54 protein-coding genes and 2 pseudogenes (2 of these 56 only partly in view) are annotated in these 56926 nt (G+C 60.4%); 28 read left to right on the forward strand and 28 right to left on the reverse strand.

The features are described from left to right. The 6 genes and pseudogenes from DFS28_RS10345 to DFS28_RS10365 all read left to right on the forward strand — a co-directional run. Positions 1-1163, forward strand: the 3' portion of a protein-coding gene (locus DFS28_RS10345) for a hypothetical protein (RefSeq protein ID WP_111449659.1). The gene continues 160 nt to the left of window position 1, outside the view; only the last 1163 of its 1323 coding nucleotides appear in the window; its start codon lies off the left edge, out of view; it ends in the stop codon at positions 1161-1163. A gap of 272 nt (positions 1164-1435) precedes the next feature. After that, positions 1436-2488: pseudogene (locus DFS28_RS31145) on the forward strand (HAMP domain-containing protein); the annotation flags it as partial. A 258-nt stretch (positions 2489-2746) separates the two neighbouring features. Next, positions 2747-3343 (forward strand): annotated as a pseudogene (locus tag DFS28_RS31150) (methyl-accepting chemotaxis protein); the annotation flags it as partial. Between the two features lie 303 nt (positions 3344-3646). Next, positions 3647-4972, forward strand: coding sequence for an amino acid permease (locus DFS28_RS10355; protein WP_111449661.1), 1326 nt, complete (start codon positions 3647-3649; stop codon positions 4970-4972). Next, complete coding sequence (locus DFS28_RS10360; RefSeq protein ID WP_111449662.1) at positions 4965-6245, forward strand: aspartate aminotransferase family protein; 1281 nt, start codon at positions 4965-4967, stop codon at positions 6243-6245. Before DFS28_RS10355 ends, DFS28_RS10360 begins: the two co-directional genes overlap by 8 nt. A 9-nt stretch (positions 6246-6254) precedes the next feature. Continuing rightward, a complete protein-coding gene (locus DFS28_RS10365; RefSeq protein ID WP_111449663.1) occupies positions 6255-7271 on the forward strand; it encodes a phosphotransferase enzyme family protein in 1017 nt (338 codons plus the stop codon). An 80-nt stretch (positions 7272-7351) separates the two neighbouring features. Here DFS28_RS10365 and hpaC read toward each other — a convergent pair whose 3' ends face one another. Beyond that, the gene (gene hpaC, locus DFS28_RS10370; RefSeq protein WP_111449664.1) at positions 7352-7864 is read right to left on the reverse strand and encodes a 4-hydroxyphenylacetate 3-monooxygenase, reductase component; all 513 of its coding nucleotides are present in this window, start codon (positions 7862-7864) and stop codon (positions 7352-7354) included. Between the two features lie 258 nt (positions 7865-8122). Between hpaC and DFS28_RS10375 the strand changes: the two genes are divergently transcribed. Further along, a complete protein-coding gene (locus tag DFS28_RS10375) occupies positions 8123-8752 on the forward strand; it encodes a response regulator transcription factor (RefSeq protein ID WP_111449665.1) in 630 nt (209 codons plus the stop codon). A gap of 165 nt (positions 8753-8917) precedes the next feature. Here the strand turns inward: DFS28_RS10375 and feaR (DFS28_RS10385) are convergent, their stop codons facing one another. The 9 genes from feaR (DFS28_RS10385) to DFS28_RS10425 all read right to left on the reverse strand — a co-directional run bounded on the left by feaR (DFS28_RS10385) (position 8918) and on the right by DFS28_RS10425 (position 16860). Next, positions 8918-9838 (reverse strand): transcriptional regulator FeaR, encoded by a 921-nt coding sequence (gene feaR, locus DFS28_RS10385; protein ID WP_111449666.1) that lies wholly within the window; start codon positions 9836-9838, stop codon positions 8918-8920. A gap of 152 nt (positions 9839-9990) precedes the next feature. Then, on the reverse strand, positions 9991-10941 hold the full coding sequence (locus DFS28_RS10390) for a PDR/VanB family oxidoreductase (RefSeq protein WP_111449667.1): 951 nt from the start codon (positions 10939-10941) through the stop codon (positions 9991-9993). Between the two features lie 181 nt (positions 10942-11122). Then, a complete protein-coding gene (locus DFS28_RS10395) occupies positions 11123-11863 on the reverse strand; it encodes an SDR family NAD(P)-dependent oxidoreductase (protein WP_111449668.1) in 741 nt (246 codons plus the stop codon). An 11-nt stretch (positions 11864-11874) separates the two neighbouring features. After that, on the reverse strand, positions 11875-12375 hold the full coding sequence (locus DFS28_RS10400) for an aromatic-ring-hydroxylating dioxygenase subunit beta (RefSeq protein ID WP_111449669.1): 501 nt from the start codon (positions 12373-12375) through the stop codon (positions 11875-11877). Further along, positions 12372-13655, reverse strand: a complete 1284-nt coding sequence (locus DFS28_RS10405) for a Rieske 2Fe-2S domain-containing protein (protein ID WP_111449670.1) — start codon at positions 13653-13655, stop codon at positions 12372-12374. Before DFS28_RS10405 ends, DFS28_RS10400 begins: the two co-directional genes overlap by 4 nt. Positions 13656-13675: 20 nt before the next feature. Continuing rightward, entirely contained in the window at positions 13676-14824 is a 1149-nt protein-coding gene (locus tag DFS28_RS10410) for an amidase (protein ID WP_111449671.1), read from the reverse strand. Then, complete coding sequence (locus DFS28_RS10415; protein WP_111449672.1) at positions 14821-15291, reverse strand: nuclear transport factor 2 family protein; 471 nt, start codon at positions 15289-15291, stop codon at positions 14821-14823. Before DFS28_RS10415 ends, DFS28_RS10410 begins: the two co-directional genes overlap by 4 nt. 3 nt (positions 15292-15294) lie before the next feature. Continuing rightward, a complete protein-coding gene (locus DFS28_RS10420) occupies positions 15295-15666 on the reverse strand; it encodes a hypothetical protein (protein WP_033062066.1) in 372 nt (123 codons plus the stop codon). Between the two features lie 30 nt (positions 15667-15696). Further along, positions 15697-16860: an acyl-CoA dehydrogenase family protein gene (locus DFS28_RS10425; protein WP_111449673.1), complete on the reverse strand. Its 1164-nt coding sequence runs from the start codon at positions 16858-16860 to the stop codon at positions 15697-15699. A 241-nt stretch (positions 16861-17101) separates the two neighbouring features. Between DFS28_RS10425 and DFS28_RS10430 the strand changes: the two genes are divergently transcribed. The 7 genes from DFS28_RS10430 (at position 17102) to tynA (ending at position 24654) form a co-directional block, all read left to right on the forward strand. Continuing rightward, positions 17102-18583 (forward strand): PAS domain-containing sensor histidine kinase, encoded by a 1482-nt coding sequence (locus tag DFS28_RS10430; RefSeq protein WP_111449674.1) that lies wholly within the window; start codon positions 17102-17104, stop codon positions 18581-18583. 178 nt (positions 18584-18761) lie between these two features. Next, the gene (locus DFS28_RS10435) at positions 18762-19910 is read left to right on the forward strand and encodes an amine dehydrogenase large subunit (RefSeq protein ID WP_111449675.1); all 1149 of its coding nucleotides are present in this window, start codon (positions 18762-18764) and stop codon (positions 19908-19910) included. A 12-nt stretch (positions 19911-19922) separates the two neighbouring features. Beyond that, complete coding sequence (locus DFS28_RS10440; protein ID WP_111449676.1) at positions 19923-20462, forward strand: MauE/DoxX family redox-associated membrane protein; 540 nt, start codon at positions 19923-19925, stop codon at positions 20460-20462. Between the two features lie 3 nt (positions 20463-20465). Continuing rightward, entirely contained in the window at positions 20466-21086 is a 621-nt protein-coding gene (mauD, locus tag DFS28_RS10445) for a methylamine dehydrogenase accessory protein MauD (RefSeq protein WP_111449677.1), read from the forward strand. 19 nt (positions 21087-21105) lie between these two features. Next, positions 21106-21627: a methylamine dehydrogenase light chain gene (locus DFS28_RS10450; protein WP_033062059.1), complete on the forward strand. Its 522-nt coding sequence runs from the start codon at positions 21106-21108 to the stop codon at positions 21625-21627. A 106-nt stretch (positions 21628-21733) separates the two neighbouring features. After that, positions 21734-22255, forward strand: a complete 522-nt coding sequence (locus tag DFS28_RS10455) for a cytochrome C (protein WP_111449903.1) — start codon at positions 21734-21736, stop codon at positions 22253-22255. A 110-nt stretch (positions 22256-22365) separates the two neighbouring features. Beyond that, positions 22366-24654 carry a primary-amine oxidase gene (gene tynA, locus DFS28_RS10460; protein ID WP_111449678.1) on the forward strand — a complete coding sequence of 763 codons (2289 nt, stop codon included), beginning with the start codon at positions 22366-22368 and terminating at the stop codon, positions 24652-24654. A gap of 135 nt (positions 24655-24789) precedes the next feature. Here tynA and feaR (DFS28_RS10470) read toward each other — a convergent pair whose 3' ends face one another. The 3 genes from feaR (DFS28_RS10470) to paaY form a co-directional block, all read right to left on the reverse strand. Next, positions 24790-25704, reverse strand: a complete 915-nt coding sequence (feaR, locus tag DFS28_RS10470; protein ID WP_111449680.1) for a transcriptional regulator FeaR — start codon at positions 25702-25704, stop codon at positions 24790-24792. A gap of 85 nt (positions 25705-25789) precedes the next feature. Continuing rightward, positions 25790-26713 carry a phenylacetic acid degradation operon negative regulatory protein PaaX gene (gene paaX / locus DFS28_RS10475; protein ID WP_111449681.1) on the reverse strand — a complete coding sequence of 308 codons (924 nt, stop codon included), beginning with the start codon at positions 26711-26713 and terminating at the stop codon, positions 25790-25792. Positions 26714-26765: 52 nt separating this feature from the next. Further along, positions 26766-27362, reverse strand: coding sequence for a phenylacetic acid degradation protein PaaY (gene paaY, locus DFS28_RS10480; RefSeq protein WP_111449682.1), 597 nt, complete (start codon positions 27360-27362; stop codon positions 26766-26768). A gap of 371 nt (positions 27363-27733) precedes the next feature. Between paaY and paaF the strand changes: the two genes are divergently transcribed. The 12 genes from paaF to paaZ all read left to right on the forward strand — a co-directional run bounded on the left by paaF (position 27734) and on the right by paaZ (position 40035). Next, positions 27734-28507 carry a 2,3-dehydroadipyl-CoA hydratase PaaF gene (paaF, locus tag DFS28_RS10485; RefSeq protein WP_111449683.1) on the forward strand — a complete coding sequence of 258 codons (774 nt, stop codon included), beginning with the start codon at positions 27734-27736 and terminating at the stop codon, positions 28505-28507. Between the two features lie 57 nt (positions 28508-28564). Next, complete coding sequence (gene paaG, locus DFS28_RS10490) at positions 28565-29356, forward strand: 2-(1,2-epoxy-1,2-dihydrophenyl)acetyl-CoA isomerase PaaG (RefSeq protein ID WP_111449904.1); 792 nt, start codon at positions 28565-28567, stop codon at positions 29354-29356. Between the two features lie 3 nt (positions 29357-29359). Beyond that, positions 29360-30877, forward strand: a complete 1518-nt coding sequence (paaH, locus tag DFS28_RS10495) for a 3-hydroxyacyl-CoA dehydrogenase PaaH (protein ID WP_111449684.1) — start codon at positions 29360-29362, stop codon at positions 30875-30877. Continuing rightward, positions 30870-31319 (forward strand): hydroxyphenylacetyl-CoA thioesterase PaaI, encoded by a 450-nt coding sequence (paaI, locus tag DFS28_RS10500; RefSeq protein ID WP_111449685.1) that lies wholly within the window; start codon positions 30870-30872, stop codon positions 31317-31319. The genes paaH and paaI overlap by 8 nt, the downstream gene beginning before the upstream one ends. Then, positions 31312-32523: a 3-oxoadipyl-CoA thiolase gene (gene pcaF, locus DFS28_RS10505; protein WP_111449686.1), complete on the forward strand. Its 1212-nt coding sequence runs from the start codon at positions 31312-31314 to the stop codon at positions 32521-32523. The genes paaI and pcaF overlap by 8 nt, the downstream gene beginning before the upstream one ends. 99 nt (positions 32524-32622) lie before the next feature. Further along, entirely contained in the window at positions 32623-33948 is a 1326-nt protein-coding gene (paaK, locus tag DFS28_RS10510; protein ID WP_111449687.1) for a phenylacetate--CoA ligase PaaK, read from the forward strand. A gap of 230 nt (positions 33949-34178) precedes the next feature. Continuing rightward, on the forward strand, positions 34179-35168 hold the full coding sequence (paaA, locus tag DFS28_RS10515; RefSeq protein ID WP_111449688.1) for a 1,2-phenylacetyl-CoA epoxidase subunit PaaA: 990 nt from the start codon (positions 34179-34181) through the stop codon (positions 35166-35168). Positions 35169-35195: 27 nt separating this feature from the next. Next, entirely contained in the window at positions 35196-35477 is a 282-nt protein-coding gene (gene paaB / locus DFS28_RS10520) for a 1,2-phenylacetyl-CoA epoxidase subunit PaaB (protein WP_003208899.1), read from the forward strand. Positions 35478-35485: 8 nt separating this feature from the next. Then, positions 35486-36247 (forward strand): 1,2-phenylacetyl-CoA epoxidase subunit PaaC, encoded by a 762-nt coding sequence (gene paaC / locus DFS28_RS10525; RefSeq protein WP_111449689.1) that lies wholly within the window; start codon positions 35486-35488, stop codon positions 36245-36247. Further along, the gene (paaD, locus tag DFS28_RS10530) at positions 36234-36767 is read left to right on the forward strand and encodes a 1,2-phenylacetyl-CoA epoxidase subunit PaaD (RefSeq protein ID WP_111449690.1); all 534 of its coding nucleotides are present in this window, start codon (positions 36234-36236) and stop codon (positions 36765-36767) included. The genes paaC and paaD overlap by 14 nt, the downstream gene beginning before the upstream one ends. 33 nt (positions 36768-36800) lie before the next feature. Then, positions 36801-37877: a 1,2-phenylacetyl-CoA epoxidase subunit PaaE gene (gene paaE / locus DFS28_RS10535; RefSeq protein ID WP_111449691.1), complete on the forward strand. Its 1077-nt coding sequence runs from the start codon at positions 36801-36803 to the stop codon at positions 37875-37877. A gap of 106 nt (positions 37878-37983) precedes the next feature. Then, a complete protein-coding gene (gene paaZ / locus DFS28_RS10540; protein WP_111449692.1) occupies positions 37984-40035 on the forward strand; it encodes a phenylacetic acid degradation bifunctional protein PaaZ in 2052 nt (683 codons plus the stop codon). 89 nt (positions 40036-40124) lie between these two features. On the opposite strand, the gene DFS28_RS10545 is transcribed toward paaZ, so the two are convergent. Genes DFS28_RS10545 through DFS28_RS10565 form a run of 5 tightly spaced genes read right to left on the reverse strand, consistent with a single transcriptional unit; the run spans position 40125 to position 45170 of the window. Beyond that, positions 40125-41345, reverse strand: a complete 1221-nt coding sequence (locus tag DFS28_RS10545) for a multidrug effflux MFS transporter (protein ID WP_111449693.1) — start codon at positions 41343-41345, stop codon at positions 40125-40127. Then, complete coding sequence (locus tag DFS28_RS10550; RefSeq protein ID WP_111449694.1) at positions 41342-42190, reverse strand: alpha/beta fold hydrolase; 849 nt, start codon at positions 42188-42190, stop codon at positions 41342-41344. Before DFS28_RS10550 ends, DFS28_RS10545 begins: the two co-directional genes overlap by 4 nt. 12 nt (positions 42191-42202) lie before the next feature. Further along, positions 42203-43516 carry an FAD-binding oxidoreductase gene (locus DFS28_RS10555; RefSeq protein ID WP_111449695.1) on the reverse strand — a complete coding sequence of 438 codons (1314 nt, stop codon included), beginning with the start codon at positions 43514-43516 and terminating at the stop codon, positions 42203-42205. 57 nt (positions 43517-43573) lie between these two features. Next, positions 43574-43996 carry a RidA family protein gene (locus tag DFS28_RS10560; RefSeq protein WP_111449696.1) on the reverse strand — a complete coding sequence of 141 codons (423 nt, stop codon included), beginning with the start codon at positions 43994-43996 and terminating at the stop codon, positions 43574-43576. Positions 43997-44030: 34 nt separating this feature from the next. After that, the gene (locus DFS28_RS10565) at positions 44031-45170 is read right to left on the reverse strand and encodes a tyramine oxidase subunit B (protein WP_111449697.1); all 1140 of its coding nucleotides are present in this window, start codon (positions 45168-45170) and stop codon (positions 44031-44033) included. A 185-nt stretch (positions 45171-45355) separates the two neighbouring features. Between DFS28_RS10565 and DFS28_RS10570 the strand changes: the two genes are divergently transcribed. After that, positions 45356-46183 (forward strand): helix-turn-helix domain-containing protein, encoded by an 828-nt coding sequence (locus DFS28_RS10570; protein ID WP_111449698.1) that lies wholly within the window; start codon positions 45356-45358, stop codon positions 46181-46183. 193 nt (positions 46184-46376) lie between these two features. On the opposite strand, the gene DFS28_RS10575 is transcribed toward DFS28_RS10570, so the two are convergent. From DFS28_RS10575 to DFS28_RS10615, 9 genes are all read right to left on the reverse strand, one after another. Next, positions 46377-47318: a helix-turn-helix domain-containing protein gene (locus tag DFS28_RS10575; protein WP_111449699.1), complete on the reverse strand. Its 942-nt coding sequence runs from the start codon at positions 47316-47318 to the stop codon at positions 46377-46379. 75 nt (positions 47319-47393) lie between these two features. After that, positions 47394-48173, reverse strand: coding sequence for a 2-keto-4-pentenoate hydratase (locus DFS28_RS10580; RefSeq protein ID WP_111449700.1), 780 nt, complete (start codon positions 48171-48173; stop codon positions 47394-47396). Next, complete coding sequence (locus DFS28_RS10585) at positions 48170-49777, reverse strand: bifunctional 3-(3-hydroxy-phenyl)propionate/3-hydroxycinnamic acid hydroxylase (protein ID WP_111449701.1); 1608 nt, start codon at positions 49775-49777, stop codon at positions 48170-48172. The genes DFS28_RS10580 and DFS28_RS10585 overlap by 4 nt, the downstream gene beginning before the upstream one ends. Before the next feature lie 62 nt (positions 49778-49839). Beyond that, positions 49840-50442, reverse strand: coding sequence for an amino acid synthesis family protein (locus tag DFS28_RS10590; protein WP_111449702.1), 603 nt, complete (start codon positions 50440-50442; stop codon positions 49840-49842). A 10-nt stretch (positions 50443-50452) separates the two neighbouring features. Beyond that, entirely contained in the window at positions 50453-50920 is a 468-nt protein-coding gene (locus DFS28_RS10595; protein WP_033062022.1) for a VOC family protein, read from the reverse strand. 11 nt (positions 50921-50931) lie between these two features. Continuing rightward, a complete protein-coding gene (locus tag DFS28_RS10600) occupies positions 50932-51972 on the reverse strand; it encodes a YCF48-related protein (RefSeq protein ID WP_111449703.1) in 1041 nt (346 codons plus the stop codon). Between the two features lie 12 nt (positions 51973-51984). Next, complete coding sequence (locus DFS28_RS10605; protein ID WP_111449704.1) at positions 51985-52779, reverse strand: SDR family NAD(P)-dependent oxidoreductase; 795 nt, start codon at positions 52777-52779, stop codon at positions 51985-51987. Positions 52780-52805: 26 nt separating this feature from the next. Beyond that, positions 52806-54296, reverse strand: a complete 1491-nt coding sequence (locus DFS28_RS10610) for an aldehyde dehydrogenase family protein (protein WP_111449705.1) — start codon at positions 54294-54296, stop codon at positions 52806-52808. A gap of 11 nt (positions 54297-54307) precedes the next feature. Further along, positions 54308-55849, reverse strand: coding sequence for an acetolactate synthase large subunit (locus DFS28_RS10615; RefSeq protein ID WP_111449706.1), 1542 nt, complete (start codon positions 55847-55849; stop codon positions 54308-54310). A gap of 248 nt (positions 55850-56097) precedes the next feature. Here DFS28_RS10615 and DFS28_RS10620 point away from each other — a divergent pair, with 248 nt between their 5' ends. Then, positions 56098-56856 carry an IclR family transcriptional regulator gene (locus DFS28_RS10620; protein ID WP_033062017.1) on the forward strand — a complete coding sequence of 253 codons (759 nt, stop codon included), beginning with the start codon at positions 56098-56100 and terminating at the stop codon, positions 56854-56856. Positions 56857-56905: 49 nt separating this feature from the next. On the opposite strand, the gene DFS28_RS10625 is transcribed toward DFS28_RS10620, so the two are convergent. Continuing rightward, positions 56906-56926: the 3' portion of a hypothetical protein gene (locus DFS28_RS10625; protein ID WP_178082205.1), read on the reverse strand. 1305 nt of this gene lie beyond the right edge of the window; only the last 21 of its 1326 coding nucleotides appear in the window; its start codon lies off the right edge, out of view; its stop codon occupies positions 56906-56908.

Genomic DNA, 56926 nt, shown 5'->3' on the forward strand with positions numbered 1-56926 from the left:
CCGGCCGCCTCGACCAAGGTTCGTCGTCGTGGCGCGAGGGCTACATCAAATATGGCCTGAGCTTCGACAAAGGCCTCGCCGGTGTGGGCACCGCGTATGGCGCGGCGAACCTGCTCAGTTCCGGCACCTGGGGCGACGGCGATGCCGCGGGCTTCAGCGACGGTTCGGAACGCACCACCAAGTTCGAAGACGCCTACCTCGGCTGGCGTTCGGGCAAACTTTTTGATGTGCTCGGTGAAGACGGCGTGGACCTGTCCTTCGGCCGCCAGAACATTGTGGTCGGTGACGGTTTCCTGATTAATGGCGACGCGCTCAACTTGGGCAAAGGCCTGGCCGACGGCGAATTCAACCGTGGAGGCGCCTACTGGCTGGCCGCGCGCAAAGCGTTTGACGAGACCGCCGTGTTGCGTCTGGGTGGCAAGGAAGGCTGGCGCGGCGACCTGATGTGGTTGAAATCAGACAATCGCGCCCAGGCCAAGACCGAAATGTACGTCGGCACGCTTGAACACGTCGCTGAAGCTGGCACGGTTGGTTTGACCTACATCGACAGCACCGATGTCGACGAGCAATTCGCCTCCCCTGCGCAAGTTGAGCGCGACGGCATGAAGACCTACAGCCTGCGCGCGACAGGCAACGCAGGGGTGAAAAACCTGTTCCTCTCCGGCGAATACGCCAAGCAGGACAAACCCCACACCGCTACCGAAGATGCCTGGTACCTGGAAGCCGGCTGGACCTTTGCCGACGTCGCCTGGACGCCGTATGTCAGCTATCGCTTCAGCCGGTTCTCGGAAGGCTACGACACCCTGTTCTACGGTTTCAGCCGCGGTTACGGCACTTGGTTCCAGGGTGAAGTCGCCGGTAACTACGCAGGCCCGTTCAACACCAACTCGCGCATCCAGAACGTCACACTGAAAGTCTCGCCTCTGGAAAACCTGACGGTGGGCGCGATGTATTTCAACTACGACACCATCGACCGCAGCCTGGGCAATACCGATGGTCACGAAGTCGACCTGTATGCCGAATGGCACGTCAACGAGCACCTGACCGTGATGCCGCTGATCGGCCTCTACCAACCGGACAAGAGCGCCGAAGAAGGCGGCACCCAGCTGGGCAGCAACGACAAGAACCTCTACAGCCAAGTGGTGTTTGCCACCACGTTCTAAGCCAGACCGGGGCAGTGGCGCATCCACTGTCCCTATGGAAAAAGGCCTTTCCAATGCACAAAAAATTCCTGACGATCCAGAGCAAGATCGCCCTGCTTGCCGGCCTATGCCTGCTGTTGGTGGTGGGTTTGCTGATGGGCTTGTCGCTCTATCAAACGCATCAAAGCAGCCAGCAAGTAGCTCGTGCCAGCAGCGAAATGCTGGCCGATGCCGCCAAGGAACACATGCAAGCCCTCGGCAAAGTGCAGGCCATGCAGGTGCAACGAACCTTCATGCAGACTCACGAGTTCGGCCAGGGGTTGTCGCGCTATTTGCTCTACTTAAGGCAACTGCAACATAAAGGCATTCTGACCCGCCAACAACTGCGGCAGGAGCTGAGTACACAGCTTCACCAGGCCCTGATCGACAAGCCCGACCTGCTCGGGCTTTATGTCATTTTCGAGCCCAACGCACTGGACGGCGCCGACGCCAGTTTCGTCGACCAGGCCGCCACGGGCAGCAACGAGACCGGCCGTTTTTCCCTCTATTGGGTACAAAGCAAACCCGGCGAACTGCAAGCGGTGATCGGCGACGAAGCGCTGCTCGCCAACACCTCTCCCGGCCCCAGCGGCGCCCCGTATAACGCTTTCTACACCTGCGCTCGCGATACCCGTCAGGCTTGCGTGCTGGAACCCTATTTTGATGAAGCGTCCGGCAGCCGCAAACTGGTCACCAGCATCGCTTTTCCGCTGATGGACAATGACAAAGTCATCGCCGTGGTCGGCCTCGACATCAACCTCGCCGCCCTGCAACAAAACAGCGAAGCCAGCGCGCATCAACTGTTCGATGGCCATGGGCAGATCAGCATCATCAGCCCGCGCGGGGTGATTTCGGCCAACAGCCAGGACGCCAGTCGCCTCGGCCAACCGTTGGACAGTGCCGAGGTGTTGGACACGTTGCGTCAGGGGCAACCGAAAGTGTTTGTCGATCAGCAGCAAATCAAAGTGCTCGAGCCGTTGGCACCGATTGCCGGCGCTGCGTCATGGGGCGTACTGGTGGGTGTGCCGCAGGAGGTGCTACTGGCACCGGTCATCACGCTGCAAAAGGAGCTCGATGCACAAGGCGTGCAAAGCACGGCGCTGGAACTGCTGTTGGGTGGCGGCTCCGCCCTGCTCGGCTTGCTGTTGATCTGGTACACGGCGTTTCGCATCACCCGGCCGCTGCAAGTGTTGACCCGGGTCATGGAAGATATCTCCCTGGGCGAAGGCGATTTGACTCGGCGCCTTGAGGTGCAATCCCGGGATGAGATCGGCCAACTGGCGACCGCCTTCAACCGCTTTGTCGAGCGTATTCACCAGTCGATCCGTGAGGTGTCTTCGGCGGCGATTGGCGTAAATGAAGTGGCCAAGCGCGTGCTGCTGACCTCCAACTCGTCGATGAGCAACTTCGACGAACAATCGACCCGCACCAACAGTGTCGCCGCCGCCATCAACGAGCTGGGTGCCGCCGCGCAGGAAATAGCGAGTAATGCGTCCAATGCCTCACAGCAGGCCTCTGCCGCACGGCAACAAGCCGAAGACGGGCGTCAGGTGGTTGAGCGCACGATTCAAGTGATGAACGAACTGTCCGGAAAAATCAGCGCATCGTGCGTCAACATCGAAGTGCTGAACGATAAAACCGTGAACATCGGGCAGATCCTGGAAGTAATCAAAGGCATCTCTCAACAGACCAACCTGCTGGCCCTCAACGCGGCCATCGAAGCGGCGCGGGCAGGCGAAGCGGGCCGGGGCTTTGCGGTGGTCGCCGACGAAGTGCGCAGCCTGGCCGGGCGCACCCAAACGTCGGCACTGGAGATTCAGCAGATGATTGAAGAGCTGCAAGTGGGCGCGCGCGACTCGGTCACCACCATGACCGAGAGCCAGCAGCACAGCGAGGAAAGCGTCAGCATCGCCAACCTTGCCGGTAAACGGTTGGGCAGCGTGACCCAGCGTATCGGTGAGATCGACAGCGTTAACCAGTCTGTCGCGGCAGCGACTGAAGAACAGACCGCGGTGGTCGAGGCTTTGAACGTGGACATTACTGAAATCAACACACTGAATCAGCAAGGGGTGGAAAACCTGCATTCGACGTTGCAGGCCTGCACAGAACTGGAGCGGCAGGCTGATCGGCTTAATCAGTTGGTGGGGAGTTTTCGTATCTGAGATTGGCGTTGCCTGACACACCGCTTTCGCGAGCAGGCTCGCTCCCACATTTGATGTCTGTCGACCACAAATTTTGTGTTCACTGGAGATCCATTGTGGGAGCGCGCCGGCTCCGGGCGGCATTGCGACGAAGAACGATAACGCGGTGTCGCTGCTCTCCTCTAATACGCCAAATCTGGCACCCACACGCAACCAGATGGCATGCGCGCAAACAAGCCACTCCGCCCGCCGCGCGTAGTATCAAAACCGACCTCTTCTACCCCCAAAAACAATAAATCGACCTTAGGGTCGCAGGAGCCTTCTGTGCTTAAGAAAAATGCGTTGGGTTGGCCAAAAATCGCCGGCCTCGGAATTGCGTTGGTGGTGGCCGGGCAGTTTTCCGGCTGGAATTTTGGGCTGATGGCGGGCGGCTGGCTGAACATGTTGATCGCCACATTGTTGATGGCCTTGCTCTGCGGCGGTCTGGCGTTATGCGTAGCAGAACTGTCGACCGCGCTGCCGAGTGCCGGCGGCGTGTTCGTCTATGCACAAAGCGCGTTCGGACCATTCGTGGGCTACCTGGTGGGCGTAGCGTGTGCGGTGGCACTGACCATCAGCACTGGCGCGGCGGCGACCTTCATTTGCGCCTATACCGAGTCGATTTTCGGCCTCGGCGGCTGGCCGGTAAAAATCGCTTTGTTCGCGGTCATTATCGGCATCCACCTGCGCGGCGTCGGTGAAGCCATGGGGTTGACCATGATCGCTGGCGTCATCGCGGTCGTCGCCCTGCTCACCTTTGGCGTGGCCATGGCGCCGCATGTCGAGCTGACCAACCTGTTGAAGATGCCTTCTGCTAACTCAGCGCCAGTGATCAGTTTCGGTGGCATCTTCGCCTGTGTTCCGTTCGCCATCTGGTTGTTCATTACCGTTGAGCAAATCGGCTCGGCTGCCGAAGAGGCGGACAATCCTGCTCGCAGCATGCCGCGCGGCATTCTCGCGGCCATCGGCACTTTGCTGGTGACGGCGCTGGTCGTTTTGGTCTGCGCACCGGGCGCGGGCGGCGTCGAGCTGGTGGGGTCGGCCGGTGATCCGCTGTACGCCGCGATGACCAGCACCAACGCCTACGGCGAAGCCTCGTGGTTGGCGAAGGTGATTGGCTGCGGCGCGGTGTTCGGGCTGATCGCTACGTTCTTCTCGTTGGTGTACGCCGCCTCCCGGCAGCTGTTCGCCATGGCCCGCGATGGCTTGTTCCCGCAGTGGCTGGGGAAAACCGGCAAGCGCGGCACTCCATTCTCGGCGCTGCTGTTGATTGGTGTGATTGGCCTGCCGATGTCAGCGGTCGAACCAGCGACCGTGATGCTCGCGGTCGTGCTGCTGCTCAACGTTTGCTACCTGTTCATTTTCGGCGCCTATCTGCGCATTAAAAGCAGCCAACCGGATCTGCCGCGTCCGTTCCGTCTGGCGGGTGGCAAGGTGATTGCCTGGCTAGGCCTGGCCCTGACGCTGGTGGTGATCGCAGCCTGCTTCCAACTCGACCAACTGATGCTGATCGCCCTCGCGGTGACCTTCGCCCTGTGTATTTTCAACTTCCTGCTGCGTGCCCGACTGCAAGGCCGCACCACCGTACTCGAGGTTCAAGACCATGCCTGAAGACACGCTTTTGCAGCGCCGCCACCGCGTACTCGGCAGCGCCTCACCGTTGTTCTACGACAAGCCATTGCACCTGGTGCGCGGTGAAGGTGTCTGGCTGTTTGACGTTGACGGTCGGCGCTACCTCGACGTCTATAACAACGTACCTTGCGTCGGCCACTGCAACCCTCACGTGGTGGAAGCGATGCACCGCCAGGCCATGACGCTGAACATCCACACGCGCTACCTCGATGAACACATCGTACGCTACGCCGAGCGCCTGACGGCGACCTTTGCCGAGCCGCTCGACACCGCAATGTTCACCTGCACTGGCAGCGAGGCCAACGAACTGGCGCTACGCCTGGCACGTTTCGCCAGCGGCGGTACCGGCATCATCGTCAGCGATTACAACTACCACGGTAATTCCGCGTCATTGGCCGAAGTCACCACCGCACTGCCGTCGCCGGAACCGTTCGCCACACATGCCCGCGCGGTACCCATTCCGTGCCTGTACCGGGCACCAGCCGGGACCACCGAGGCGCAACTGGCGGAGCACTATGCCGCGAACATTGCAGCGGCCATCGCCTCGCTGCAGGCTCAGGGCATTCGCCCGGCAGCATTGCTGATCGACACCCTGTTTGCTAACGAAGGCTTGCCACGGGTGCCGGCCGGTTTCGTAAACAAAGCCGCTGAACTGATCCGCGCGGCGGGCGGTTTATTCATCGCTGATGAAGTGCAATCCGGCTTTGCTCGTACCGGCGAACATCTGTGGGGGCATCAGGCCCACGCTGTGGTACCGGACATCGTCACCCTCGGCAAGCCAATGGGGAACGGTTATCCGTTAGCCGGTTTGATCACCAGCAAGGCGCTGGTCGAGTCATTCGGGCGCAGTGCCATGTACTTCAACACGTTTGGCGGTTCGCCGGTGGCGGCAGCGGTCGGAATGGCGGTGCTCGATGTGATTGAAGAGCAACAGCTGCTGCGTAATGCGCACACCGTGGGCGCTTATGTGCAGCAGCGTCTGCAAGTGCTCGCCAGCAAGCATTCGATCATTGGCGACGTGCGCGGCAAAGGCCTGCTCTTCGCCCTGGAACTGGTGCGTGACCACGCCAGCAAAGAGCCCGCTGGGCTGGAAGCGCGCAAGGTGGTCAACCATATGCGTGAACTTGGCGTGCTGATCAGCAAGATCGGCGCAGGCGACAACATTCTGAAACTGCGGCCGCCGCTGGTGTTCAACCGCGAGCACGCCGACCTCTTCGTTGACACGCTAGACACCGCCCTGAGCGCTATCTGAGGCCCCGCCATGACTGATTTCCACACCCTGAGCCACGACCAGCAAGTCGCCAGACTGCACGACCTTGCGCGCCACGCCCTGCAACACTGGGATGGCACCTTTGCCGAGGTTGAACTGGTGAAATTCCGCGAGAACGCGGTGTTCTCGGCACGCCGTGAGGACGGCCAACGAGTCGCCCTGCGCATCCATCGCAATGGCTATCACGGCGAGGCGGCGCTGCGTTCCGAGCTGCAATGGATGGAGGCGCTGGCCACGGCCGGCATCACCGTGCCACAGATTATCCGGGCCCGGAACGAGCGCCATCTGATCGAAGTGATCCATGCCGACATCGGCGAACCGCGCCATGTCGACATGCTCGCCTGGCTGCCCGGCGCGACGGCGGGCACCTCGGAAGCCGGGGTACATGCGGATACCGAAATCGACTTTCTGTTTGCCGAAGCAGGTGCGATTGCCGCGCGCATTCATTTGCATACAGCCGAGTGGCAGCAGCCGGACGAGTTTGTCCGGCATGCCTGGGATGAAGAGGGTTTGATTGGTGCCAACCCGTTCTGGGGACGTTTCTGGGATCTGGAACAACTAAATGAAGAACAACGTGAACTGTTGCAACAGGCCCGTCGCCGCGCACGCTGCTACCTGCGCCAATATGGTCGGCATCTGGACAACTTCGGGATGATTCACGCCGACCTGGTGCCCGAGAATTTGCTGATCGAAGGTGCCAACCTGCGCCTGATCGACTTCGACGATGCCGGGTTCGGTTGGCACATGTTTGAGCTCGCCACCGCGCTGTACTTCTGCCTGGACGACCCGCGTTATGAGCAAATCAAAACGGCGCTGTTTGCTGGTTATGACGCGATCAAACCGCTGACTGCGGCTGATCGAGAGACGCTGGCGCTGTTTCTGCTGCTGCGTGGCACGACGTACCTGGGCTGGATTCATACCCGTAAAGGCACGCCGACGGCGATTGAGATGGCGCCGATGTTGATTGATCGGGCGTGTCGATTGGCGCGGGAGTATTTGCAACAGTAGTGGCAAACACCAGAGCTTGTGTGGCGAGGGAGCAAGCTCCCTCGCCACAGTTATGCTAAACGCTTTTAATCAAGGCAGTTTCAGCACACCGCACCGGCATGCTCAAGCCGATGAAACAGCCGGTTAAAATACACCAGACTGTCACCTTCCCCGCGTACACCAACCTTCGACAGCTCGACAAACATCACCGAGTGCGAACCGACTTCCTTGCACTCGCTGATCCGCCCTTCGAGCTGCACCAGCGCATCGCGCAGCACCGGCACGCCTGTCTCGCCGCCATCCCACAAATCCCAAGCAAAACGCTCTGCCATCGGCACCTGGGTCATGCCGGCAAAGTGTCGGGCCAACTCTTCCTGCTCGCCACACAGAACGTTGACGCACAGACGGCCATTGGTACGGAACACATCGTGTGTCGCACTGCCACGGTTGACGCAGACCAGCACGGTGGGGGGCGAATCAGTCACCGAACACACCGCGCTGGCGGTAATGCCGCAGCGCCCGCCAGGACCATTGGTGGTGATGATGTTCACTGCAGCAGGCAACTGCGCCATGGCGTTGCGAAAGTCTATTTGATGCTGGCTCAGGTCGGCCATGTCATTGCCCCTCCTTTAGGAGGACCGCCAGTATGCGGTCCGTAGGTGATGGAACAAGACTAAGGTCCGACACGCTGCACGACTATCCTGACCATCCCCATGCTGAGGTTGGCTTTCCGCTAGTCGACTAGGTGGTTTCTTTATCGTCAGGGCCAGTCACAGTGGGTATCCTGCTAACTAGCTCCTTGATGAGCCGATATCCGCCGCAGCGTGCATGCGTGCGAAAACAATAATTAGAAATTTTCGTGGCAGTCCCTGATGGAAATCCGCAAACCGATTGTTTATATCGTTGATGACGACAAAGACCTGCGCACCTCACTGGCCTGGTTGCTGGAGTCGGTCAGCGTGCAGGCGCAATGCTTTGCAGGCGCTGAAGAATTCCTCAGCCAATACGACCCCAAGCAGCCGGCGTGTCTTGTGCTGGACGTGCGCATGCCGGAGACCAGCGGTTTTCAGTTGCAGGAAATACTCAACCAGCGCGGCAGCACCTTGCCGACCATCTTCGTGTCCGCCCATGGCGACATTCCGATGTCCGTGACAGCGATGAAGAACGGCGCACTGGATTTCGTTGAGAAGCCCTATAACCCGCAGCAAATGATCGAACGCATCCAGGCCGCGCTGAAGGCTGCCGTGCACGCCCAGGCCGATCAGGAACAACGCCAGCATCTGCAAAGCAAGCTTAAGTTGCTCACCAGCCGCGAACGCGAAGTGTTGATGCTGGTGATCGATGGCAAAGCCAGCAAAGTGATTGCCCGGGAGCTGAACATCAGCGTCAAAACCGTTGACGTGCATCGCACCAAGATCAAGGAAAAGATGGGCGTGACCAGCATCGCCATGCTGGTGCGTGAAGTGCTGCATTTGCCGGCGGAAGAGCCTACGCGACACTAAGGCACACACTCCCCCTGTAGCAGCTGTCGAGCTTGCGAGGCTGCGTTCGGCTGCGCAGCAGTCGTGAAATCAGGCGATGCGGTGCATCAGTAAGACAGCGTACTCAGGTTTTACGGCTGCTGCGCAGCCGAACGCAGCCTCGCAAGCTCGACAGCTGCTACAGGATCAGCTCTGGCTGTAGCGCTTGCGATACGCACCCGGCGACACGCCAAAACGCGATTTGAATGCCGACGAGAAGTAACTGGAGTCGGAGAATCCCCAGGCGTAGCACAGCGCCGAGAGCTTCTGCTCGACGTGCGCGCGGCGCAGGTTTTCCGCGCAGAAATCCAGGCGTCGGTGCTTGATATATTGCGCCACCACCAGGCCGCGCTTGGAGAACATCCGGTACAAGCCACGCACCGAAATCCCTACCTCACGGGCAATCAGCTCGGGACACAGTTCTTCAACACTGAGGTGTTCGTCGATGTAGGCGATGATCTTGCGGAACTGCCGTTCATGGGCATCGCCGCCGTTGTCACGGGCGCTGATCCCCGGCAAGAGCAGGCTGACCAGGGCATCGAGTACGGCTTCGCTTTCCTGCATGTCCAGGCCTTTCTGCTGCCGGGTATCCAGCACCAGCTTATTGGCCATCGCGGCCAAAGGCGTGTTAGCCGCGATGCGCGTGGCGCAGTTGACAGCATTGAAATGCGAGCCACGCTCCACCACCTGACGCGGCAGGATCAGTGACAACTGTCGGGAATCATCGTTGTAGGTCATGTCGCTCGGGCGGCAGGCATCGATCAGGGCGATGTCGCCAGTGCCCAGCTGAGCGCGGTTGTCGCCCTGCTCCAGCTGCGAACTGCCGCGCATCTGGAATACCGCGTAGTAGTGGCCGTCGCTGCTGATGCTGACGTCTTTGCTGGTGCGATACAGATGAACGTGCGCCATGTCGACGACACTGAGGTTGATGGCGCCGCTGCGGAACTCCGCCAGCTCACCGTAAAAATCCGAATCCAGCGCTCGGGCATCGAAACGCCCACAGGCCTGGTTGACCTGGCTCAGCCAGTTTTCGAACGCCTCATTGCGAACCGCCGAAGAAGTCATCATCACTGCAAAGCCTCACGCGTATTTTATTGTTATTTTTCGACCGCTTCGTCGAGCGGTTCGGCAAATGTTTCGTACTGGGTCGTCACCTCCTTCGACGGCCGCCGGCCCCCATTCAACAGGCTCCGGCGTGAGCTTGCCAGCGTTCCCTCTCGTTAAATGTCCAATACCAGACGAGCGGAAAGCGCTCGCGAAACGCAGGCGCAAATCTGCTTGTTGGCCGCCTTCTCTTTGTTCGACAAACAGTTGTCGCGATGCTCCGGTACACCTTCCAGTACCTCCACTATGCAGGTACCGCAGATACCTTCGCGACATTCGGTGTCGATATCACAGCCGTGGGCCTGCAGCACATCGATCAGGCTGGTATTGGCCGGTACCTGAAGAACCACGCCAGAGCTGGCCAGCTCCACTTCGAAACTGCCACTAGGGCCCGCATTGGCGGCCGAGTCGGCTGCAAAGTGTTCGAGGTGAATCGCGTCGTCAGATCGGCTGCGCGCGGCCACTTCCACCACTTTATTCATGAACGGTGCTGGACCGCAGGTGTACACATGCGCTGCACTGCCCGACTGGTTCAGGCATTCACACAACGCCGCATCCAGATCACCCGGCTCGACGCCGTAGTGAAACTGCACGTAACCGGCAAAAGTGCTCGCCAGAAGGTCAGCAAACGCCGCATAGGCCGGCGAACGGGCGAAATAATGCAGACGCCACGGCTGGCCGCTTTCCGTCAGCCGATACGCCATGCTCAGCAGCGGCGTAACACCGATACCGGCCGCGAACAATACATGCTCGGTCGCCGACGGGTCGAGGCGAAACAGGTTGCGCGGTGCACCCATTTCCAGCTCCATGCCCTCTTCCACCTGCTCGTGCAACGCCAACGAGCCACCGCGCGACTGCGCCTCCTTCTTCACCGCCACCAGATACGCGCGGCGATCGTGCGGCGGGCTGCACAGAGAATACTGGCGGGTAACCCCGGTTGGCCCGGTGAGGTCAACATGAGCTCCCGGTTCATAGGTGTCGAGTGGCTGGCCGTCACTGCGCACGAGGCGAAAGGAACGGATATCCAGCGCTTCGTCGACGATCCTTTCGATTTTCACCTTCATCATTGCGTCACCTGAATACGGTTGTTTTTGTAATGAGGCCTGGTGGCGAGGGGATTTATCCCCGTTGGGCTGCGAAGCGGCCCCCAGCGTCCATTCAGACAAATTGTGTTGTCCGGAATTACGACTGCTTCGCAGCCGAACGGGGATAAATCCCCTCGCCACAGTGATCTTCAACAGGCCGGTTTCAGCGCATGAACAAGCCGCCGTTGATGTCCCAGCACGCACCCGTAACCGAAGCCGCGTGGTCAGCGATCAGCAGCAACACACTGTCGGCGATGTACTCAGGGTCTCCCAGAGTGCTGACAGGGATCATTTTCAGAATCTGCTCCAGGCGCTCCGGAGCCACGGTTTCACGCACCACCGGCAAATCAAGCGGCCCCGGCGAAATGCTGTTGACGGTCACGCCTTGCGGGGCCAATTCGCGGGCGAAGACTTTGGTCAGTGTCGCGACGCCACCCTTGGCCGCGGCGTAATGCGCGCCAGTGGCGGTACCGCCGTTTTGCCCGGCGAGGGAGGCGATGTTGACGATGCGACCAAAACCGCGCTCGGCAAAGTGCGCGCCGAACACCTGACACGCGACAAACGTGCCGCGCAGGTTGATCGCCATCGACTCGTCGAACTCCTCTGGGGTAATGTCCATCAGCGCCGCGACTTTCGACACTCCGGCGTTGTTCACCAGAATGTCGGTGCCGCCCCAACGCTCGGCGAGTAGATCGCGGGCCCGCACAAAATCGTCTTTGTTGCGCACATCCAGTTCAATGGCGACGGCATTCGCGCCGCTGCTATCAAGCTCAAGAGCAAGACTTTGCACACCGTCCAGGCGCACATCCGCCAGACCCACGCGATAACCTGCTGCATGCAAGCGGCGGGCGATGCACTCGCCCAGGCCACGCGAGGCGCCGGTGACCAGGGCTACTCGGTTCATGGTGGTGGGCCTCATAGCAGGAAGCCGAGCGCGCTCAGGCTGTCGGTGGAATTGATCAGGCGTACGACCTTGCGTTCCAACGTCGCCACTCCGTCGGTGAAGCGAATGCGGTGGTTCAGGTCGGCCACGAACGGCGTATGCACGCCGCGTTTGTAGGCATACAGCAGCTGCGCGGAATTGACTTCAACGAGGTCGCCCGCCGCTTCCACCAAACGGAACCGCGAGACGCTGCGCACGGTTTTCGCCGCATCCACCGCCGACGGTGAATAGCCGGCGGTCAGGCGTTCGATGCGCAAGTCACGCATACGCGCGTCGTCGTAGGCGTAGTTGAGGGTGGCTTCAAAGTCTTCGGTGTCCGGGTCAATCGGCACGATGTACCGACCGCTTTCGCTCCACAACGACGCCCACTCGGCGTAACTCTTGTGGTCGAGCAGTTCGGCTTCGCGCCAGATGAATTCGATGGCCTGGGCCAACGGACCGGAAAAACCGTTCAGGGTGTCGTGATTGCTCATTGGCTCATCATCCTTTTCCACATGTCATAGGCACCGCGCATGCCGCCCTCGTCAGTGGCGTGGGAGACCTTGTCGCCGTTGTCGGCAATGATTTCGCGATTGAGGCCACGGTTGACCAGGATCGGCGCGTCGACGCCGGCGTACGAGCCGCGCTGTACGCGGTCCCAGGCCTCGGCATCGTCCGGGCTGCCGAAACCGAACGGGCCCTGGAAGTGTTCGTGAATGCGCATCCGTTCGCGGTTGGCGATCTCCGGGCCGCCGTCCATGCCGAGCGCAACGTGGCGGATCTCAGTTTCAGTGACCGAGATCGGGCGCAGCACGCGGAAGAACGACATCGACATCGCGACGTTCGGGAACAGGTTGAGGTTGAAACCGGCGCCGTGCAGCGAGCGGACGATGCGACGGACTTGCGCAGGCACCATGGTTTTCGACAGTTCTTCAGTGACGTGAGCGAAACGCTCCTGCAACTGTTCGGTGCCGTCGTCATGATCCAGGTCGACATGCTCGGGCACCATCACCATCACGCTGTGACCGTTGCCCAGTGAATGAGTGACGGCCTGTTCGTCGGTCATGAACGAGAGCATTTCCGAGGTTTCTTCATCCACCGACGACATGAACGACTTGTGCACGATCGGGAAGTGGTAACCGTCGGTGGTGTTTTCCAGCTGGATCTTCCAGTTGCCTTTGAAGCTGAACTTGTGTTCGCCCTGGGTCTTGATCGGATAGCCAGCGCCCTGCTTCATGAACAGGTCCATCCAGTGTTTCGCGCCACCGAGGAAGTCTTCCAGCGGTTCGATCTCATCGTTGTAACTGGCGAACACCATGCTGGCGTAGCTTTCGACGCGCAGGCTGGTGAGCGGCAGTTCGGACTTTTCCAGAATGCCTTCGTAGCCGTCCGGATAAGGCAGCGCACGCAGCTTGCCGTCCAGGCCATACGACCAACTGTGGTACGGGCAGGTGAAACCGGTGGCGTTGCCTTTGTGCTTTTCACACACAGTGGCGCCACGGTGCCGGCAGCGATTTTCCAGGACGTTGATGTTGTTCTTTTTATCGCGGACAACGATCACCGGACGCCGGCCAATGGTCGCGGTCTTGAAGTCACCGCTGTTGCGCACTTCACTTTCGTGAGCGACCCACACCCAGGTGCGGTAGAAAATCTTTTCCAGCTCGGCTTCGAAGAGCGCCGGATCGTTGTACAGCGAGACGTCAACGCGGTCGTGTTTGACCAGTTCGTCTGGGCTTTTAGACGTTGCGATCAACCGGTATTCATGAGTGCTCATGCGGTCCTCCTCATGGCTTTTTAAGATTTATTTTTAGAGGCGGGCCGTTCACCGGCCATGCTCTTTTGCAGCTGCGCACCGAAAGCGCAGACGAGTTCGTCCTGACCTTTACGGCCAACAATCTGCAGGCCGACTTTCAGCCCGCCGCAATCCAGTTCCACCGGTATCGTCAGTGCTGGATGGCCGCTGAGGTTGAAAGGTCTTACCAGCGGCGTCATGCCGGCCACGGCTTTGCTCGCACTGCGGGCTTCGTTCAGCGTGGGTGGCAGGCTCGGCAACGTCGGCAAAAGCAGTACCGCGAATTCTTCCAGGGCGGCATCCACCTGCTGGCTGAAGCGCACGCGCACCTTTTCGGCTTCCGCCAGGTCAGCGGCGCTAGTGCGGCTGGCGGCCAACAGGCGCTGTTCCACATCCGCGCCGATCAGACCTTTGCCGGTAAGGTGGCCAAACGCGGCCCAGTTTTCGAAATTGATGACGGTCAGGCCGGCGGCGAATGCGGCGTCGAATTCGCTCAGTTGCACGCTACTGCGACGCCAACCCGCACGGTCGGCAGCGGCGCCGAGGCAGGCGTGCAGATGCGGGTCGCAGGCGACGTCGAGGAAGCCCACTGACACATTGCTCGAAGGCAGGTTTTGAACCCGGAAGCCGGGGCAGATCACCTGCATCGCGGCAATCAGGTCGTCCATGTTCGCCGCGAACGGTCCTACGCAATCGAGGCTGGACACTGCCGGATGCGCGCCCACGCGGCTGACTCGCCCGTAAGTCGGTTTCAGCCCGGCGATGCCGCAACACGCCGCTGGTACACGTACTGAACCGCCGGTGTCGGTGCCAATGGCAATGTCTGCCAGGCCTGCCGCGACGGCTGCTGCCGAACCGCTGGAGGAGCCGCCCGGGACCCGATCCGGTGCTTGCGGATTGATCGGCGTGCCGGTCCAGTCGTTAATGCCGGTAACACCGAAGGCCAGCTCATGCATGTTGGTTTTGCCAACGATCTGCCAACCGGCGTCGAGGATCGCGTCCACCACCTCGGCGTTGCGTGTTGCAGGCATGGCATCGGCAAATGCGCGGCTGCCCGAACGTGTCGGATGCCCGGCAATGTCGATCGAGTCTTTGATCGCGACCCGTTTGCCACCGCCGCCCAGTAAGAACTCGCTGATAAAAGTACTCATACACCCAGCTCCGTGTTGAATAAGCGTTGCGTACGAAAATGCGCGATCAACCAGACACCGTCGACACAGCGGAAATCGATGTTCAGCCGCGTGCCGAACAATTCGCTGCGCCGATCGGCGTAGGTGCAAATCTGCTGCATGATCCATTGCCCTTGCGCCGTGCTGCCGTCGACCACGATCGACTCGCTGGTGAGGTAATGCAGGTTCAGGCGAAAGTGCTCGGACGGTGGCAAGTAACCGGCCACAAACGTCGCCACGGCGTCACGCCCCCGGTGCTGGCCAAAGGTCTGCGCGGTCTGGCTGCCAACGCCTTCCCAGAGGGCATCGGCACTGAACAACTGCGCCAACTCGCTGACATGGGTGGCCGCCCGGGGTACATCGCACAGGTCCATGTAGCGCGCCATCAAACGGCGCACCTGACTCTCCCCTTCGAGCGTCTTGAGACGCTGCAGCAAGGCCTCGTTCATGGCTTAAACCTTGGCGGCGTCAGGGATGGTCAGCGGACGGCCGATGCGCGCTTCGACCTTGGCGTAGCGCCACAGGCTGTATTCGTTCACCGGCGTGGTGCGGAACAGGTTGCAGGCGTCGATCACCGACTGATGGCAATCGACGTCGGCCATGATGTAGACGGTCCATGGTGAGGTCGTGGATGGGCCGACCATCAAGCGGTCATCGTCCATCGCGCCCAGCACGGTGATGCCCGGCATGGCGCCGAGTGAGCCCATCATCTGGCTGAAGCCTTTCCAAACGCTCAGGCCTTCGCCGGTCGGCAAGTCGAAAAAGTTCTGGGTGATGCCGATGCAAAAGACGACGCGCAGGGGTTCTTGGGTAGCTTGCGACATGGGATTGATCCTTGAAGAAGTGATGACGATTCAGATGTAGCCAGGAAATGGCGGTACGCCGAGGAACACCGAACCGGCGCCGTCATACAGGCCTTCGCTGAGAAATGCGTGCTGGGTGACCACCATCGAGTCGCGCAGGTAACGCTGCAGCGGATGGCGCAAGTAAATCGCGGTGGTCCCCGCCAGGCTGTAAGCGCTCTGCACCACGGCCGCACCCGCACGTGAAACGTGAATGGCAGAGAGGCGCAACAGGCTAGTTTGTTCGGCGGTGACCGGGTTGCCGGCGAGGATCGAGTTCCACACCTGCTCGGTAGCGCCGTAGAAGAAGCCGCGTGCGGCGGCGAGTTGCGCTTCGGCCTTGGCAATCTCGATGCGCACATAGGGGCGGTCGGCCATCTTCGGCGCGCCGGTGATGCCACTGCCGGCGGCCATGCGGCTGACTTCGTCGAGCGCTGCACGGGCCAGGCCGAGGTTGACCACCGCCAGCACTTGCGCGGCGTAGGCAATCGACGGGTAGCGGAACAACGGTTCATCGACGGTTGAGGCACCACCACGAATGAAGGTCCAGCGCTCATCGACGCGTTTGTCGTTGACCCGCAGGTCATGGCTGCCGGTGCCTTTGAGACCGACCACATCCCAGTTTTCGATGATCTCGACCTGGCTTGCCGGGAATACTGCTGTGCGCGGCTTGCCGCCGGCAGCGCCGATACCGACACCTAGCAAATCAGCGCCTTTGCAGCCGCTGGCAAATTTCCAGGTGCCGTTAACCTGCCATCCGCCCTCTACTGCCTCGGCGGGCTGCAACGGGAACAAGCCAGCGGCGAACACCAGATCAGGGCTTTGCGCGTAAATCTCGGCCAGGGTTTCTTTCGGCAAAGCCGCAAGATAGACGCCGGCGCTACCAAAACTGGCCACCCAGCCTGCGGAGCCGTCGGCTTCGGAGATGCGTTCAATTATGTGTAGAAATTGTGCCGGTGCCATGGCGTTACCGCCGTAGCATTTCGGTGTCGCGGCACGGTAGATGCCCACCTGTTTGAAGCGCTCGATCATGTCCCGTGGCACGTGGGAGCCGGTGTCGAATTCATTCCGACGCTTGCGCACCTCGTCGAGCACCTGCTGAAATTCCCGACTCTCGACGATATTATCGACAACGCTTGGCAGAGCGTCTTTTTCCGCGACAGCTGAACGCAGCATGGGCTTCTCTCCGTTTATTTGTTATTAGCCGGAGCCTGCCTGGAGGCGTGGCGACCGTTGATGGGTTCAGTGTAAAAACCGCATCGGGTCACCACTATTGGGGCGTGCAGCCCCTCGGCTAAAGAAAACCCCTAGCCCGCCCCCCGTTACCTCTGAGCGCATCCCCACACGCAAGACGGTATAAAACGCCATACTTCCACTTTCACCCCTAGTGGAACTCTCCGCCTCCAAGGGTTGCGCGATGTATCTACCAAAACCGAACGACTTTTACACCCTCATCGAAGCCATGCCGTTGTGCATCATTCTTCACGACGCACAGAGCAAGGAGATTCTCTGGGCCAACGCCGCGGCCTTGAAGGCGCTCGGCTTTACCCTGGAAGAACTTACTCCACTGAAGGCCCCGGACATGACCCGCGACGCACCGAAGTACCGCCGCTCGGTAGGTTTGCGTTGGCTGGAGGGCGCCGCGCGCACTGGCCAGCGCGCCATCGAGTGGTGTTATCGCTCCAAACAAGGGGTGGAAATTCTGTCCGAGGCGGTCGCGACCCTGGTGCATCTGGATGGCCGCGATGTGCTGATGGTGCAGTTCCGCGACATCTCCAAGGAAGACAAGGTCAAACGCGACCTCAAGCGTTTCGAAAGCCGGCTCAAAGCGTTTATGCAGGACCTGGCCGAGGGCGTTGCGGTACTCGGTCCGCAAGGTGATATCCGCTTTATAAGCGACTCCGGCGCGCACTTGCTCAACGGTGAGGAACACGCGCTGATCGGCGAAAACTTCCTCGCCTGGTGCGACGAGCCTTCGCGCCTGCGCCTGCTGCACCAGATGGCCAGCGAACAACCGGAGCACGCGCCCTTCAGCGTGCACTACCACGTGCAGCGGCGTGACGGTGAGTGGCGCTGGCATGACGCGACGTGCCGCTTTATCGAGATTGAAGACGACCTGATCGGCCATTTGCTGCTGTTCCGCGACGTCACCGAGCAAGTCCGCGCCGAAGAAGCACGGCGCGTCAGCGAGCAAAAGCTCGAGTACCTGGCACGCTACAACGCGATGGGCGAAATGGCCGTGGCCATCGCTCATGAACTGAGTCAGCCACTGGCCGCCACTCGCAACTTCATTGAAGGCGCGGTAATTCGCCTGGGTAACGTTGAAACGACTGAACAAGGCGTTGCCTGGGGTTTGCAAAACGCCGTGCGACAAATCGAGCATGCCTCGCTGATCATCAAAAGCGTGCGCGATTACGTGGTCAAGCTGGAGCAATCCGAAGAGCTGATTGACCTCAATGAGCTGCTGCGCGAAACCCGTTACTTCATCAGCCTGCGCGCCGCCCCAAGCTTGATCAAAGTCGACATTGTCACCAGCCCTGAACCGCTGCTGGTGAGTTGCGAGAAAGTGTTGATCGGCCAGGTCATCCTCAACCTGGCCTTCAATGCGATTGAAGAGATGAGCGATTTGCCCGTCGAACGGCGCCTGCTGCGCATCCATGCCAGCGCCGACAAAGAGGTCGCATTAGTGAGCATCGAAGACTGCGGTCGCGGCATTCAAGCCGAGGCGCAAGAGAAGCTTTTCGACGGCTTCTTCTCTTCCAAGGTCAGCGGTAACGGCATCGGCCTGGCCCTGTGCAAAAACATCATCGGCCGTCACCGTGGCGATATCTGGGCGCAAAACCTCGAGCCCTGCGGCGCCGTTTTTACCTTCTCCCTTCCCCTCGCAACCCCCGCCTGACCCCGCCTGACCCCGCAATCGCGGCGTGTGCGGCCAGTTTCATCAGACTGGCACAGACACACAAACACTTGGCAGCCACAACAATTCTTCGGTTTTCCCGGCGAGGCAGAATCGAACTGCAAAAATCTGCCACTGCACCCGCGATGTGCGAGAACAATAATTCAGGGAGTTCCCCCTAATGCGAGCCACCAGGATCACCGTACAGTCAGGGCTGAGTCTCAGCCTGCTGGTACTCGGTTTGAATAATGCCAGCGCGGACCTGCCCGCTGACACAATCGGCCAGACCACCTTGGCGTTTCCCGCTGAAGCACACCGAGCATTCATCATTGATGTTGAATTCGAGAGTTTCGTGGCGGGCCGTGTCACCGTGGTCGACCCTGACAAAAAACGCGTCCTCGGCATGGTGCCGACCGGCTTTGCCGCCCCCTCGACGCTGAGCCATGACCGCAAGACGATCTACAGCGCCGACATCTTCTACTCCCGTGGTACCCGCGGTACGCGTACCGATGTGCTGACCGCCTGGGACAGCTCGACCCTGTCGCCGGCCTGGGAGCTGTTGATTCCGACCAAACGCGCCGAATCCCTGACCCAGCGTTACTCGCTGAAGCCGAGCGGCGATGACCGTTTCGTCTACGTCTACAACTTCACCCCTTCGACCTCTGTGACCGTAGTCGATACCCAAGCCAAGGCCGTCACCACCGAAATCGCGATTCCGGGTTGCGTGCTCAACTACCCGATCGGCAACCGCCGTTTCGCCTCGCTGTGTGGCGACGGCAGCTTGCAGGTGGTCACTCTCAATGAGCAGGGGCAGGAAGCCTCGCGCAGCCGCACGCCGTTCTTCGACCCGAACGCGGAAAAACTGGTGGAGCGCGCCGTGAACGTCGGCGACACCTATTACTTCACCACCACAACGGGCACCGTGCGGCCGGTGGATTTTGCCGGTGAAGCGCCAAAGATCCTGCCGTCCTGGTCGTTGACCACCGACGAGGAAAAGAAAGCCGGCTGGGCTCCGGGTGGCTGGCAGCTGATGGCCGTCGCGCCGAAGCTGGACCGTTTGTACGTGCTGATGCACGACGCTCACGAACCCATGAAGTGGGAAGACCCAAGCCCGCTGATCTGGGCCTTTGACCTCAAGACCCACAAGAAACTGGCGACCCTGCAAGCACCGGTTCCGGTGTGGAGCATGCAAGCGACCGGCGACGACAAACCGCTGTTGCTCGGCACCGACGTGGAAGGCGGCTTGCAGATCTTCGACCTCAAGACCAACACGCTCACCGGCAGCATGCCGAAAGTCGCGAAAACGGCGACTCAGGTTCTGAGCTACTAACGAGGTTCGGCCATGCACACAGATCCGATCTTCATCATTGCCAGCGCACTCGCTATTGCCGTGTTGCTGGCCAGTGCCGCAACTCACAAGTTGCGGGCACCGGCGCGTTTCGCCAAGCAACTGGCTGACTACCAACTGCTGCCCGACTCACTGGTGCGTCCGAGCGCCAGCCTGATTCCACTGTTTGAGCTGGTGATTGCCTTCGCGTTGCTGGTTCCGGTCAGCCGTGCCTGGGCAGCGTTGAGTGCCGCAAGCCTGCTGACACTGTATGCCGCCGCCATCGGCATCAACCTGTGGCGCGGCCGTCGCGACATCGACTGCGGCTGTGCCGGTCCGGACCAGGCGCAACCACTGCGCCCGGTTCTGCTGCTGCGCAACACCGTGCTGGTAGGGCTGGCGCTGCTTGCCAGCGTGACGCCGATAGTCCGTGACCTGAACATTTTCGATGGCTTTGTGACTGTCTCAGCCAGTGCTGTTGCGCTGCTCATTTACGCCGCAGCCGATGGCTTGCTGGCGAACTCCCCTCTTCTGCTCAAACTGATTGGTAGGTGATCAATGGAAGGCTTAATCGTTTCCAACGTTCTGCTCTGGATGCTGCTGCTGGCCGTGGCGTTTGTCGTCATGGGCCTGGTTCGGCAAATTGGTGTGCTGCACGGCCGACTGGCCCCGGCCGGTGCGCTGATGGTCGACAAAGGCGTGGCCGTCAACGAGCCCGCGCCGCAAGTCACCGCGACCGACCGTCATGGTCGCCCGGTGAACTTTGGCTATGCCAGTGAAAAGTCTCAACTGCTGTTCTTCCTCTCGCCGACCTGCCCGATCTGCAAATCCCTGCTGCCGGCCATTAAATCCATCGCCAAGGAACAGGCCGATCGTCTCGACGTGGTGTTCATCAGCGACGGCGACATGGACGCTCAGCAAGCGCTGATCCGCGAGCACAAACTGGACGACGCCACTTACGTGGTCGGCCCGCAAGTGGGCATGACCTATCAGATTGGCAAGCTGCCTTACGCTGCGCTGATCGACAAGGCTGGCACCCTGCGCGCCAAAGGCCTGGTCAATTCCCGCGAGCACCTGGACAGCCTGTTCGAAGTCGAGCACCTGAAAAGCGCCACGCTGCAGGAATACCTGAACAGCCAACCTCACACGCACGACCACAGCCACGGCCATAGCCACTGATTAAGGCAGGGAGACTTTTATGAAACTGCTGGATCTGTTGTTTGAACGCTCGGCTCGCCGTGTCGCCGACACCACCTCGCGACGCAAACTGCTCGCGCGCATGGGTTCCTTGATGGTCGCGGGCGCTGCGCTGCCCTTGCTGTTGCCGCTGGACCGCACCAGCAAAGCCCTGGCCGCCGATAACCCGAAAGCCGGCGACCCGGGTGATCCAAACAGCTGCGACTACTGGCGTTATTGTTCCATCGATGGCTTCTTGTGCAGCTGCTGCGGAGGCTCGGTCACGTCCTGCCCGCCGGGCACGGAAGCGTCGCAAGTCACCTGGATCGGCACCTGCCGCAACCCGGCCGACGGAAAGGACTACATCATTTCGTACAACGACTGCTGCGGTAAGCAAAGCTGCGCCCAGTGCGCGTGCACCCGTAACGACAGTGAAGAACCCGCCTATCGTCCGTTCAACAACAACGATGTGAACTGGTGCCTGGCCGCAAAATCGCACATCTACCACTGCACCGTTTCGATCATACGCGGCGTCGCGGTTTAACGCGCATTTGCCGTCGGTTGCTCGCGCAATCGGCGGTTTTTTTTCTGTGTTTGTGGGCTGCTTTTTTTTGTTCATTGTTACCGACAACATGAAAAAGGTGCTTGTCATGCGTAGGTTGCTATTGCTCGGTCTTGTCTGCGTCATGACCGCCCCGCTCGTTTATGCCAGAGCCATTCCCAACCCGGCGCAGCGTCATGCTCCGGGCAACGAAGAACTTCAAAAACCCATTTCCGAGGCGGGCTACAGTGTTGGTGTGAACTACCAACTGCAATGCGCCGGTTGCCATCTGGGTGATGGTATGGGTTCCCCCGCCAATGACACGCCTCGGCTACAGGGGTTTGTCGGCAATTTTCTAAAAGTACCGGGCGGCCGCGAATTTCTCGTGCGCGTACCCGGTATGTCACAGTCCGCGCTTAATAACGCGCAGTTGGCCGATTTACTCAACTGGTTAATGCGTGAAGACGGCATGGCTGGCAAAAGCACCCCCGCGCACTACCAGCCTTACAACGCCGAAGAAGTCTCCGCGCTGCGCCAAAAAGCCATGCTCAACCTCCCGGGCACCCGCGCCGAATTGATAAAAGCAATGCGCGCGCAAGGCATTGCGATTGAAGACGGGATGAGTTACTGATTTCGGCACGGAGCAAAAGGTTTCTGGCAAGAATCAAAAAGAATCCATTGACCATTTGTAGCAAAGTGCTACGTGTGCCTTTCCTCGGCTCGTATCAAGGAAAATAAGAAATGTTTACGTCCGTAGCGTTGCTAAAAAGAAAGCCGCTTGCCCGACTCGCGCTGGCCATTACCTTGGGCACCTTCGGGTTGCCTTGCTGGCTGCCCAATGCCGACGCCCACGGGGCAGCCGCCGAAATGGTGCCATTGCAATCGACCCTTGAGGACTTCGGCGCCACGGTCAAATGGGACGACTATTCCGACCTGTTCGTGATTGCCAAGGACGGTGTCTACCTCAAGGTCAAGCCGGGTAGCAAGGTGGCCGTACTCAACGGTAAACGGATGGAGTTGTCAGTGCCGGTGGTGTTCAAAGGCAAGACGGCGTTCATGTCCAAGGACTTCATCAACCAGGTCTTCCAGTCCGGTCTGGACAAGACGTTTGTCGTCGAGACCCGCCCTAACCCGCTCAACCCGCTAAGCGCCGACGAAATCAAGGCGGCGGTGGATGTCGTCAAGAATTCCGCCAACTACAAACCCGGCTTTCGTTTCACCGAAGTTTCCGTCAATGAGCCCCCCAAGGATCAGGTCTGGAATTTCATCTACACCGGCCAAAACGTAACCCAGCCTCGCCAGGCCAATATTGTGGTGCTCGATGGCAAGCATGTGATCGAGGCGCTGGTCGATCTCGGCAGCAAGACACTCAAGTCCTGGAAACCTGTCGAAGGCGCTCACGGCATGGTGCTGCTGGACGACTTCGCGACCGTGCAGTCGGCCGTAGAGACGAGCCCAGAATACGCGCAAGCACTGGCCAAGCGCGGTATCACGGATGTCAAAAAAGTCGTGGCCACGCCATTGACCGTTGGTTACTTCGACGGCAAAGACGGTCTGGCGCAGGATAAACGCCTCCTGAAAATCGTCAGCTACCTCAATACCGGTGATGGCAACTACTGGGCGCACCCGATCGAGGGCCTGGTGGCGATTGTCGATCTGGAGCAGAAGAAGCTGATCAAGATCGAAGATGAGGCCGTCATCCCGGTTCCGATGAAGCCGACACCCTATGACGGGCGTGGCCGCAAAGGCACGCAGGTCAAGCCGCTGGAGATCATAGAGCCGGAAGGAAAGAACTACACCATTACCGGCAACAGCATTCATTGGCAGAACTGGGACTTTCATGTTCGCCTCGACTCGCGGGTCGGCCCGATACTGTCGACGGTCACTTATGACGACAAGGGCAAGAAACGCAAAATCATGTACGAGGGCTCGCTGGGCGGCATGATCGTGCCTTACGGCGATCCCGACGTCGGCTGGTACTTCAAGGCGTACCTGGATTCGGGCGATTACGGCATGGGCACCTTGACCTCGCCGATCGCGCGCGGCAAAGACGCCCCGGAAAACGCCGTGCTGCTGGACGCCACCATTGCCGACTATACCGGCGCACCGACCTCGATTCCGCGCGCCATGGCGGTGTTCGAGCGCTACGCCGGCCCGGAATACAAACACCAGGAGATGGGCCAGCCCAATCTCAGCACCGAGCGTCGCGAACTGGTGGTGCGCTGGATCAGCACCGTCGGCAACTACGACTACATCTTCGACTGGGTCTTCCAGCAAAACGGCACCATTGGCATCGATGCCGGCGCTACCGGGATCGAAGCGGTCAAGGGTGTGAAATCCAAAACCATGCATGAGGCCACGGCCAAGGAAGACACCCGCTACGGCACCCTGCTGGACCACAACATCGTCGGCACCACCCACCAGCACATCTACAACTTCCGTCTGGATATGGATGTTGACGGTGAAAACAACTCACTGGTTGAAGTGAACCCGGTGGTGGTCGCGAACGACCGTGGCGGGCCCCGGACCAGTACGATGCAGACCGAGCACAACGTGGTCAGCACCGAACAACAAGCCGCGCAGAAATTCGACCCTTCGACCGTCCGCTTGATGACCAACTTCAGCAAGGAAAACAAAGTCGGCAACCCGGTTTCCTATCAGCTGATTCCGTATGCCGGCGGTACTCACCCGGTGGCCAAGGGTGCCAACTTCGGCAAGGACGAATGGCTCTATCACCGCCTGAGCTTCATGGACAAACAACTGTGGGTGACACGCTACAACCCGGACGAGAAATACCCGGAAGGTAAATACCCGAATCGCTCGGACCAAGATTCGGGTCTGGGTCAGTTCAGCCACGATAACCAGTCCATCGAAAATACCGACGATGTGGTCTGGCTGACCACGGGTACCACGCACATCGCGCGGGCCGAAGAATGGCCGATCATGCCGACCGAGTGGGTGCATGTGCTGTTGAAGCCGTGGAATTTCTTCGATGAAACGCCGACGCTGAACCTCAACGCCCCGAAGTAATGTGGTAATGCACAAAAACCTGTGGGAGCGGGCTTGCCCGCGAAGGCGTAGTGTCAGTCGACATCAGTGTTGTCTGACACATCGCTATCGCGGGCAAGCCCGCTCCCACAGGGTCTGCGTGTATCAAGGGAACTATCAGGCGTGCTTTTTGCGGTACTCACCGGGTGAAATGCCGAAGCGTGTTTTGAACGCGGTAGAAAAGTAGCTCGAATCCGAAAACCCCCAGGAATACCCCAGCACCGACAACTTCTGCTCCGTACGTGTTTGACGCAGGGATTCGGCGCACAAATCCAGTCGCCGATTCTTGATGTACCGCGCCACTACCAGGCCCTTCCTGGCGAACATCCGGTACAAACCCCGCGTCGACATACCGACCTCGCGCGCCAGCCATTCGGGGCACAATTCATCCGAGCGGATGTGCTCGTCAATAAAGCCAAGGGTCTTGCGGAAGGCCCGTTCATGCGCATCACCGCACTCTTCACTGTGACTGATCGCCGGGCGCAGAAGGCTGACAATGGCCTCCAGGGTCGCTTCGCTTTCTTGCCGGCTAAGGTTTGTCTGGGACGTAGCGTCCAGTACCAAGCGGTGAGACAGCATCGCAATCGGGGACGTCCCGACAATCCGGTGACCGCACTTGACCTGATTGAAGCGCAGGGTTTGCTCGACCAGTTGCGACGGCAAAATCAGCGACAACTGCCGGGAGTTTTCACTGTAGGTGAAGTCGCTGGGGCGCGAAGCATCGATGAGCGTGATGTCACCCGCCGAGAGTAAAACCTTGTTGTCCCCCTGGGCCATGCCGGCCGTGCCGTCGAGCTGGAACACCGCAAAGTATTTCCCGCCCTCTCCGGCAGCGACTTCCAGTGGCGTGCGGAACAGTCGAGCCTGGCAGGCATCGACAAAGCTGAGTTTCAGCGCGCCGTCCTGGTGTTCCCGGATATCGCCGGCAAACTCAGCGCCCAGAGGTTGCGCATTGAAGGCGCCACAGATCTGGTTGATCTGATGAATCCACTGATCAAAGCCATCACGGCGTTGTGCAATTGAAGAAATCATGTCGGGCCTCACGCAGGCTTATTTTTATTGTCTACGCCAATCCACAAGTTCTCCTGAACAGTCATTCTCCCTGAACGATAACGGGCTACTTGAGCCCGCCAAACCGCCGATAGAAACTTTCACCCACATCCGGCAATGGGCCATCGGCGGTTTCCAGCGCACTGTTCAACCATTCTTCGGCTTTGGCGTAGATCAGCCGGTAAATGTTGCGGCACAACTGGCGGGCGGCCCGACCTTCCCAATCACCGGGCAACAACTCGTCCGGCAATTGCGGGTCGCGCAATAGCAATTTGCGGTACTCATGAATAAGCAGAACCCGTGCCAGGAAACAATCGGAGGGTTCGAGGTTCTCTTGCTCGCGAAGTGCTTGCCAGAGCGGTCGGAACAGCTGAATGAACTCGCTGTAATGGGCCGCCAGTTCTTCGATGTTCCAGCTCTCGCGCACCTGCAAACGCAGGGCCTTGGAGGCCAGCACGTCCTGCGCGGTGGTTTCGAAAACGATGGTCTCTTCCTGGGCGCCGAGGTCGAGCAAGGTTGCATTGAGATCGGTACGGTCGCTGCGCGGACAGGCCAGCACGGCCGGCGAAATCGCACCAAAACCTTGCCACTCGAGTTCTTCGCGCACTTGTTTGCGCTTGTCCTGGGTCAGTTGCGTGAGCATCACCAGGCACCAGGAGCCATCCCACGCCGGCACGGTGGAGTTGTAGACCCGCTTGAAAGCCTTGTCGAAACGCCGGCGACCGGTGCCGGTCAGGCTGTAGTAACTGCGTCGCCCGACTTTCTCGGCGGTTAGCCAACCTTCCTTGGTCAGACGGAAGATCGAGGTGCGGATCAGCCGCTCGTTGATGCCGATGGGCTCGAGCAATTGAATCAGGCTGCCCAGCCAGACCGTTCCGCCGTGAGGTTCGATGGCATCGCCGTATAGCGTGATGATCAAGGAACTGGCGCGGATCGGCGTCTGCTCCTGGAAGCGGGTAATCAGATGGTTCAACGGTGTCAGGGACGACATGGGCGTACCGAGCTGGAAAAAAGGAAGGAATATACCGGTAGGTCGTCGCCGTTCACAGTGCACTGCCTTTTGGCCGTAAACCGCTGTCGCTGATACGTGGGCGATCGGGCTCCGGTTCGGTCAGCGGCTCGCAGACCTGCATCTGCTCAAGGCAACGCTTGGCCAGTTGCTGATATTCGCGAGTGCCCGCCTGCTTCCATGACACTTCCTCATCGCTGAGGCTGCGCTTGACGCTGGCCGGTGCGCCCATCACCAGTGACTGCTCCGGGCATGCGAATCCGGCTTTGACGAAGGCTGCTGCCGAGACGAATGAGCGAGGGCCAATCCGCGCGTTGTCCATTACCACCGCATTCATGCCCACCAGCGCATCGGTGCCGATCCGGCAACCGTGCAACACCGCGCCGTGACCAATATGGCCGTTGCGCTCCACCACCGTGTCGCTGTCCGGAAAGCCGTGCATCACGCAGGTGTCCTGCAGATTAGCGCCCTCCTCCAGCACGATCCGGCCAAAGTCCCCGCGCAGACTGGCCAGCGGCCCGACATAGCAATGGGGGCCGACAATCACGTCACCGATCAGGACGGCCGACGGATGAACGTAAGCAGTGGGGTCAACCACCGGGGTCAAGCCATCGAGGCTGTAGCAAGTCATGGGACGTTCCTTTAAGCGTAATGCGGGGTGTATTTGCAAAGCGATGCCGATATGGGGTCATTTTGTATCACATCGCTTTTACCAGCACAAAGACAAAAATCCGTATCACTTAATCACGATCTTTGAAAAAGGTCCGTCAATACGTCTGGCGCAACCATTCGAGCCAATAAAACCGGCAAAAAGCCGCTGTAAAGCCTTCTCATAAAGCGCTCATCCAAACACCACCCACTTATCAATAAGACACATTAAATCTATTTTAGTGTTGTATTTGCGTATCACGTTGTAGGTATACTCAGGCAAAACCGGCCCACCGAGCCGATCCAATAATGAGCCGGCATTACAGCCGAGCGTGCACCGTGAGGGCATCCGCCATGCCTCTAACCCTTGCTATCGAGTTCATCGAGCCGGGCGTCCGCCTGATTACCCTGCAGCGCCCACAAGCGCTGAACGCCCTGACCACCGAATTGCTCGGTGAGCTGGCGGACGAACTCAACGCTGCGCAGGCCGATCCCGACACCCGCGCCGTAGTCCTGACCGGCAGCCGAAAAGCCTTCGCGGCCGGCGCCGACATCAAGGAAATGGCCGAACGCAATCTGGTCGGCATCCTCGACGACCCACGCCAGGCCTCGTGGCAGACCATCACCCGTTTCAACAAACCGCTGATCGCCGCCGTCAATGGCTTCGCCCTGGGCGGAGGCTGCGAACTGGCGATGCACGCCGACATCATCATTGCTGGCGAAGATGCGCGCTTCGGTCAGCCGGAAATCAACCTCGGGATCATGCCCGGTGCGGGTGGCACCCAACGCCTGCTGCGCGCCGTCGGGAAATCCATGGCCATGCAGATGGTCCTGACCGGCGAGGCGATCGACGCCCGCCAGGCCCAACGTGCCGGCCTGGTCAGTGAAGTAACCCAACCGGAATTCACCGTCGAACGCGCCCTGCAAATCGCCCGCAGCATTGCCGGCAAAGCACCGCTGGCCGTGCGTCTGGCCAAGGAATCATTGCTCAAAGCCATGGACACCGACCTGACCAGCGGCCTGCGCTTCGAACGCCATGCCTTCACCGTGCTGGCCGGCACCCGCGACCGCGATGAAGGCATCCGGGCCTTTCAGGAAAAGCGCACGCCGACCTTCATCGGGCAATAACCCAGTCAGCCGCCCAATAAAAAAGCAGCGAACGACCTCTCAGAGAGCGCCATGACCATGAACTTCGAACACATCCTGTTTTCCATCGAGGCCGGCGTCGCCCTGCTCAGCCTCAATCGGCCGGACCAGCTCAATAGCTTCAACGCGCAGATGCACGGCGAAGTGAAGGAAGCGCTGAAACAGGTCCGCCAGAATCCGGACGTGCGCGTCTTGCTGCTGACCGGTGAAGGTCGCGGCTTCTGCGCCGGGCAAGACCTCAGCGACCGCAATGTTGCGCCGGGCAGCGCCGTGCCGGATCTGGGTGAATCCATCGAGAAGTTCTACAACCCACTGATCCGTCATCTGCGCGACCTGCCGATGCCGGTAATCTGCGCGGTCAATGGCGTGGCGGCCGGGGCCGGCGCCAATATCCCGCTGGCCTGCGACCTCGTACTGGCGGCGCGTTCGGCGAATTTCATCCAAGCCTTCTGCAAAATCGGCCTGATCCCTGATTCCGGCGGCACCTGGACCTTGCCGCGTCTGGTCGGCATGGCACGCGCCAAGGCGCTGGCCTTGCTTGGTAATCGCCTGACGGCGGAGCAAGCCGAGCAATGGGGTCTGATCTACCGCGTTGTCGACGATGCCGAACTGCGCAACGAAGCCCTGATGCTCGCCCGCCACTTGGCCACGCAACCGACTTACGGACTGGCATTGATCAAGCGCAGCCTGAACGCCAGCCTGAGCAACACGTTTGACGAACAGCTGGAGCTGGAAAAAGACCTGCAACGTCTGGCCGGGCGCAGCGAGGATTACCGTGAAGGCGTCAGCGCGTTCATGGAAAAACGCAGCCCAAGCTTCAAGGGGCGCTGAGTCATGACTGCACTGAACACTAACGCGCGCATCGCGGTCATCGGCGCCGGCGCCATGGGCGCAGGCATTGCTCAGGTCGCTGCACAGGCCGGCCATCCGGTGCTGTTGCTCGACAACCGTCCGGGCGCTGCCGCTCTGGCCATCGATGGTATTGATCGGCAATTGGGCAAACGGGTCGAGAAAGGCAAACTCGCGGCCGAAGCGCGCACGGCGACCATCGCCCGCCTGCGAGCCGTGGAAGCCATCGAAGCGCTGGCCGATTGTGAACTGGTCATCGAAGCCATCGTCGAGAACCTCGAGGTCAAACGTACCCTGTTCCGGCAGTTGGAAAGTATCTGTGATGAGCGCTGCATTCTCGCCAGCAATACCTCGTCGCTGTCAATTACCAGCATCGCTGCACAGCTGAATCATCCGCAACGCTTGCTTGGCCTGCACTTTTTCAACCCCGCCCCGATCATGGCGCTGGTGGAAATTGTTTCGGGCCTGGCCAGCGATCCGGCATTGGCCCAGTGTCTGTACGACACCGCCAGGGCCTGGGGCAAAAAACCGGTACACACCCGCTCTACGCCAGGTTTCATCGTCAACCGCGTGGCCCGGCCGTTCTATGCCGAGAGCTTGCGTTTGCTCCAGGAAGGCGCTGCCGATTGCCCGACGCTGGATGCACTGATGCGCGATGCCGGTGGTTTTGCGATGGGCGCGTTCGAACTGACCGACCTGATCGGTCATGACGTCAACTATGCCGTGACCTGCTCGGTGTTCGACGCCTATTACGGCGACACCCGTTTCCTGCCGTCGCTGATCCAGAAAGAACTGGTAGATGCCGGACGTCTGGGGCGCAAAAGCGGCCAGGGGTTTTACAGCTATGCCGAAGGCACCGAGCGCCCGCAGCCCACTTCAATCAGCAGCGAATGGCCCGTTGAAACCTGCGTTGCAGAAGGTGATCTGGGCATCGCAAACGCTCTGATTTCGCGCTTTCGCGAGTACGGCATCGACGTCGTCCAGCGCGATGGCCAGGGTTTGCTGCGCGTCGGTGATGCGGTGCTGGCCTTGAGCGATGGGCGCATGGCGTGTGAGCGCGCCAACGCAGATGGCTTGCGCAATCTGATCCTGCTCGACCTGGCGTTCGACTACGGCAAGGCCAGCCGAATCGCTATCAGCTGTTCGGCAGGCATCGAACCTTGCGCGCTCGAACAGGGTGTCGCGTTGCTGCAACAGGCGGGATTCAAAGTCAGCCTGCTCAGCGACAGCCCGGCCCTCGCCGTGTTGCGCACCGTCGCCATGCTCGCCAACGAAGCCGCCGATGCCCTGCTGCATGGCGTTGCCTCGGCCGCCGACATCGATCTGGCGATGCGCGCCGGGGTCAATTACCCCCAAGGCCCGCTGGCCTGGGCCGATGCCATCGGGCTTTCGCAGATCCTCAACGTGCTGGAAAACCTGCAAGCCAACTATGGCGAAGAACGCTATCGGCCGTCGCTGCTATTGCGCCGCCGGGTCGCCGAAGGGAGAAATTTCCATGACTAACCACGAAGCGATGAACCTGGCCAGCACCTGCGCGCAAACGATGTTCAAGCGCGACGCCGCCAGCCAGGCGATGGGCATGCGCCTGCTCTCAGCGGCGCCCGGCTGTGCCCGCGTAGGGATGAACGTGCGCGCCGACATGATCCAGGGCCACGGCACCTGCCACGGCGGCTACCTGTTTGCCCTCGCCGACTCGGCGTTTGCCTTTGCCTGCAACAGCTACAACGAGGCCACGGTAGCCATCGGTTGCAGCATCGACTACATCGCCCCGGCACACCTGGGCGACACCTTGACGGCCGATTGCACCGAGCAAAGCCGTTCCGGTCGCACCGGTAACTACGACGTACGCATTGAAAACCAACAGGGCCAGCTCATCGCGCTGTTCCATGGCAAATCCTACAAAGTGCGCGGCGCTGTGCTGACGCAGGAGAACCCGAATGAATGACGCCTTGATCATCGATGCGGTGCGGACCCCGATCGGCCGCTACGCCGGAGCCTTGAGCAGCGTGCGCGCCGACGACCTCGGCGCGGTGCCGCTGCGCGAATTGCTGCGCCGTCACCCGCAGGTCGACTGGAATGCCGTCGACGATGTGATCTACGGCTGTGCCAACCAGGCCGGCGAAGACAATCGCAACGTCGCGCGCATGTCGGCACTGCTGGCCGGGTTGCCGGTCAGCGTGCCGGGCACCACGCTCAACCGTTTGTGCGGTTCCGGGCTGGATGCCATCGGCACAGCCGCCCGGGCGATTCGCTGTGGCGAGGCCGGTCTTATGCTGGTCGGCGGTGTCGAATCGATGTCCCGTGCACCGCTGGTGATGGGCAAGGCCGAGCAGGCGTTTTCCCGCGATGCGCAGCTCTACGACACCACCATCGGCTGGCGCTTCGTCAATCCGCTGATGAAAAAAATCTATGGCATCGACTCCATGCCGGAGACCGCCGAGAACGTCGCCGAGCAGTTCAACATTTCTCGCGCCGACCAGGACGCCTTTGCCCTGCGCAGCCAGCAGCGCGCCGCCGCAGCCCAGGCCAGCGGCCGCTTTGCCAAAGAAATCGTCGCGGTAGAAATCCCCCAGCGCAAAGGACCGGCCAAGGTGGTCGAGCATGACGAGCACCCGCGGGTTGACACCACACTTGAGCAGTTGCAGAAGCTTGGCACGCCGTTTCGCGAAGGCGGCAGCATCACCGCCGGCAATGCGTCCGGGGTCAACGACGGGGCTTGCGCACTGTTGCTGGCCAGTCCGCAAGTCGCTAAACGTCACGGCCTGAAGGCTCGCGGCCGGGTCGTGGCGATGGCTACTGCCGGGGTCGAACCACGGATCATGGGCATAGGCCCGGTACCGGCGACGCGCAAGGTACTGGAGTTGGCGAACCTGAACCTGGCCGACATGGACGTGATCGAACTCAACGAGGCCTTTGCCGCCCAAGGCCTGGCAGTGTTGCGCGAGCTCGGCCTGAGCGACACCGATCCGCGGGTCAATCCCAACGGCGGCGCGATTGCCCTCGGTCATCCGCTGGGCATGAGCGGCGCACGGCTGGTGACCACCGCCCTGCATGAACTGGAAGAACGTCAGGGTCGCTACGCCTTGTGCACCATGTGCATTGGCGTTGGCCAGGGCATCGCGCTGATCATCGAGCGCCTGTCCGACTAAAGAACCGCGATTCCCTAGGAGCCGAGAGGTATCCTTGGGGCATGCACTCTAAGCCCTTGTGCGAAAGGGCCGAAACACAAAAATAATTCGAGTGAAGTTATGAACATGCCAATTGCCAAAGCCGTGCTTGATCCAGTGCTGGACCCGATTGAAACCGCCAGCATCGACGAACTCCGTCAGCACCAGCTGGATCGGCTGCGCTGGAGCCTGAAACACGCGTACCAGAACGTGCCGCTGTACCGTCAACGCTTCGATGCGCTGGGCGTGCACCCGGATGACATCAAGTCGCTGGAAGACTTGGCGAAGTTTCCTTTCACCACCAAATCCGACCTGCGCGACAACTACCCCTACGGCATGTTCGCCGTGCCGATGCATGACGTCGTGCGCCTGCATGCTTCCAGTGGCACCACCGGCAAACCGACCGTCGTCGGCTACACCCAGAACGACATCGACACCTGGGCCAACGTGGTCGCCCGCTCGATCCGCGCGGCGGGTGGCCGACGTGGCGACAAAGTGCATATTTCCTATGGTTACGGCCTGTTCACCGGCGGACTCGGCGCCCACTACGGTGCTGAGCGCCTGGGCTGCACGGTGATTCCGATGTCCGGCGGGCAGACCGAGAAACAGGTGCAACTGATCAAGGATTTCCAACCCGACATCATCATGGTCACCCCGTCGTACATGCTCAACATCGCCGATGAAATCGAGCGTCAGGGCATCGACCCGCACAAACTGGCCCTGCGCCTGGGCATCTTCGGCGCCGAACCCTGGACCGCCGAACTGCGCAGCGCGATCGAAGCGCGTATGGGCATTACCGCCCTGGACATCTACGGCCTCTCGGAAATCATGGGGCCAGGCGTCGCCATGGAATGTGCGGAAACCAAGGACGGGCCGACGATCTGGGAAGACCACTTCTACCCGGAAATCATTGATCCGGTCACGGGTGAAGTGCTGCCGGACGGGCAGATGGGCGAGCTGGTGTTTACGTCGCTGAGTAAAGAAGCGTTGCCGATGATCCGCTATCGCACCCGCGACTTGACGCGCCTGTTGCCGGGCACTGCGCGGCCGATGCGGCGTATCGACAAGATCACTGGGCGCAGTGATGACATGTTGATCATTCGCGGGGTTAACGTGTTTCCGACGCAGATCGAGGAGCAGGTACTGAAAATCAAACAGCTTGCGGAGTGTTATGAGATTCATCTGTATCGCAATGGCAACTTGGACAGCGTGGATGTGCATGTGGAGCTGAAGGCTGAGCATCAGCATCTGGGAGATGATCAGCAGAGAGCTGTCGCCGCCGAGTTGAGTCGGCATATCAAGACGTATATCGGGATCAGTACGCGGATCGTCTTGCAGCCTCTGCATTCGATCAAGCGGTCTGAGGGCAAGGCTTGCCACGTGTTGGACAAACGCCCGAAAGCATGACTGCTGCACCCTTTATAGCCCCGCTTTTTGCGGGGTTTTTTTTGGGTTTTTTTGTACATATCCGTTACCGGAGAAATGGGCCACACACATAACCACCTCTCCCAAAGCGACCACTCATCCCGAAGCGATACAAAAACATATACGACACGTTATTTTGTGTTTGATATTAATTTATGTATCGCTTATAAAGTTCTCCATGCCATCAAGAAGATTCACGGCGGGAGCCCCTCATGTACGCACAGCTCGTAGAAACCGGCGTCAAGCGCATAAAAGACCTGTCGGAGATGTCCGACCAGGAACGCGCCTTCCAGGAAAAAATCGATTCAGAAATCAAGATCGAAGCCAAAAACTGGATGCCAGATGCCTATCGCCAAACCCTCATCCGGCAGATCTCCCAGCACGCCCACTCGGAAATCGTGGGCATGCTGCCCGAAGGTAACTGGGTCACCCGCGCGCCATCGCTCAAACGCAAACTGCAACTGATGGCGAAGATTCAGGACGAAGCCGGCCACGGCTTGTACCTCTACAGCGCCATGGAAACCCTCGGCGCCGACCGCGATGAAGAAATCGCCAAGCTGCACAGCGGCAAAGCCAAGTACTCGAGCATCTTCAATTACCCGACGCTGAACTGGGCCGACATGGGCGCCGTGGGCTGGCTGGTGGACGGCGCGGCGATCGTCAATCAGGTGGTGTTGCAACGCACCTCTTATGGCCCCTACTCCCGGGCCATGGTGCGGATTTGCAAGGAAGAGAGTTTCCACCAGCGCCAGGGCTACGAAATCCTCCTGACCATGATGCGTCATGGCAACCAGGCGCAAAAAGACATGGTCCAGGACGCGATCAATCGCCTGTGGTGGCCGTCGCTGATGATGTTCGGCCCGAGCGACGAACACTCGCCAAACAGCGCCCAGTCCATGGCCTGGAAAATCAAACGCCAGAGCAACGACGAACTGCGCCAGCGCTTCATCGACCAAACCATCCCGCAGCTGGAACTGCTGGGCTGCACCTGCCCCGACCCGGACTTGAAGTGGAATGCCGAGCGCGGCCATTACGACTTCGGCGAAATCCAGTGGAACGAATTCTACGAAGTGCTCAAGGGCAACGGCCCGTGCAACCAGGAACGCGTTGCAACCCGTCGCAAAGCCATTGAAGACGGTGCCTGGGTCCGCGAAGCCGCAGTCGCTCACGCTCGCAAAAAACAAAACAAGAACGCCGCCTGATCGGCCACCTGATGTGGAGTCACTGATATGTCTGAATGGACCCTTTTCGAAGTTTTCGTGCGTAGCAAGCACGGCCTCAACCACAAGCATGTCGGCAGTGTGCATGCCGCCGACACCACCATGGCCATCGAGAACGCCCGCGAGTTGTACACCCGCCGCAGCGAAGGCGTGAGCCTGTGGGTCGTACCTTCGGCACTGATCACCGCGTCGTCACCCGATGAAAAAGACCCGCTGTTCGACCCGGCGGACGACAAAGTTTACCGCCACGCCAGCTTCTACGAGCTGCCGGCCGAAGTCGGGCACATGTGAGGTCGACCATGAACAAGCAGACTGATCTGATCGAATACCTGCTGCGCCTCGGCGACAGCGCCCTGATCCAGGGCCAGCGCCTGTGCCAATGGTGCGGCAAGGCCCCGGCGCTGGAAGAAGAACTGGCGCTGATGAACGTCGGCCTCGACCTGGTGGGCCAGGCACGCAACTGGCTGGAATACGCCGCCGAACTGCTGAACGACGGTCGCGATGCCGATCACCTGGCGTTCCGTCGTGATGAGCGCGCCTATCGCAATCTGCTGCTAGTGGAACAACCCAACGGCGACTACGCGGTGACCATCCTCAAGCAATTTCTCTACGACGCCTGGCACCTGCAAATACTCAGCGGCCTGAGCCAGTCCAGCGATGAGCGCATCGCCGGGATTGCCGCCAAAGCCGTGAAGGAAGTCACCTATCACCTGCGCCGCTCCGGTGAATGGGTCGAGCGTCTGGGTGACGGCACCGAGGAAAGTCATCAGCGCATGCTCGCGGCCATCCCTGAGGTTTGGCGTTTCACGGTCGAGCTGACCAGTGCTGACGACAGCGAACAACGCCTGTGCGATGCCGGTCTCACCCCGGACGCTGCGCAAGTCGCCGCGGCCTGGCAAGCCAAGGTCAGCGAGATTTTCGCCAGCGCCACCCTGCCCGTGCCGGCTGCACCGAGCTATTTCTACTTGAATGCCCGCCGCGGTTTGCACAGCGAACACCTGGGCATTCTGCTGGCCGAGATGCAATCACTGCCACGAGCGTACCCCGATGCGACCTGGTGAGCTGATCGCCAGCGACCAGGGCGCACGGCCGGTTCAGCCAACCGACCTGGCCGCTGCCTGGGCGACGTTGGCGCAGGTCATGGACCCGGAAGTGCCGGTGGTCAGCGTCGTCGACCTGGGCATCGTTCGCGATCTCGACTGGCAGGCCGGGCACCTGCACGTGGTGGTCACGCCGACCTACTCCGGCTGCCCCGCCACCGAAGTGATCGAAAGCGACATCCGCGAGGCGCTGGAATCGGCCGGGTTCAAGGCGCCACACCTGGAACGCAAATTGACCCCGGCCTGGACCACTGACTGGATCACCGACAGCGGTCGCGAACGCCTTCGCGCCTACGGCATTGCGCCGCCCGACGGCAGCACCAGCAAGCGCAGTCTGCTCGGCGAAAGCCCGGTAATCGTTTGCCCGCAATGCGGCAGTGCGCACACCGAAGTGCTCAGCGAGTTCGGTTCAACCGCCTGCAAGGCGCTGTACCGCTGCGTCGATTGCCGGGAACCGTTCGACTATTTCAAATGCATCTGAGCGGCGATCGGCCGTCCCAGCTGGAGAACAATAATGAGTAAATTTCACAGCCTGACCATCAAGGACGTGCGCACCGAGACCCGTGACGCGGTGTCCATCGCCTTCGAGATTCCCCAGCACCTGCAAGACAGTTTTCACTTCACCCAGGGCCAGCACCTGGTGATGCGTACTCAGATGGACGGCGAAGAAGTACGCCGGTCCTACTCGATCTGCACCGGGGTCAACGACGGCGAACTGCGTGTCGCCATCAAGCGTGTGGCGGGTGGACGTTTCTCGGCGTTCGCCAATGAGCAGTTGAAGGCCGGGCACAGCCTGGAGGTGATGCCACCAGCCGGGCACTTTCATGTCGACCTCGACCCGACTCGCCATGGCAACTACCTCGCGGTCGCGGCGGGCAGCGGCATCACGCCGATCCTGTCGATCATCAAGACCACCCTGCAAACCGAACCGCATAGCCGCGTCACGCTGCTGTACGGCAACCGTTCCAGCTCCGGCGCGCTGTTTCGCGAACAACTCGAAGACCTGAAAAACCGCTACTTGCAGCGTTTGAACCTGATCTTCGTGTTCAGCCGCGAACAGCAGGATGTCGACCTGTACAACGGTCGGATCAACGCCGAGAAATGCGAGCAGCTGTTCTCTCGCTGGATCGACGTCAAAGCCCTCGACGCCGCGTTCATCTGCGGCCCGCAGGAGATGACCGAAACCGTGCGCGACAGCCTGAAAGCCAAAGGCATGCCGCACGAACGCATCCATTTCGAACTGTTTGCCGCGGTCGGCAGCCAGCAGAAACGCGAGGCCCGCGAGGCCGCTCGCCAGGTTGATGCCGCCGTTAGCCAGATCACCGTCATCAGCGACGGCCGCGCGTTGGCGTTCGACCTGCCGCGCAATAGCCAAAGCATTCTTGACGCCGGCAACGCCCAAGGCGCCGAACTGCCTTACTCGTGCAAGGCCGGCGTGTGCTCGACGTGCAAATGCAAGGTCATCGAAGGCGAAGTGGAGATGGACAGCAACCATGCACTGGAAGACTACGAAGTGGCTGCCGGCTATGTGCTGTCGTGCCAGGCGTTTCCGGTGAGCAACAAAGTGGTGCTGGATTTCGACCAGTTCTGAAGATCACGCGAACACCTGTGGCGAGGGAGCGTGCTCCCTCGCCACAAAAGCAGCCCGGTTTATCCGGCCCGGCGCCATGCCCATTTTGATTCCAGGAGCAAACACGATGCCTCACGCCCCTACCCTGCAAAGCTTCATCGCCGGTCGCTGGATCGGCCAACACGGTGCCCAGGTGCTGCGCAGCGCCATCGATGGCCACGAGATTGCGCGCACTCACGAAGAGCGTCCGGATTTCGCCGAAGCCATCGAGCACGGTCGCCGCCAAGGCGTCAGCGGACTGATGGCGCTGGACTTCCAGCAACGAGCCCAGCGCCTCAAGGCCCTGGCCTTGTACCTGAGCGAACGCAAAGAACAGCTCTACGCCATCTCCCGCCACAGCGGCGCCACCCGTGCCGACAGCTGGATCGACATCGAAGGCGGCAACAGCACGCTGTTCACCTATGCCAGCCTCGGTTCCCGCGAACTGCCGTCGGGCAATATCGTCCACGAAGGCCCGGCGATGCCGCTGAGCAAACTCGGCACCTTCGCCGGCACGCACATTCTGGTACCCCGTGGCGGCCTGGCGGTGCACATCAACGCCTTCAACTTCCCGATCTGGGGCATGCTTGAAAAATTCGCCCCGAGCTTTCTCGCCGGCATGCCGTGCATCGTCAAACCGGCCAGCGCCACTAGCTACCTGACCGAAGCCGTGGTACGCCTGATGGACGAATCCGGTTTGCTGCCCGCAGGCAGTTTGCAGTTGATCATCGGCAGCACCGGCGACCTGCTCGATCGCCTGCAAGGCCAGGACGTAGTGACCTTCACCGGCTCGGCCGACACCGCCGCCAAGCTGCGGGTCAATCCGAATCTGATCCGTAACTCGGTGCCGTTCAACGCCGAGGCCGACTCGCTGAACTGCGCGATCCTCGCGCCGGACGTGACGCCGGACGACGAAGAGTTCGAGCTGTTCATCAAGGAAGTCGCCCGGGAAATGACCACCAAGGCCGGGCAGAAATGCACAGCCATCCGCCGCGCCATCGTTCCGGCCAAGCACATCGATGCGGTGGCGACCCGCCTGCGGGATCGCCTGGCGAAAGTCGTGGTTGGCGACCCATCGGTGGAAGGTGTGCGCATGGGCGCGCTGGCCTCTCACGATCAACAGAAAGACGTGGCTGAGCGTCTTGAAAGCCTGTTGCAGAGCAGCGATCTGCTGTTCGGTGCGCGTGACGGTTTCGCACCTCGTGGCGAAAATGTCAGCCAGGGCGCGTTCTTTGCGCCGACGTTGCTGCAGTCGCGCGACCCGCACGCCGAGGGCGGTGCTCACGATATCGAAGCGTTCGGCCCGGTCAGCACCCTGATGGCCTACGACGATCTGGACGAAGCACTGGTCCTGGCCGCTCGCGGCAAAGGCAGCCTGGTGGCCAGTTTGATCACCAAAGACCCGCAGATCGCCGCCAAGGCAATTCCGGTCGCCGCTGCCTGGCACGGGCGCTTGCTGGTGCTGGACCGCGAATCCGCCGCCGAATCCACCGGTCACGGTTCACCCCTGCCACAACTCAAACACGGCGGACCGGGTCGTGCCGGCGGCGGTGAAGAACTCGGTGGTCTGCGCGCCGTGAAGCACTACCTGCAACGCGCGGCAGTGCAAGGCTCGCCGACTATGTTGGCGGCGGTCACCGGCGAATACGTGCGTGGCGCCAAGGTCATCGAAACCGAAGTGCATCCGTTCCGCCGGTTCTTCCAGGACCTGCAGATCGGCGAATCGCTGCTGACTCACCGTCGCACCGTGACCGAAGCCGATCTGGTGAACTTCGGTTGCCTGTCCGGCGATCACTTCTACATGCACTTCGATGACATCGCCGCCAAAGAATCGCAATTCGGCAAACGCATCGCCCACGGTTACTTCGTGCTGTCGGCGGCGGCCGGCCTGTTCGTGTCCCCGGCGCCGGGCCCGGTCCTGGCCAACTATGGCCTGGATACTTTGCGCTTCATCACCCCGGTGGGCATCGGCGACACTATCCAGGCGCGCCTGACCTGCAAACGCAAAATCGACCAGGGCAAAAAGAGCCCGCAAGGCATTCCGCAAGGCGTGGTGGCCTGGGATGTGGAAGTGACCAATCAGTTGGGAGAACTGGTAGCCAGTTACGACATTTTGACCCTGGTAGTGAAGCGCGAGTAGTCGCCACGCCCGCTTCTCAGGCCCCCTCAGACAGGGGATGTCTCGAAGCGGGCGTGTCAAAAGGCCGGGGGCAATACCAAACCTTGACGTCAGGGTCGAAGCGGCGCACTCACTTCATCCCGCGCAGCGGCTGGATTGACAGGCACACGGATCGAGATGCCATACGCAACCAGGCAGCCAAGCCCACAGCTTCCCACCACCAGGCACATGGGCCATGGGGTGCCATCGGCCAGGCGACTGACCCACACACTGGCCAGCGCCCCGCTGGCGAATTGCACCGAAATACCCAGGGCGACACTCGCCCCCGCCTGCCCTGGGAACATGTTCATCAGGCTCGCCGTGCAATTGGCTCCCAGCAAACCCGTGACGCCCATGTACAGCACCATGCAAAGCACAATGCTCGTAAGCCCGCCCCACTGCGTATACCCCGCCACCATCAGCGCCAACGCTGCGACGCCCGCCAGCACGGCCCCCACTCCCAGCATGCGTTGTGGCCCGAAGCGAGTGACCCAGCGGGCATTGATAAAGGTCACCACGATGATGCCGAGAATGTTCAGACCAAACAGCCAACTGAAGGTACGCGGCGAGACACCGAAGTACACGACGTACACAAAGGGTGAGGCGGTGATAAAAGCGAACATGCCGCCAAAGGCCAGTGCCATGCACAGGATCAGCGCCACGGCCCGAGGTTGTCGGACGATGCCCGGGTAAGCGGCGAACGCCCCCTTGAGCGAGGTGCCGCGCGCCTGCGTCGGGAGACTCTCCTTCAGTCCCACGCATACCATTAGCAGGCACAGCCCGCACAGGATGAACAACGCGGCGAATATGGTGCGCCAGCCGTCAATCAGCACCAGCCAGGTACCGATCATTGGCGCGACCAACGTCGCCATCATCGTCAGCAGATGCATCCAGGACAGCACCTTGGCCGCCTGTGCCAGACCGAACAGGTCTCTGGCGATGGCCCTCGCCAGGACCAGCGCGCCGGCCCCGCCAAGTGCCTGGAGAAATCGCCATGCAGTCAGTTGTTCGATGCTGCCGGCAAACAGGCAGCCAAGGGTTGCCAGGCCATAGAGCACGAGACTGCCCAGCAACAGTGGGCGACGCCCATAGCGGTCCGACAGCGGCCCATAGAACAGCATGCCCAGGCACAACCCGGCGAGAAAGGCACTGATCGTGTGTTGCACCTGGGAGGTACTGCTCGACAGGTCAGTGGCGATCTGCGGCAGGCTGGGCAGATAGGTATCGATGGAAAACGGCACAAAGGCCGTCAGCGATGCCAGCAGTGCGATCAGACGTGCCGTGGGTTTCATTGACCCGGGAGCTCAAGGCTTTTGAGAAAGCCTGCGACCAGAGCGTTGAACACCTCGCCTTGATCGTCATGTACATAGTGACTGGCGCCTTCGACCTCCACCGTCCGCACGTACGGATTGCTGGCGCTCATCGCCTGCAGCGTCGAGGGCGGCAGAAAGTCCGAGCGGCCGCCGCGAATGAACAGGGTCGGGCAATCCAGCGCGCGCACCGCCGGCCACAGGTCCGTCGGCTCGATACTCAGGCGCGCCTCGGCAATACCCTGCTGATCATGGCGCCAGGTGATCACGCCCTCGCTCTCTTTCATCGAATGAGCGAGCCTTGACGCCAGGCCCTGTTCCGACAAGCCCGGGCGCGAAGCCTGCCAGAATGCGCGGGCCGCCTCCCAGCTCTCGAACTGCAAAGGCGTCTGGCTCATCTCGCGGCGAATGCGTGCGGCACCATCGCCCTGGCTTGAAGAGCCGGGACCGATGTCCTCAATCATCAAGCCAATCAACCGTCGCGGATTTTGCCGCGCATATTCAAGGGCGTTGGCGCCCCCTAATGAGTGCCCCAGCAATACAAAACGCGACAAGCCAACATGGGCTACAAGGTCTTCAAGGTCCTCGACATACGACTGCGTGTGGTAACTGTCGGGCGAGGCCCAATCACTCAGTCCTCGACCTCGCTGGTCCAAGGCATAGCTGCAATAGCCCGCGCCCAGAGATTGCACCAGCGATTCCCAGGTTTGTGCGTAGGCCCGCAAGCCATGCAATAGCACCAAGGGCACGCCGGTCGACTCACCCCAGCGCAAAAAGTGCAGGCGCAAGCCCGAACGGTTGGTAAAGAAACAGCTGTCAGGAGGCATCGGTTGGTTCCTTTATGCGTGGCTTCGACCGTTCTGGAAACGATCAAACCGATAAGGGCTTGGATCAATGATCGGCGCATGACCGCTGACAAGATCCGCTGCGAGGTGACCTGCCGCCGGCGACGTGCCGAAACCGTGCCCTGAGAAGCCGGTGGCCACGGTCAGCCCCGGAATCTGCGCGACCGGACCAATGACAGGATTCGAATCGGGTGTGACATCAATAGTGCCTGCCCAGGCCTGGGCGATCCGCGCCTGTTCAAACACCGGCCAAGCCGCAATGAGGTTGTTCATTGCATCGTTATTGAGCCGCGGGTTGGCGGCCGGGTCCTGCACCCTGACGCGTTCAAATGGGCTGACGCTGTCGGATTTCCAACGCCGGGCAAGCGCCAGGTCATTGAAAAAAGGTTTACCCAACGACACGTTCAAGACGCTGCGTTGCGCACGGAACTGCGGCATATATTGCTTGGCGAGCAACAGGTGATCGAGTGTCAGGAAGGCATCCAGTTTGCCGCGCTGGGTAATGATGAAGCCGCCGTCCTTGTGCTTGCGAAACGAAAAGTCAGGTGCGCCGACAGCAATTTCAGTCGGCCCCTCCATTGGGTGGGTACGCAGCACCGAGCAAGTCAAGGGCAAGGTCGGCAACGACACACCTAGGTTGCCCAGAAAGCGCCGTGACCACATCCCCCCTGCGAGCAGCACATGATCACAGCGAATCTCACCTTTCTCCGTGACCACGCCACTGACCACACCGGCGGACATCTGCAGCGTACGCACCGCGCACTGCTCGATAATCACCACACCCAAGTCCATGGCAGCCTTGGCGATCGCGCTGCTTGCCAGCGTCGGCTCGGCACGCGCATCGGACGGCGTAAAGATGCCGCCGGCCCAGTCACCCACGCCACCTGGCACCAGCTCGCCAATTTCGCGTTTGCTGAGCAGCCGTGAATCCAGTGACAGATGCTCCACCGACTTGAGCCATCCCTCATGCATCGCCATCTGCGATGGGTTGCGGCCCACGAACATGATGCCCTCCTGGCGATACCCGACATCCGCCCCTACCCGTTCAGGCATCTTCGCCCACAAACGGTCCGCGGCGAGGGCCAGGGGAATATCGGCCGCGTGGCGGCTGGTCTTGCGTACCCAGCCCAGGTTGCGTGACGACTGCTCTCCGGCGATATGGCCTTTTTCCAGCACCACCACCGAGATATTGCGTTCGGCCAATGTCAACGCAGCAGTCAGGCCGATAATCCCGCCGCCAATGATGACGACAGAGGTTGCGGAGGGAAACACGGTAGACGTTTTCACGGGCGCTATTGTGGGTGCCATGATCAAGACTCGGTAATCGAATGAAGTAGGCCGCACCTGCGCACGGCCGCGTGACAGTTACTGCGACAGGCGAATGACTTCAACTTGCGCCTTCGACGCATTGCGATACGCCGTCACTTCCAGCTCAACCTTGTAGACCGTCGACCCCAAGGGTGGACAGGTGACGGTGCTGGCCGGGTCAACGCCGCGAAACTTTTCGCCGATCAGGGCCATCACGGCCGGCACGTCCTTGGGGTCCTGGATGAACACCCGCGAACACACCACGTCCGCCAGGCTCGCATCGACCGCCGCCAGGGCCGCCTCGATGTTGGCGAATACCTGGTGCGTCTGCTCGAGGATATCTTCCGGAATCAGCTTGGTCTGTGGGTTGCGGCCTGCGGTGTTGGACACGTAGATCCAGTTGTCCACGACCACCAGGCGCGAATAGCTGGCCTGTTCTTCAAACGGGGAACCGGTCTTGAGCTTGATGATGTTTGTCATGTGGAATGCCTCTTAAAAATAAGTGATGGATGGCTTAACGCAGAACCGGGGTTTCCCACAGGTTCAAGGTGACACCGATGCCTTTTTCGATGGCGTTGCGGTACACCACCGTGCCCCAGGCCACGTCTTCCACGGGCATGCCGCCCACTGACATGATGATGATTTCTTCATCGTTCCTTCGACCTTGCGCAGCGCCCGCAATGATCTTGCCGATGTCCTCGACTTCATCGAGTTGCATCTTGCCTTCGGCAATCATGTCCATGAAGCGCACGCCAATCACCGGCACGCAGTGATGCGCAGGCTTGGGCAGTTCTTCAAACCAGGCTTGGTAGAGACCGGTGTTGTCCAGCACCTTGCGTACGTCGCGCTGTTCCATCCCGTCGTCAAGGGAGCAGGATGCAGGCATCGCCAGGAAGGCACCTGGCTTGACCCATTCGCGCTTCACAATTGGGTAGGTCGTGGGATCGCCCACCTCACCGGAGCTACAATAAGTAACAAGGTCGGAGTCACGAACCACCGCTTCAAGGGTGTCGACCACTTCGATCGTGGTTATCTGCGGATAGGTTTCCTTAACCCAGGCGATAAAGTTATCGAGGCTCTTCTGGCCACGACCTTTGATCTTCAGTGTGTCGATATGCGGGCATACCGCGATGAATGCCGCCAGTGTGGTCTTGCCCATTACACCTGGACCGAGCAGACCGACGACTTTTGAGTCCTTGCGTGCCAAGTGGCGTGCGCCCACGCCGGGAATCGCACCGGTGCGATAAGCGGACAGCAGGTTGGCCGACATATGGGCCAGCGGTGCGCCGGTGTCGGGGTCGTTCAAGGTAAACATCAGAATCGAGCGCGGCAGGCCTTTTTCGCGGTTGGCGATATTGGAGCCGTACCATTTCACGCCTGCGGTGCAAAAGCTGCCGCCCAGGTAGGCAGGCATGGCCATCATGCGCCGGTCAGCCGTGGGCTTGGGCATGTTCGGGAAGGGCGAATCCTGCGGGAAGATCACCATCGCGCCATGGGAGTCATTGTTCGGCCCAGCCATGCGATAGTCACCGGCATAGAGCAGGCCGAACATCTCTTCCATGGTGTTCACGCACGCCAGCATGTCAGTCACGCCCGCGCGGATCATGTCCTGCTCGGAGAGGTAGATGAAGTCAATTTTTGTATTTGTAGACATAGTAGTTCTCGGGCTGAAGGTGATATCGCTGCGGTAGGCGCAGCTCCACGCTGTCGACGTCGAGTATCAGGGCGCGTTTTTCCGCAGTATTGTAAATTTCGGACATGCCCGGTTGGCCGGCGCGCAATTGTTGGCGTAATTAATGCGTGAAAACTCTCGTATCGCTACTCATCGAAGGTGCAACCATGATCAAACAGTGCGCGCCGCCTCCCAGGCACCACACTGCGAACGAACAGCCCTGGTTCGTGCTCAACTCTTCACGGTATTCGGTCATGCCCTCCGAACACCCGGCGATCTCGCATTTCTATGCCTTCGATGTGGCTCAATCGGCCAACCTGCTGGCCGTGCCGGACGGTTGCGTGGATATTGTTTTCGACTGTGATGCAACTCGCCCTACCGCTCGGATCTGTGGCACGCCGCTGGCTGCCCAAGCGGTCGAGTTACACCAGAACCATCATTACTTCGGCGTGCGCTTTTCACCGGGCGTCATTCCCGGATTTATCAATGTGCTGGCCGAAGAATTGACCGAACGGGAACTCGACTTGCTGGAGGTCTCGGGGTTCGCCCAGCGCATCTTCGAAAGTATCGTTCAAGCTCCGCTGCTGGGCGATCAGATGCGGCTGTTCAACGACTACCTCGCCCCCCGTCTGATGGGTAAAACATCAACACTCACGGCCATGGTCATTCAGCAGGCACTGCGCCACCGCGGTGATATTCGTATTCAGCAACTGGAAGACCTCAGCGGGTACACCAGTCGCACGCTGCACCGACAGTTCAGTCAGGACACCGGCATGTCACCCAAGACCTTTTGCCGAATCATTCGCTGCCAGGCGGCTCTGGACACCCTCAATACCCAACACGATGTGTCGTTTTCGGAGCTGGCCCTCGACCTGGGCTTTTCCGATCAATCGCACTTCCTGCGCGACTTCAAGAAACTGGTCAGTACAACGCCTTGCGACTATCAACGCAAAATGGCCCAGAACGCCTACACCGACCGGATCAACTACGCCTGACCCCCTCCCTTTCAAAAGCAAACGCGCTCCTTCATCCCCCTCGGTAATTCCCTGTATTTCGAATACGGCAAGGCATATCCAGCGAGCCGAGTTGCCAGCTTCGCGTAGCGAAACCGACAATTCATGAGCGCTTGAATATCAGCCTGGAAGAGGAAATCGGGTGGGAGGAAAGCGTCAGCCGCACATGTGGTCTTTAGCGCATTGCCCTGAGCGTTTCGGACGGTGACTCGCCAAACAATTGTCGGTAATGCGCGGCAAAGTGGCTCAGATGAAAAAAGCCCATCGCCATCGCGATCTCACTGATGTTGTGAGTGCAGGCAGAGGTTGTGATCAAGCGGCGTCGCACCGCGTTGAGGCGTAGATTGCGCAGGTATTCGACCGGACGCATTCCGGTCACTGCCTGAAAACTGTTCTGCAGAGTCCGGCGACTCACCCGCAGGTGTTCGCACAGGTCGAGAATGCTCAGTGGTGTATCACCACTGGCATCGATCAGCTCTTGGCAACGCTTCACCAGGTAAGCACTCACGGCGAAATTACCGCGACGACAACGTACCTCATCGGTCGCGTGGCTGAACAAATCGAGGAACGCGCCAAGCAGTTCTTCCTCCAGCATTTTCTCGGCGGTTGAGTTGATAGCGTCCGTCTGTTCCAGAAGGTGACGAAACAGCGGGTGAATGCGCTGACGTATTCGCAACAGTAACGCGTCATCCACGCTGAGTTGGGATGTGGTCTTCATGCGCTTGAGCTGATCGTCAGACAATTCAAAAGCGGCCAGTTTGGCGAAGCGCACCGCATCGACATTGAGCGCGAAGAAGTGCATGCCTTCAGGGGCGTGCAACACAAACTCCTCGCCGTCACGCAACAGCACCACGCTGTGAGTGCCCACCTGTTGCCCCTGCACCACCGGCGCGCAGCCTAACGACATGGCCGCGCACAGCCGACCTTTCGGCGCATAGCCGCGCTGTACCACGCGTTTGTCCAGCACTTCCTGGAAGATTTGAAAGCGGTCAGAGGACAACTGCCGCAGCTCGCTGGTCAGGCAGCCACGGCCGAGTTGGTCATACACTTGCCGCCAGCCCTGGATGGAGCCAGCGTGTTGTTGAGGGTCATTGAAGGTTCGAACTTCAGCGAACATGGTCGTCGTTCCTCGGTGGCCCCGTTTGTTTATCGGCCTGAAAGGGACTCTGTCATCCGTGACGGCAGCTATCGTTCACACAGGGGCGGCGTCCGCCGTGAAAACCAAAGCCAGTTCCATGCCAAGCATGTGCAGGCAGTACTTGGCGGGCTGAATATTCATCGGCGGCAACAACGCACCGGAGAGCACAACTTGCCCAGCCTCCACACGTTGACCGTCGGCCAACAGACGCCGAATCAGCCAGCACAGATTGGCCAGCGGGCCGTCCTCCCGATCGTGCGTATCACCGTTACCGCAGAGCGCGCCGTCGCACTCCAGGCTATACGCTACAGCGACGTGGTGTACAGGATCGAAAGGGATGCGCGGTCCGAGACAATAAAGCCCCGCCGCCGCATTGTCGGCAAGAAAGGCGCCCACTCCGAAATCCCAGCCCTGCCAACGGCAGTCGGCGATCTCGAACGCGGGTGCTACGTCGCCGATGGCTGCCAGAATATCCCCGTCACGGTAGTCCCCCGGCGCGAGGGCACGCCCCAGCACAAACGCCAATTCGACCTCCAGCTTGGGCTGGATCAACCGCGAGAATGCCACCGCGGTACCCGGCTCGACGATCATGGTATCCGTCAGGCCGCCATACACCGGTTCGTCAAGGCCAAAGCGTTTTTGCGCGGCGCTGCCGGCGAAGGCGACCTTCCACCCGCTCAGTCGCTCGCCTGCGGCCTGGCGGTGGTCCAGCGCTTCGCGCTGTAGCGCATAACCCGCAAGCCGATCTATCGCCTCGGGGGCCAGTGGCGCAATGGCTTGCACCGTGCGTGTCGCCTGATGTAGCCGGTTCAGTAGCGCGTTGCCGCTGTTCATGACAGTTGCTCCGCCAGTTTGCGCAGCACACCTTCAAGCCTCTCTGGTGTGGTAATGGCGGCGACAAACCGGTCCGGACGCACCACTACGATGCAGTCACGCACCTTGGAGAACCATTCACCCAGGCGATTATCCACGTCCTCCACGCTGATCGCGTCCGAGGCCGTCAACGGCTGGCCACGTCCGATGCCACTGCGCGAACGATTGACCTGAATAAAACGCGTGTCCCAGCGTGCCCAATAAGCGGCCATTTCCTCGCTGAGTTGTTCGCGCGGGTTCACCCGATAACCCAGCACCGCATAGGAATTGCCAAGCACCTCATCCAGGCGACAACGCTGGCCCTGGGCGTCTTCGATGTATGGTTGAACAAACAGCTGGCCGACCAGATCGTCCTCGCGCAACTCGGCACGCTCGTGATAGACCAGGCCCTTGGTGATGGTGGCCTTGGGTTTGAATTTGAACTCCAGCAGGTGTGAGCGCAGGTTGTCGACAGTGTTCACTGCCTGGAACAACCAGTCGCGCACGCCGGCCATCAGCGGGTTGGTCATTCCCAGTACCGCGCCCATGTTGTCGGCCAGGGCCACCAGCTCGGTGGCATGCCCACGGCGCTCCTGGTCGTAGCTGGCGAGGATCGAGTGCGAGGCACGGCCCTGGATGATCGCCGCCAGTTTCCAGGCCACGTTAGCCACGTCCCTCAGCCCGGAATTGAGGCCCTGCCCGGCCCAGGGTGGAGAAATATGCGCGGCATCGCCCACCAGCGCCACACGCCCTTCGACAAACCGCACCGCAACCCTGGAGTGGTGGGTATAGGCTCGGATGCGGATGATGTTCAACTGATCGACCGCGTTGCCGATATGCCCACGGATCAACTCGCGAATGGTGCTCTCGTCACACATCTTCGCCTCATCTTCGCCTTCCAGGAGCATGAACTCCCAGCGGCGTTGCTGATACGGCAGATAGATGCACACGAAGGGCCGTTCCGGGTCGGCATGCAGTGCGGTGTAGGGTGCATCGAGGGTGTCATTGGCCGTATCGACCACCACCCATTTGCGCGCATGTGTCAGCCCCGACAGCTCGATACCGAGCTTTTTACGCACAGTAGAGCGTCCGCCATCGGCGCCGATTACATAGTCAGCCCGCAGTTGATAAATCTCGCCTTGAGCATCGCGCACCTGCAATGTCACGCCCTGCCCGTCCTGCTCGAGTTCGAGCATTTCATGGCCTTGGCGCAACACAACGCTGGCACGCTGCTCCAGGGTTTCGCGCAACGTGCCTTCCAGCAACTGCTGCATGAAAATATTGCGCATTGGCCAGCCGTAATGGGCCGTACTCGGCTTGACCTCGGCGAAACACACGCCGCGAGCATTGTAATAGCGCAGCGGTACATCGCAGATCATGTCGCGCACAGCGAGTTCGGCAATGCCGATTCCCTGCAACACGCGCAGTGCTTCATCATCCATGCCCACTGCGCGCGGGTAAGGCAGTACGCCGTCGGCAAGTTCAAGGACGACGCAGTCGATACCGTACATCCCCATATAGTGTGCGGCCGTGATCCCGTTAGGGCCGCCGCCGACAATGACAACTTGGGTCTTCTCCTGCTTCATCGCTATTCACCGCTTTCTTGTTGTGTTTTTAATTCGACGCCGCTAAAGCCATGCGCCTGAAATCAGTGCAGCCCATCAATACCTTTGACGTCCGCCGCCTGCAGACCGCCCAGCCGCGCATGCAAGCGCCCGCGCGTGGCGAAGGCCCAGATCACGATCACCTCATCCGGCGCGGGGCCGTCGCCAAACATCAGGGATATGCTGTCGTAATGGGAGCGTACATACAGTGCATCCTTGTGGGCCAACGGCACATCAATGGTTGAACCCGGGCCGCCCCGTTTGCCGGTGGACGGCACCCAGGATTTGCCCCCGCCCAGCGCCAGGCGCACCGGATCGGCAGCCGGGTTGGTCAGGAACGCATTGCCGTGTTCGTATTCGCCCTGGCTGCCCACCATGCAAGCTTTACCGTAGCTGACAATATCCCGCGAGCCGGCCAGCGCCTGAATGCGACGACCGAACTCTTCGCCCAACAGCGGCGACGGTTCTATCAGCTCTGTCAGCGACTCGCTGTAGCGACCGGCATAGGGGTTGGCGATCACGGCGGCGACGGCATATTTGAACAGCGGCTCGCCATCGGCCAACTGGCCACTTTCGTTCGCCAGGGTTTCTTCGACAAAGCTGTACCACTTGCGGATGTGATACGAAGCAAAATTTGCGGTTTTCATCAGGGTTGCCTCAAAGCGGGTCTAGTGGATCCAGTGGATCCAGGTTGAAATGTCGGCTTGGCGCGCCAGCGGCCTTGAACCGGGCCTTGCCGAGCGCATCGTCGTGTTCGGTTTCAAGGAAAAATTCCATGCGATTACCGTCAGGATCGTTGAAATACACACCATTACCGATTTCGTGATCGGTGATCTTCACAACCTCGACGCCCTTGCCCAGCAACATTCCGTAGAGCTGGCGCAAGGTGGTCATGTCCCCGGCGATTTCCAATCCATAGTGTTGCAACCCCAACCCGCCCTGATGGGCGCCGGGCTCTGCACGAAGCAAGGCGATGTCGTGATGTTTGGTACCAAACGCCATCATGACCCAGCTTTCGCCCCGGGCACTTTCATGCATGCCCAGGATGTCGGCGTACCAGCGTGCCGACACATCAGGATCACTTACCGAGAGCGATAAGTGAGTACGAAGGATTTCGACTTTCATCGCGTGATACCTCAGCTTTTTTTGACCACGGATTGATGCCCTGCCTTGATCTGCGCCACTGCGGGGGTCCAGAGCACGTCAGCGATCTCACTGAATTCGCGCCACTGTTTCTGCCAGCCATCACCGCCATTCTCGGAGGTGAACAAATGCCCATACTTGGTTCCCGCAACGATCTGTCGCGGGTTTTCCGGGTTGAAGGCAATGGCCCAGACGCAGGAATTGGGTTGTTGCGACAGGGGCAACACTTCCCAGCTGAGCGCAGCATCACGGGACACCAGGATCTTGCTGGTGGTACCGGGTGTGCCATCGGAAATACTCAGGTACAGGTCGCTTTGCGTGCCCAACGGCGCGTTCATGGCGCGCATGTAATACAAGCCGAACACTTCTCGACCGATAATGCCGGTCCAGGTCAGCCCTTCATCCAGGCTGCGGTAGACGGCGTTGACGCAGACCACCACGATGACTTTCTGGCCGTGATTAGGCAGTACCAGAATGTTGTGGACATCCGAGTTGTAGTCCCACAGCAGTCGATCATCGACGCGCGTCCAGCTGTCGCCACCGTCACGGGAGTGGAATAACCCACCCTCTTCAAGGCCGAACCATAGCTGGTTGCGGTCGGTCGGGTCATAGGCGAAAGCCAGCAGCCGTGGGCGGCTGACCCCGTCGCAGAACTCCGGAATCTCCACCGGTGCTCGATCCCAACTGAGACCACCGTCCAGGGTCCGCCACAGTACGGCGCGCGAAGGTGCGCCAGTGCCGACGAAAATCCGTTGCGCGTCCTGCGGATCGACGGCGACTTTCCAGACCGTCTGCCCGTTGAACGGCGCATCGACCCGCTGCCAATGGCCGCCAGTGTCGCGGCTGACACACAAGCCTACGTCCGTACCGGCGTAGATCACCTCAGGCTCGTCGGGGTGCACACTCAAGGATCGAGTGATCGCGTCGAATTCCAGGTCCTGCCCCAGGCCCAGGCGATGCCAGGTACGGCCATCGTCGGCGCTGCGGATTACCGCTTGACCTACGGTGGCAACTAAAAGGGTGCCGTTACTCATCGCTGTTGCTCCTCAGATGAAGATGCCACGGGTCAGTCCACCGTCGATACCGATGGATTCGCCGGTCACTGCACTTGCCTTGGGCGACGCCAGGAAACCAATCAGCCAGCCCATCTCCATCGGTGCCAGGGTGCGGCGAATCGGCGTCGCGTCGATGTAGGCTTGCTCAACCTGTTCCGCAGTCTTGCCTTGCTTGATCGCTTCGCGCTCGTACAGCTCCTGGATGTGCGGGGTATCCACCACGCCAGGGTGGATCAAGTTGACCGTGATCCCCGAAGGGCCCAATTGGTCCGAGAGGGTTTTGGTCATGTGGGCGATCGCCAGGTTGCGCATCCCCGAGAGAACTTTGCTGCTGCGCCCGGTGAGGCCGCCGATGTTGATGATGCGACCGAAGCCGCCGGCCTTCATGTGCGGGGTCACAGCCTTGGCGCAACGGAAGTAGCCGATCACCTTGGTGTTGAGATCCGACAGCAACTCATCGTCGCCGGCATGCTCAATGTCATTGCGCACCACGCCGGACGGCGCTGCTGCACCGTTGACCAGGATGTCGATGCGGCCGAAGTGTTTGTGCGCCGCTTCGACCATGTCAGACACGGCCGACATCTGATTGGTGTCGCAGTACAGCGGCAGTACTTCGTTGCCGGTCTGAGCCGTGATCTCTTCGGCAGCCTGTTGGAGAAACTCCATGCGGCGTGCGCAGATCACCACCTTGCAGCCCTCTTCGGACAGAAAACGTGCGACTTCCTTGCCGATACCCATACCGCCGCCGGTGACGATGGCCACGCGGCCTTTCAATTCCAGATCCATAGCATTTCCTCTTTTGATTATTCGAATCAGGCCAGATCGACGAAGACGCTCTTGGTCTCGGTGTAGGCATCGATCACGTTTTTACCCATTTCCCGGCCCCAGCCGGATTGCTTGTACCCGCCGAACGGCGAAGCCGCGTCGACCACGTTCCAGCAGTTGATCCAGACCGAGCCCGCCTTGAGCTGCGCCGCTACGCGATGCGCCGAGCGCAGGTCGCGGGTCCAAAGACCCGCCGCGAGGCCATAGGGCGAATCGTTGGCGCGCAGCACAAGGTCGTCGATTTCGGTCCAGCTCATGACGGTCAGCACCGGACCGAAGATTTCTTCGCGGGCGACACAGGCACGCTCGGCGCGATCAAGGAACACGCTGGGCGCAATAAAGTGGCCGCGCTCCAGGTGGGCGGGACGGCCGCCACCGCAGATCAGTTCGGCGCCCTCCTCCTGACCACGTTGCAGGTAGCCTTTGACCGTGCTCAATTGGCGGCCCGACACGAGTGGGCCCATGCTGGTGGCCGGGTCCAAACCATTACCGAGCACATGGGCGGTGGCATGCCGCTCAAGTTCTTCGAGCACCTGATCGAGCACACTGGCGTGTACGTATAAACGTGAGGCAGCCGTGCACACCTGGCCCTGGTTGTAGAAGATGCCATCGGCCGCACCTTTGGCGGCGCGCACGATATCGGCGTCCGGCAAGATGATGTTCGGCGACTTGCCGCCCAATTCCAGCGAGACCTTTTTCATGTTGCTGGTGGCCGCCTGAGCGATCAGCCGACCGACCTGGGTCGAGCCGGTAAAGGCAATTTTGTCCACGTCGGGATGCTGCGCCAGTGGCGCGCCCGTTTCAGCGCCAAGGCCGGTGATCAGGTTGACCACCCCCGCTGGAAACCCGGCGGCCTCGATCAACTGCACCAGTCGAATCGCAACCAGCGGCGTTTGCTCGGCGGGCTTGAGCACCGCGACACAACCTGTCGCCAGCGCTGGGCCAAGCTTCCACACGCACATGTTCAACGGGAAGTTCCACGGTACGATCAGCGCGCACACACCCACCGGTTCACGCAAGGTGTAGTTGAGCATCGGCGCACCGCTGGCCGGCGATACAGGGAGCGTGCTGCCTTCGATCTTGGTCGGCCAGCCAGCGAAGTAGCGAATGATGGTCGCCGCACTGGCCGCTTCCCCTCGGGCGGCTGAGAGGGGTTTGCCGTTCTCCAGCGTGATCAACTGCGCCAGCTCCTCGCGGTGCTTATCCAGCAGGTCCGCCAGTCGAAACAGCAGCAGACCGCGCTGGGCGGGCGACTGCAACGCCCAGGCGCCGGTGAACGCTGTGCGGGCTGCCGCAACGGCCGCATCTACGTCACGCGCGTCGCCTTGGGCCACTTCCGTCAGGGTTTCTTCAGTCGCCGGGTTTTCCACGGCAAACCGCCGGCCAGCGGCGGCGTCCTGCCAACTGCCACCGATAAACAGGCGGCCAGGCTGGGACAGAAAATGTTGCACAGCAGGTAGCACTTCGAACTGTTTCATCATCGACTCCTTCACAGCGCCATTTCGATCAGGCAAGGACCACCGTCGGCATTGGCATTGGCCAGCGCCCGTTGCAGTTCGGCATTGGTTTGCACCGTGCAGGCCGGCACGCCGTAGCCTTTGGCCAGGGCCTTCCAGTCAATCCGTGGACTATCGAGTACCGTGAGGCGCAGGGCTTGCGGGTCCATTTCGGTCATGCCGAAACGACGCAGCTCGTTCTGCAAAATGGCGTAGCGATGGTTGGCGGCAATCAGGATCACCACCGGTAACTGCTCGCGGGCGACGCTCCACAGGGTTTGGATGGTGTACTGGGCACTGCCGTCGGATTGCAGGCAGAACACGCGGTTGCCCCGCTCCGCCAAGGCGGCTCCGAACCCCACTGGAATGCCCTGGCCGATCGCACCACCGGTATTGGTCAACACCCGGTGCCGCGCGGCGCCGGCGGAGGCGGTGAAAAACGGATAGCCGCAGGTGCCGCCTTCCACGGAGACAATACTGTCGGCCGGCAGCGATGCGGCCAACACCTGGCCGATGGACTGAGGTGTGAGCTCGGCATGGCCGGGCGGCAGTTCGATGCCCATCGGCGTCGGCACGTAGGCCGGTGCATTGAGGGCATCGGCCAGTGCCGTCAGCGCGCCGGCTACATCGTCACCGACATCGGCCAACGTCAGCAGACGCTCACGCTCGGCGAGGCGCGACGGTATGCCTTCGTAGCCGAAATAACTGATGGGCTCCGGCACCCCGGCACACACGACCTGGTCGTACTGCTCGAGGATTTCAATGGCCACTTCCGGGAAATACGGCAGGCGATCCAGGTTTGGCAAACCACCGCCACGGTAGCTGAGCCGTGGAAAGGTCTCGGCAAACATGCGCACGCCAGGCAGTTGGGCCAGGCGCCCCGCTGCTTCCAGACCCGCGACCGACAACCCCTCATCCCCGACAATAAACACCAGGCGCTGCCCGTCACGCAGGGCCTGCGCCACCGTCTCGACCCGGTCACCGGCAAACCGGCGAACCGGCGCTCGCATCGGGGCGAACACACCGTTGTGCGTCACCGCGCTGGCTTGCAGGTCCATGGGCAGAATCAGGCTGGCGATCTGCCCTTTGGCCTGCCAGGCCGCCCGCACCGCTTCCTGCAAATCTTCGCCGATACCCGACGCCGTGCGCGAGGTGCGCACCCAACCGGAGACAGTCCCGGCCAAGGCCTGGATGTCACTGGCCAGCGGCGGATCGTAGTTGACATGCCATGACGCGTGATCGCCGATCACGTTGACGATGGGGGTATTGGCACGACGCGCGTTGTGCAGGTTGGCGATGCCATTGGCAAACCCGGGACCCAGGTGCGTCAGGGTCATCGCCGGCTTGCCGGCAATCCGGCCATACCCATCCGCCGCCCCCGTGCACACCCCTTCGAACAACGACAACACCGGCTTCAGTGCAGGTGCGCTGGCCATGGCCGCCACCAATGGAATTTCGGTGGTTCCGGGGTTGGCGAAGCAGTATTCGATACCGCTTGCCGCTGCCGCATTCACTATCAGTTGCGCACCATTCATTTTCAGCCCTCTTGCTTGAGCATTTGCAGTGATGAGATTTATCACACATAAATATTCACTCAACAAGTATTAAATTCATGTTTATCTCGTTTTATGAGATTTACGTGATTTTATTTGCACTAGAAAAGCTGTGGAGATTGCGTTTTTCTCTCACTGAGGTAGTGTTGCGCCAGCGTTTGGCGCTCCTGCGAGATGTCTGGTCTACGCCGGAACGAAGCACGCGCCCTTCCCCCGTCTCTAGGAACGAAATGAGCAGCCTGAGCAAATTGCTGAGTGTCTTGGACCTGTTCGGTCCACAGACATTGAAGATCGACCCCGACACCATTGCCGAGCGCATGGGCCTGTCACGCGCGACCGTGTACCGCTACGTCAAGGATTTGTGCGACGCCGGCCTGCTGACCCGCGTGGACGCCGGCAGTTATGGTTTGGGGCCGCGAGTCATCGAACTGGACTGGATGATGCGTCAGTACGACCCTATCCTCCTTGCCGGGCGCGAGTTGATGCACGAGCTGTCCGCGCAAACCGGCCTGGCGGTGTTTGCGAGCGTTTTTTATGACGGTCGTATCATCAATACCTACATCGCCGAACCCACCGACACCTACCTCTTTGCGTTCGGGCGCGGGCAACCGCTGCCATTCTTTCGCGGCGCGCAATCCAAGGTGTTGATCGCCTTTCAGAAAGGTCGGCGTTTGCAACGCTTGTTCGACGAGCACATGGCCAACGACCCGGACTGCCCTTATGACTGGCCGAGCTTTTCCAAGGCCGCGAAAAAAATTCGCAAGGACGGTTACTGCCTCACCCATGATGAACTCAACCTGGGCTTGACCGGCATCGCCGCGCCCATCATCCAGCCGGACATCGACGAAGTGGTTGGCAGCCTGTCCGCCGTCGGCAGCACTCAGAGCTTCAAGCTGCTGCGTCAGGAAACAGTGATCGAAATGGTGATGGATACCACTCGGCGCATCGCCGAAAACATGCGCAATCAGTCGAACACCACCGCGCCCTAGCCTATGGATAAGCCGCCGGTCCCTTGCCGTGGACGCGGCGAATGTGCGGTCAGAACGGAACAGCCACCGA

The organism is Pseudomonas sp. 478 (assembly GCF_003254125.1).
Classification (GTDB): Bacteria; Pseudomonadota; Gammaproteobacteria; order Pseudomonadales; family Pseudomonadaceae; genus Aquipseudomonas.

Bases quoted from the DNA above. Each gene is read 5' to 3' on its own strand.
- DFS28_RS10415 (WP_111449672.1), bottom strand. From the start codon at position 15,291: ATGAACGAGGCCTTGCTGCAGCGTCTCAAGACGCTCGAAGGGGAGAGT.
- feaR (WP_111449666.1), bottom strand. From the start codon at position 9,838: ATGATGACTTCTTCGGCGGTTCGCAATGAGGCGTTCGAAAACTGGCTG.
- paaD (WP_111449690.1), top strand. From the start codon at position 36,234: ATGCGACCTGGTGAGCTGATCGCCAGCGACCAGGGCGCACGGCCGGTT.
- DFS28_RS10420 (WP_033062066.1), bottom strand. From the start codon at position 15,666: ATGTCGCAAGCTACCCAAGAACCCCTGCGCGTCGTCTTTTGCATCGGC.
- DFS28_RS10615 (WP_111449706.1), bottom strand. From the start codon at position 55,849: ATGAATGGTGCGCAACTGATAGTGAATGCGGCAGCGGCAAGCGGTATC.
- hpaC (WP_111449664.1), bottom strand. From the start codon at position 7,864: ATGGCCGACCTGAGCCAGCATCAAATAGACTTTCGCAACGCCATGGCG.
- DFS28_RS10430 (WP_111449674.1), top strand. From the start codon at position 17,102: ATGTATCTACCAAAACCGAACGACTTTTACACCCTCATCGAAGCCATG.
- tynA (WP_111449678.1), top strand. From the start codon at position 22,366: ATGTTTACGTCCGTAGCGTTGCTAAAAAGAAAGCCGCTTGCCCGACTC.
- DFS28_RS10555 (WP_111449695.1), bottom strand. From the start codon at position 43,516: ATGGCACCCACAATAGCGCCCGTGAAAACGTCTACCGTGTTTCCCTCC.
- DFS28_RS10410 (WP_111449671.1), bottom strand. From the start codon at position 14,824: ATGAGTACTTTTATCAGCGAGTTCTTACTGGGCGGCGGTGGCAAACGG.
- DFS28_RS10605 (WP_111449704.1), bottom strand. From the start codon at position 52,779: ATGGATCTGGAATTGAAAGGCCGCGTGGCCATCGTCACCGGCGGCGGT.
- DFS28_RS10360 (WP_111449662.1), top strand. From the start codon at position 4,965: ATGCCTGAAGACACGCTTTTGCAGCGCCGCCACCGCGTACTCGGCAGC.
- DFS28_RS10620 (WP_033062017.1), top strand. From the start codon at position 56,098: ATGAGCAGCCTGAGCAAATTGCTGAGTGTCTTGGACCTGTTCGGTCCA.
- DFS28_RS10545 (WP_111449693.1), bottom strand. From the start codon at position 41,345: ATGAAACCCACGGCACGTCTGATCGCACTGCTGGCATCGCTGACGGCC.
- paaF (WP_111449683.1), top strand. From the start codon at position 27,734: ATGCCTCTAACCCTTGCTATCGAGTTCATCGAGCCGGGCGTCCGCCTG.
- paaH (WP_111449684.1), top strand. From the start codon at position 29,360: ATGACTGCACTGAACACTAACGCGCGCATCGCGGTCATCGGCGCCGGC.
- DFS28_RS10590 (WP_111449702.1), bottom strand. From the start codon at position 50,442: ATGAAAACCGCAAATTTTGCTTCGTATCACATCCGCAAGTGGTACAGC.
- mauD (WP_111449677.1), top strand. From the start codon at position 20,466: ATGGAAGGCTTAATCGTTTCCAACGTTCTGCTCTGGATGCTGCTGCTG.
- paaA (WP_111449688.1), top strand. From the start codon at position 34,179: ATGTACGCACAGCTCGTAGAAACCGGCGTCAAGCGCATAAAAGACCTG.
- DFS28_RS10580 (WP_111449700.1), bottom strand. From the start codon at position 48,173: ATGAACAGCGGCAACGCGCTACTGAACCGGCTACATCAGGCGACACGC.
- DFS28_RS10550 (WP_111449694.1), bottom strand. From the start codon at position 42,190: ATGCCTCCTGACAGCTGTTTCTTTACCAACCGTTCGGGCTTGCGCCTG.
- DFS28_RS10560 (WP_111449696.1), bottom strand. From the start codon at position 43,996: ATGACAAACATCATCAAGCTCAAGACCGGTTCCCCGTTTGAAGAACAG.
- paaZ (WP_111449692.1), top strand. From the start codon at position 37,984: ATGCCTCACGCCCCTACCCTGCAAAGCTTCATCGCCGGTCGCTGGATC.
- DFS28_RS10565 (WP_111449697.1), bottom strand. From the start codon at position 45,170: ATGTCTACAAATACAAAAATTGACTTCATCTACCTCTCCGAGCAGGAC.
- paaK (WP_111449687.1), top strand. From the start codon at position 32,623: ATGAACATGCCAATTGCCAAAGCCGTGCTTGATCCAGTGCTGGACCCG.
- paaC (WP_111449689.1), top strand. From the start codon at position 35,486: ATGAACAAGCAGACTGATCTGATCGAATACCTGCTGCGCCTCGGCGAC.
- paaY (WP_111449682.1), bottom strand. From the start codon at position 27,362: ATGACTTGCTACAGCCTCGATGGCTTGACCCCGGTGGTTGACCCCACT.
- DFS28_RS10365 (WP_111449663.1), top strand. From the start codon at position 6,255: ATGACTGATTTCCACACCCTGAGCCACGACCAGCAAGTCGCCAGACTG.
- paaX (WP_111449681.1), bottom strand. From the start codon at position 26,713: ATGTCGTCCCTGACACCGTTGAACCATCTGATTACCCGCTTCCAGGAG.
- DFS28_RS10405 (WP_111449670.1), bottom strand. From the start codon at position 13,655: ATGAGCACTCATGAATACCGGTTGATCGCAACGTCTAAAAGCCCAGAC.
- DFS28_RS10585 (WP_111449701.1), bottom strand. From the start codon at position 49,777: ATGAAGCAGGAGAAGACCCAAGTTGTCATTGTCGGCGGCGGCCCTAAC.
- DFS28_RS10600 (WP_111449703.1), bottom strand. From the start codon at position 51,972: ATGAGTAACGGCACCCTTTTAGTTGCCACCGTAGGTCAAGCGGTAATC.
- DFS28_RS10610 (WP_111449705.1), bottom strand. From the start codon at position 54,296: ATGAAACAGTTCGAAGTGCTACCTGCTGTGCAACATTTTCTGTCCCAG.
- DFS28_RS10435 (WP_111449675.1), top strand. From the start codon at position 18,762: ATGCGAGCCACCAGGATCACCGTACAGTCAGGGCTGAGTCTCAGCCTG.
- DFS28_RS10400 (WP_111449669.1), bottom strand. From the start codon at position 12,375: ATGAGCAATCACGACACCCTGAACGGTTTTTCCGGTCCGTTGGCCCAG.
- DFS28_RS10455 (WP_111449903.1), top strand. From the start codon at position 21,734: ATGCGTAGGTTGCTATTGCTCGGTCTTGTCTGCGTCATGACCGCCCCG.
- paaB (WP_003208899.1), top strand. From the start codon at position 35,196: ATGTCTGAATGGACCCTTTTCGAAGTTTTCGTGCGTAGCAAGCACGGC.
- DFS28_RS10595 (WP_033062022.1), bottom strand. From the start codon at position 50,920: ATGAAAGTCGAAATCCTTCGTACTCACTTATCGCTCTCGGTAAGTGAT.
- paaI (WP_111449685.1), top strand. From the start codon at position 30,870: ATGACTAACCACGAAGCGATGAACCTGGCCAGCACCTGCGCGCAAACG.
- DFS28_RS10375 (WP_111449665.1), top strand. From the start codon at position 8,123: ATGGAAATCCGCAAACCGATTGTTTATATCGTTGATGACGACAAAGAC.
- paaG (WP_111449904.1), top strand. From the start codon at position 28,565: ATGAACTTCGAACACATCCTGTTTTCCATCGAGGCCGGCGTCGCCCTG.
- DFS28_RS10390 (WP_111449667.1), bottom strand. From the start codon at position 10,941: ATGATGAAGGTGAAAATCGAAAGGATCGTCGACGAAGCGCTGGATATC.
- DFS28_RS10395 (WP_111449668.1), bottom strand. From the start codon at position 11,863: ATGAACCGAGTAGCCCTGGTCACCGGCGCCTCGCGTGGCCTGGGCGAG.
- DFS28_RS10425 (WP_111449673.1), bottom strand. From the start codon at position 16,860: ATGCTGCGTTCAGCTGTCGCGGAAAAAGACGCTCTGCCAAGCGTTGTC.
- DFS28_RS10570 (WP_111449698.1), top strand. From the start codon at position 45,356: ATGATCAAACAGTGCGCGCCGCCTCCCAGGCACCACACTGCGAACGAA.
- DFS28_RS10440 (WP_111449676.1), top strand. From the start codon at position 19,923: ATGCACACAGATCCGATCTTCATCATTGCCAGCGCACTCGCTATTGCC.
- paaE (WP_111449691.1), top strand. From the start codon at position 36,801: ATGAGTAAATTTCACAGCCTGACCATCAAGGACGTGCGCACCGAGACC.
- pcaF (WP_111449686.1), top strand. From the start codon at position 31,312: ATGAATGACGCCTTGATCATCGATGCGGTGCGGACCCCGATCGGCCGC.
- DFS28_RS10450 (WP_033062059.1), top strand. From the start codon at position 21,106: ATGAAACTGCTGGATCTGTTGTTTGAACGCTCGGCTCGCCGTGTCGCC.
- feaR (WP_111449680.1), bottom strand. From the start codon at position 25,704: ATGATTTCTTCAATTGCACAACGCCGTGATGGCTTTGATCAGTGGATT.
- DFS28_RS10575 (WP_111449699.1), bottom strand. From the start codon at position 47,318: ATGTTCGCTGAAGTTCGAACCTTCAATGACCCTCAACAACACGCTGGC.